The organism is Peribacillus sp. NPDC060253 (assembly GCF_042727425.1).
Lineage (GTDB): Bacteria > Bacillota > Bacilli > Bacillales > DSM-1321 > Peribacillus.
Map to the genome: position 1 here is coordinate 1 of NZ_JBHXAS010000010.1, position 57,671 is coordinate 57,671.

Genomic DNA, 57,671 nt, shown 5'->3' on the forward strand with positions numbered 1-57,671 from the left:
CTTGAAGATTCAATAAAGGATACTTCAAAATTATTTAATAAAATAGTGTATGCAGATAGGTCCCCAAAGTTTAAAAAACTCTCAGAAGAGAGATACAAACAATTTCACTATAGTTTAGAAAGTGTATATCAAAATTTCAAGTTTGCAGCTGATAACAACATGAATAAGGAATTTCAGGAGAATATAGCAAGATTTAAGGAGTTAGTAATAAATAAGTTTAACGAAAGAACTGAGAGATACAATATAAAATATGTAAATACATACTTAATTCACGAGGATGGGAATCAATTCTTATATGCATATAGTTCTGCATTAAGAAGTAATTTTTCATTAATAAGTTCCTTGATGAAAAATCAGCAATATAATAAGGCCCAAGATTTAGTCTCACTTTATTTTAAAATGTATATCAGTGAGGAACAGTTCATTCGATTTTTCCAATCCCATCTTGCAAGCTATATAGATACTATTGATACGAGTGATGAAAAACAGTTATCCATCTTCTTGCAAGGTATAAGTGAAATACCAAAGGAACAAAATTTATTTGTATTTAAATATTTAGTTATGAAACTTATAACAAAGAATCAATTAATAAATTTAACTAATACCGTTTATGCTTTTAAAAGTCACCTTGTGGACCCCGACCCTTTTATAAAAAGTTCTTCAGTAGTTATACTTTTACAAAACCTAATTAAAAGTATTGAAATTTCAAACTATGCTACCGTAGGTTTTCTGGTAAAGTTTCTTGTTACAAATATTTCAGGAAAAGATATTAATAAAGGATTAAAAGTATTGAAAAAGAATCCTTCTGCTTTCACATCTATTTGGGAAGAAAATGAAGATATTAAGGGTATAAATGAGCATCCAGTGTACCCAATTAAAATAAACGATGAAACTTTTGTTTATTGTCTTAGGAAGGCTTTCATTCTATTATACGGGCAGCATTTTTACTCCATCCGAAAAAAATTATGGTATACAGAAAATTCGGATGAAAAAGGCGATGAAATTAAATTGCATAAGGAATTTAGAGATTGTAGTTACTCAGAATACATTATAACTAAAATTAAAACTGCTTCAAGTAAATATGGGTTACTTTTCTTCGAGGATAAAGATGTCATGAAAAAGGTTTATAATGAAATCAATGTTCCATATTATGATTCAAGTCATGACAAAGAATTATCAATACCTGATACATTTAGTTTATTATTTACAAAACTATTTAAATTATAAAAAGGTGACCCATCAGTTCTGCATCTGATGGGTTTCTTTTCGCCTATTCATCAAAATTCATATTCGTATCTTGCCGATATTTTTCCTTCGCTCGTTCTGCTCCTTCAATCCTTTCTTGGACACATCTTTTTTAATGCAGGAAAATATTACAATTTTGTCGAAATATATTTAAGTCCGATATATTAAGAATGGGAGGCTTAGATGGATATTAGCAGTATAGTCACTAATCAACTTAAGCAGTTAAATTTATATCTCATACCTTCATACCTTTGGTTATTTTTGTTATATTATTTGATAATAAACAGTTTAATAACTTTTTTTGAATACATGGGGGATTTTGGGCCCATTATCAAAAAAATCCCAAAAGAGTTATTAAGTTATAACAACATTATTATGCGGTATTTAGATATGTGGGTTCCACTTTTTGGTTTTTTTGGTTTAGTAATTTTTATTGCTGGAGTTATAGTTGCATTGATTCAATTTTTACCTTATATCGGAAATTACAAGATGACTATACATGGAGCATATGGAATTTCCTTAGGAATATGGTTTATAATAATATGGGCTACTTATAAATCTTATGTATTTTTAGATTTATGGTTTTTGCTCCTTCTCCCTGGGATTATTTGCATTGTGGAAGGAGTAAAAAAATTAAGAGATAGACACTATTTTAAGTATGGTTAATATTCAATAAGCAAACTCAGCACTCCGTTTTGGGGTGTTTTTTTATTTATATGAAGTAACAAGACTCCAGAAATAATTTTACATTCCTTCCTAACTTTTAAAAATAAATCAATACAATACGTATTATGAAACAACAAAAAACAAATTTATGGAGGAATTATTATTATGACAAATTTATCAGTAACAAACGGAATCAATGAGTACAAAGAGCTTTTAATGAAAGAAATGGAAATGGTCGGGGGACTTGAAAAAGCTTTCAACGATGAAAAAGTGAGTTTTTTTGTACTAAGCGACAGTGGTAATGACGATGAGAGAAAATTCACTTTTTACATTGATAGCAAATGGGAAGACATGTTAGACATTGAAATTGAAATCCGCCACGAAAATGGATTGAGTTTCTATGTAATGAATCCTTCAGCACTTGGTGAAACAGGGCGTATTGAATTTGAAGATACTAAATCAGGAAGTGCTGTTAAAGTTGCGGTCATGGTTGAGCATTTCATCGAAAATCTGCCATCATTAGTAAGAAAAGAATTACTCAGCTCTGCATATGATGAAGACGGAAGATTGAACGAAGAAAAATTACTGAAACTGAATATTTTAGCAATCAAAGAAACAGTGGATGAATTTGAACAAATACAAACTGAAATTTAACATCATCAAAACCGTCTAGTCGATAACTGGGCGGTCTTTTTATGGAGGTATATATAATGGAAGGAAATAAGAAACAGCATTCACTTTATTACACATGGAATGGCATGATGTATCGCTGTTATAAAGAATACCATTCACATTATAAATATTATGGTGCGAAAGGTGTAAAGGTGGATGAACGGTGGCATGACTTCTGGAATTTTGTATTTGATGTGGACAACCATTTACGCAATGGTCATTTGCTGTATGAAAGAGGATACGATTTGGACAAAGACATTAAAGGTGGGAATACATATTCCTTGGACACGTGTACCGTCATGCTATCAGAAGAAAATCAGAAAATGAGTCGTGAAAAGCAAAAGAAATCTGTATTGGCAATTAACGAGAATGAGAGCCTGGTATTTGATTCACTTGCCGAAACAAGTAAGTATTTGGGTATTAATCGCTCCACTGTGATTAATTGTATAAGGCGAGGAAGTCGACATAAATCAGGTTATCATTTTACATACAAGGTTTGAAAGGTCTTGACTAATTGTAAATCACATGCGTAAAATAATGGTAGTAATGTGTGATGATAAAATTAAATAAGGTTCAAGACCTTGATAACAATAGCATTTCGAGTATAAGATTTTAGTTCTTGACTCAAAATCGTGTTCCTCTGGAGTGCCGGTTCGACCCCGGCCACCGGTATCATCAATAGCGATGGATCGCTATTACATCAAGCTTCACACTTAATTGTGTGAAGCTTTTTTGTGTTTATCACGCACTACAGAATATGTACAAATAATGTGCGGGGGTAGTGTGCAATGGGTAAAAGAAGAAATTTATTATCCGAAGATGAACTAAGAATTGTTACAAAAACCTTATATGTTGAATCTGATGAATTGGCGTTCAAATTATTTTTTGAAGACTGTCAATTAAGAAATCTCCGTCCTCACACTTTGAAATATTACCGAGAACAATTTAATGACATTAAACGAACATTGGTAACAATGACAGAAAAAGATATTAAACTCCTAATATTAAATATGCAAGAAAGTGGATTGAAGGTAACCACCATTAATTCAAGATTGCGGGCGATAAGGAGTTTCTTCAATTTTCTTCACAGATCAAAACATATCAAAAAAAATCCAATGGCGAATATTAAACCACTGAAAGAACGAAACCTAGTTTCGGAGCATTGCATTTATAAGCAAACAAAAAGGACAGCTCATAATCGAGTTGTCCTCTTAATATTCATCGTTTTCATTTCCACCTTCAAAAAGGTTAAATTCTGATGGCTCATCTGGATCAAATGTGGGCTCATCTTTATAATCAACATAATTTGATTTTTTCATCACTTCTGCTTGTTAATATGTTGATATTCTTCTTTGCTCATGCCTTCCCAAATTTTTGATCGCCCATGGTCAACTTCTGTTGACTTAGGATTTGTGTGTGGAGTAGCATCCAAAAATGCACTGCAAAAGAACATTACTCCGTAGCTGAATACCATGAGCATGATGCTCAAAATGAAGCCAACTATCCTGATCTTGTTTATGTATTTTTTCATTGGTTGCATATCGCCCTGTGTTATGTAATTACTCAATGGTGCGAAACATTGTTTTGGACCTTATTAACTGTATAAAAGCCGACTTTCCACATTACGCAATTCACCTGAAGCGATATTATCCGCGACAATTATTTGTAAGGTTCTCGTAGCTGTCATACGTTTGTCTGGATACTTCAATTGCAAGTGAGCTTGAATCGCTCGAAAGAGTTCATTATGTTCTGGTCGGTGGGCATTATAAATTTCTTGTAAACTCTTAAACTCATCCATTGCTTGACCTACTTTCGATTCAATGTGAAATACATGTGGTACGTTGGTAAAATCCGTGTGCACTCACATTCACTTCATTCATGCTACCATGGTCGATACTTCTTTCTCAAAGCGATCAATTCCTTCTTTTTCTCGATTAAATCTTCTCTGAGGAATGGTTTCACCTCCGTTTTTTCTTCATAATGTACAAACAACGTCAAGTAGATTGCGAATAGAAGATGCAAATAAAGTGGAATATTCTTATCGCTTTGAATGGAAACAAATATGAAAATTCCATATAGCAAAATTGGAATGGTTAAAAGAATTCTGAGCTTAGTCACATGTCATCCTCCCATTTATCCTCAATTATTAATACATCAAGCATTTGAGCCACTTGAAAATCCTTTTCTGCTATTGCGCTTATTAAACTTGTACAATTATTTCCCCTAGAACATCTGCTAATAATTGTAAATCCAATGCCGTTACTGTTGGTTTCATAGTTTCATAGTTTCATCCTTACAATTAACTAAATATTCTGTTACGTCTATTACTATAGAAGTATGAAGTACCATAATTATGCTGTCAATCTAAAAAAAACCATCCCTTTCGGAATGGTCTAAAAGTTTGGCATACCTGATTTATCGTATGTGTTTTCAACATTAAGCTCATGACCATCCATTATTATCAGATTCCTGGTTTTGTAAATAATATCGTTGAAATATGGTAATAAATAATAAAACCACTATCTAAGAACACTTCAAATGACAAATTTTCTAAGGGGCGGAAAATTGTGAACAATATGGGATGTCAATGCAGGTCCAATAAAGAATTACAGCAACTAGTCGATAAGGCAAAAAAATATACAAATATGGGAACAGTGGCAGACTATATTCCGGCTCTTGAAAAGGCCAATCCTGGGGATTTGTCTGTTGCTATTTACTATCCTGACGGTAATGGATATTGTGCGGGGGATGTAAGCGGAAAAATGACCTTGCAAAGCATATCAAAAGTTTTGACACTTGCACTGGTATTAATGGAAAAAGGGGAGGAATATGTCTTTTCCTATGTAGGAAAAGAACCCACTGGGGACCCTTATAATTCGATTGCCAAGTTAGAAACAAACAAGCCATCTAAGCCGTTAAACCCGATGATCAATGCAGGAGCATTGACTGTGACGCATATGATTGCAGGTGACAGTGTAAATGAGCGATTCAAGCGTATTTTACATTTTATCCGAGAGTTGACGCAAAATCCTACTATCGGTTTTAATGAAGATGTTGCCCGGTCAGAATACAATACAGCAGACTTAAATAGGGCGTTAAGTTATTTTTTAAAGCAACATAATGTAATAAATGAGGATGTGGAGGAATTAATCGAATTGTATTCGAAGCAGTGTGCCATTGAAATGGACAGTCGGGATCTGGCGAGGATAGGCTGTGTGCTGGCCATGAATGGGAAAGATTTGTTGACGGGAAAGCAAATCATCCCCGGGGACATTGCACGTATTTGCAAGACATTCATGGTTACTTGCGGCATGTATAACGCATCAGGTGAATTTGCCATTAATGTTGGCATTCCGGCTAAAAGCGGTGTGTCAGGGGGAATCATGGGGGCCGTCCCCGGAAAATGTGGGATTGGAATTTATGGTGCAGCGCTGGATGAGAAGGGGAACAGCGTTGCCGGGATAAAAATCTTGGAAATGATGGCGAAAAAGTATTCCTTAAGTATGTTTAATTTGTAAACATTGACACCATTAAAAAAAAGACCTCTGCACAATAAGGGCAAGGTCTCATCGATCATAATAAGTTGGATAGAAGAGTTACTTTTTTATATAAAGCATGTACTTCTTTATTCTGATGTTCCCCGATTTCATTGTTTAGATGCCCTTCCATATCAGTCATTAAATCAGATAACTTCAATGCCTTTTGTCTGTCGGACATATTGCTGCGTATGATATATTCGTATTTTGCGTTGTATTCGGTCAGTGTCATGTTTCTTCCGTCCTCCTATAATACAAGTCATTTAAGCTGTCGTCTGTTCCTTCATCTCATTCCAATGTACTTTAACGTAGCTTCAGGGTGTGAATGGTTAAGGATGATTTGTAATTCTGCTACGTCCATACTTCGTTTATAGAGCCAGTAGCCATATGTCTTGCGCATGGTATGAGTGCCTACGCTGTCGATGTCTACCATATCTGCGGCTTTATTAAGCTGCCTGTAGGCTTGGATATTGCTTATTGGCTTAACACCTTTGCGTGAAGGGAATAGCCATTCACTATCAATGGTATCTATATAAGCTGTTAATTCATGGCATACATTGTTCAGCTCTATTATTCTAGGCTTCTTTGTTCTGCCTTCCTTGACGGTGATCTTCACCTTGCCTTTAATATCCTTTACCCTCAATGATAATAAATCAGACACACGCAAGCCGGTATTGATGCCTAATAAGAACAATATGTAATCTCTTTCGCTGCAATGTCTTTTCAATGACCATTTCATATCGTCTATTTTATCCAATGATTTGATTGGTTGAACATCAATTAAATGTTCTTTTGGCATTGGGGATCATCCTTTTTTCACGCTAGTGGAATCAGTATTTTGAATGTATACTTTTTTATTAATTTAAGCGTAACACTTGAAAAGGATAGAAGTCAACGTGAGGAGTGTATTATATCCAGTGGGATGAATGTAGAAAAATGCAAACGCGGCCTTTTCTTTATTTTTTCAAAAGAAAGACCGCGCTTTTTGATTTTCCTTGTATTTATAGTACATTGCCTATCCAATCGGAGAACTCTTTTATTACTTTTTCATTTCTTTGATAAAGTGTCCATACGGCAACTTTTTTGGATTGCAGTAGACCGGCTTTTTCAAGTATCGATAAATTTTCCGATGTTGTCGATTGGGAGTTCCCTGTCTTTAACTGAATATGATAAACACAAACACTATTGATGAATTCTGGTTCAGTTAAATGCGGGGCCCATCCAAATTCTTTGAAGTTTTTTTCTGGTTCTTTCAGCCAAAGTAGTATATTCGAAAGCGGAAATGATGAAGTGCTGGAGCGTGTCAAGAAAGGATATACGGCACAAGAGGCAAGAGTGCAGCTGCGGAGATTGAATGAAGCAGGTATCGAGTTTTTTGATATGGTCATGTACGGCCTTGCAGGGAGAGGGAAGGGCTTGCCGAATGCGATGGATACAGCGGCATTGTTAAATGAAGTTCGGTCCAAGGCGATATTCCCCATGTCATCAACGTTAATACCGGGTACAGAGCTGCATATGGAGTATTTAAAAGGCGATTTTGAAGAAGCAGCTGAAATGGAGAGAATCATAGAATTAAGAACATTCATCGAACATTTAAATGTAAAGGACGATACAAAAATATCGTCATTGCATGCCTCGAATGCATTAACTTTAAGCGGGATTTTGCCAAGGGATAAACAATCATTCATTGATGGATTGAATGATTTCATTGAAAAAACGGATGCTGATGAATTCCAGCGTAGCATTAATAGGAGTGCTTTAAGGCTTTAAGTGAGTATTACGGATTCTAAACTCATCCAGCTGTACAGAAAACCTGTTCAGGGCTTATTTCTTATTCAGTATCGTGATTCTAAGCTGTCTAAAAAAAGTCTTAAAAATCAATCCGTTAGATAATAGTACATTATGTACGAGACAAAACAGAATGACACCTGCATAATGCGGGTGTCATTTATTAGAAAGAAATTGAAGAAGTGAATGAAGCCTACCTTATTAAGCGGGCCCCTTTAAAAAATGAATGTTGGATAATTACAGGAAACTCCTAAGGAGATTGCTGCTCCTGATAGATGGTTAGAGGGGAAGCTGATAAAGAAGCTCCGGAGCGGAATTTACAGAAAAATATTAAGTGTTTTAGAAAATATGGACCTAGCTGAAATGATTGGTGAAGAACCGGGTACACAGCGGATAGGCCGAGGAGCGTCAATTTGCTTCATACAGAACAAGGACATTAGCCTGTTTGGGATCATGACCAAACAGGTTTTTAGTATGAAAGGAAATCAACTGGAAAAAATGGAATAGAATATAATGAAGAATGAAGGGAAATTTTTTCGCCCCCATATCTTTTTCTCTTTCTGAAACGTTTAGAGGATAGAGGGTGTTGAAGGAGTGAGAAAAATGATAAATAAGTTGAGGGAAGATATTTCTGAAGGAAATGATAACGGCATGATTTTGCGTGAGGTCTATCCTGAATTACTTCGGTTTTGCCGATTCCTGACCCAAAATAATTGGGATGGTGATGATTTGGCACAGGATACGATATTAAAGGCAATGAAGGGCTATGGGAATAAAACGGAGATAACGACGGCTTTATTGAAGACGATAGCCCGCCATTCCTGGATTGATACGATACGAAAAAGAAAAAAAGAATCTTTAGAAGATCCGTTAGATACCGATATACAGGGGGCAATTGGTGAGAATGCCTATGAAACGGTTGAATATATGATAAAATCCCTTACCCCGAAACAAGCTGTAGTGTTCATGTTAAAGGAAGGGTTCCTCTATCGATCTAAAGAGATTTCGGTCTATTTGAACACAACGGAAAGTGCTGTAAAGGCCATCTTGAATCGTGTGAAAAAGCGTTTTGACAATGATGGTGTTGATGAGCGTAAGTTGTCCTGTGTGGAAGATTGGCAAGATGATGAGGAACAGAGGCTGATGTCTCTGATGACACAGGCATTGAAGGTCCAAAATCCTGATCTCCTCATTAGAAGCATTCCATTTTTCAAATCCCTGAACAGTGAATCCATGATTCCTAAACTAACGAATCGTTCGATTTCTTCCAAAGCATGCTTCACTCCTTCAAACACACTCTCAATGGCTGCATAGCCAAAAAATTTGTTAGGAGGAAGAAGAGATATGACTACCATTCCATATGTAATTGAGCAATCAAGCAAGGGTGAACGCTCATACGATATTTATTCCAGACTTTTAAAAGACAGAATCATCATGATTGGGGAAGAGATCACCGATCATTTAGCCAATAGTGTGGTTGCCCAATTGTTATTCTTGGCGGCTGATGCACCTGATAAAGAAATTACCATCTTCATTAACAGTCCTGGGGGATCAACTAGTGCCGGTTTTGCCATTTATGATACGATGCAATACATTAAGCCTGATATCCGGACAGTATGCACGGGTATGGCTGCATCATTTGGTGCCATGCTTTTATTGGCGGGGGCGAAAGGAAAAAGGTGCGCTTTGCCGAATAGTGAAATCATGCTTCATCAACCTCTTGGAGGGGCAAGGGGGCAAGCTACGGAAATTGAAATTTCGGCCCGTAGGATTTTGAAGCTAAAGGATCATATCAATCAGATCATCTCGGAAAGAACGGGGCAGCCTCTCGAAAAGGTGGCGAAGGATACAGATCGTGATTACTTCTTAAGCGCAAATGAGGCTAAGGATTACGGCATAATCGATGAAATAATCGTTCAGGATAATTAATTAAACACACCATCAGTATATAAGCTGGATGAGAACGAAAAGAAACGATCGATATACGCATATCGATCGTTTCTTTTTTGTCCTATTCACTGCTTGTGTGATTATTTTTCTCTGACCCGTTTGTCCGCGTTTTAGAAAAGGGCAAGGTAGCTTAAAGCCTAATTGAAAAGGATGACCGCCGGTGATGGTGGTCATCCTTTTTTTGTTTATTGCTTTTCTTTATATAAGGGCAAATAAATGGTGAAGGACGTTCCTTTGTTCAATTCACTTTGCACCACGATTTTCCCTTTGTATTTTTGAACGATCGTATAACAAACGGTCAGACCGATACCAGTTCCCCTCTCTTTAAGTGAATAAAAGGGAGTGCCGAGTATTTCAAGCTGAGCTTTGGAAAGGCCGATACCTGTATCCGTTATTCGTATTTTTGCCATATTGCGTTCCTGCTCTGTTTCCACCTGAATGAAACCGGGCTTGTTCATCGATTCAATCCCATTTTTCATGATATTGACCAGTATTTGTTTAAGCTCGATCGGATTCATATTAATTTGCAGATCTTCGCGGAAATCAAGGAGAAAGCCTATGTTGCGATGATTGGCAAAACTGGTTAATAGATCGGAAATCTTTTGGATTTCATTATTTAAAGGAATGACCTGCACATTATCCGTTTGTGGTTTTGCCAAAGACAAATAGTCGTTGATTATTACCTGTGTATATTCAAGTTCAGTAAGCATGGTTTGTACGTAAAACTTTTCCGTTTCATTCAGTTCCTTTTCTTGATCCAATAACTGGGCAAACCCCTTCACGACGGTAATGGGGTTCCGTATCTCATGCGCAATCGTGGCAGCAAGCTGTCCAACTGAATTCAATTGCTTGGCCTGTTGAATTTCTTTATGGAATGCATTGGTCGATTCCATCCTGTTATTGGTTCCTATGAATACGAATACTAATATGATTTGGATAGCGATGAAATTCAGCGTATTGCCGAAACTATCCATAGCAACATATTCATACGTGTATTGAAGATCCGTATGCGCAATGATCAAGATGGAAGCAGGACCTAAAATGATATTTAAAGTAGCAACAATATAAAATCCAATTTTATCAAAGAGAAAAATAGGAATCAAAGGTGCTATGGCAAAAAAAGCTAGCATGATTGCAGTATCTGGGAATATCCAAAATTTACTATATAAATAGACCGTAATTAAGGAAATGAATAGGGTTTTATAGAAATTGACTTCTGTTTTAATGAAAAATAGCAAAGAAATTATCATTCCGGATATAAGAATGACCTGGAATGTCATATCATAAGGATTCTCTTTCCAACTTATTGGTGAAACAGAAATGCCAACCAATAGTATAAAAGATATCATTGCCATGAATGCCCTCAAAATAAATCGGTGTTTGTTTTGGTAATATTGATAATTTTTTAGCATAATTCCCCTTAACATTCATATTCTATTTTGTTTAATAGTAATCTGTTCCTAGTTTTTTGTAAATCAGAAAAAAATAGATTTCTCCATCAATTGTCACTATTTCCATATTCAAATTGGGCTTCTCCACGCAACTTGAGCCTAAGGAACGGAATCGACAAATACTTAAACCATGCCCTTCCTGCATTAAACAAACATATGTCAAAAAGCTTTCAAACGAGAGTGAGAACGAAGGAATTCGGTATAGGTATAACTAACTATGTATTTACTCTATGGATATCTCGTTTTGTGGATTATTGTACCTATTTTAGCAAATATATAGTTTCTTTACATTATATTTGCTGTAGATTCACATTCCCCTTCTACAATGATGGTAATAACAGGAGGGGGAGAGAGAAAATGAAGACGAATCTGAGCATGAAGAAATTCGGTTTAAGTATGATGAGTGCGGCCTTTATCTTGCAGGCTACATCAGTGGGGGCCCTTGCTGCCAATGAAAATCATACGAATTCATCAATTTATGAGAAGAAAATTGTGAATATTGCACATCGGGGGGCTTCTGGTTATGCTCCTGAACATACCATACCTTCCTATCAATTGGGAGAACAAATGAAGGGTGATTACATAGAAATCGATCTTCAGATGACCAAGGATGGAAGATTGATAGCGATGCATGATGAAAAGGTGGATCGTACGACGAATGGTACGGGTCTTGTGAAAGATTTAACGCTGGCCGAAATCAAAAAACTGGATGCCGGTACATGGTTCAATGAAAAATATCCGCAAATGGCAAAAAAGAGTTATGAAGGGTTAGTTGTTCCCACTCTTGAAGAAGTCTTCAAGAAATTCGGGAGACAGGCCAATTACTATATTGAAACAAAGTCCCCGGATGTATATCCAGGAATGGAAGAAGAACTTCTGAAGGTTTTGAAAGATTATAAAATGGTAGATTCAAAGGGTCGTACCAAAAATGTTCTTATTCAATCGTTCAGTCAAGAAAGCCTTTTGAAGGTTCATGACATGAATCCAAAGTTACCGCTGGTGCAGCTTTTTTCCTATAAGAATCAAGCAACCATTTCTGATGAAGAATTGGATACGATTAAGGAATATGCCATTGGTGTTGGTCCGAACTTCAATAAGGTGGATGGACAATATGTAGAGATGGTCCGAAATCATGACCTTCAATTCCATCCATATACCGTAAATGAAAGAGCGGATATGAAAAAGGCTCTAGAATGGGGGGCAACAGGGCTGTTTACGAATTATCCGGATGTCTTTAAAGAGGTACTAACAGAATATAAGCATGATAAACACAATAAAAACGAGAAATGATGAGGATTAACTAAATAAAGTGTTCCGAAAGTGAGCCTCGGTTATCCGAGGTTTTTTTGTTGATCAGAATGTGATATGTAATTATTGGGAAATGTAGGCGTGCATATGATTATTAGTCTCTTAAGTGAAAAAATGGGACAGGCACCGGTCATTCGCTATATACCAAAGCTTTTTGATAAAATCATAGCTGGAGAGTTCGATCCGACTGAAATCATATCCCATAGAGTCCCTCTAGAAAAAGCGAGCGAGGCTTATCAAATCTTTAACGATCACGAAGACGAATGCATTAAAGTGGTGTAAAGCCATAATGTGATTGCATGAGAGGATACAAAAAGACAGCTAACTGTTGAATGTCAACATAGCTGTTTTTTTTATTTTTCTTAGCCCTTCTCCCGTCCAAATCAATAATGATACTTCTAATAGGTTTCAATCGCATTTTTTAAGTGGGGCTTTTAAGCTGAATAATAAGTTAGAACAATATGTAATAAATTGTTGAAATGCAAAGAGCATAGGAGTACACCTAAATAAACAGATGCTTTGAAGGAGATTAAGAAATAAGTTTTTTAGAAGCCGAGTATGTATGGTTTGTATTTATTAATAGTAAAGTCCAACAATATCCACATAAGTATTCGTTATAAGATATGTTAAAATATAACAATTGGTTGGATTAAATTAATGGAGGGTGTTATGGGTAATAGAGAAGATATATGTTCTATTTTGATAGATGGGGATAAAGAAACTGTTTGGAATGCTATTACTAATGAGGATAAGCTCTCACAATGGTATGTTCCAGGTTCTCCTTGGAAAATCCCCAACCAGAATGTAGGGGAGAAGGTAACTTTTACTTTAATGCCTAGTGTTCATAATAATCTAACAGAGAAGCTTCTTATGTCCCTAACGATTATAAAAGTAACTATTTTTCAGGAGTTCTCCCTTTACTTGGATTCGCAACAATTGCTTATGTCCTTTGTATTGAATGAGGAAAGTAATGGAACAAGAGTTACAATGAATTCGGGAGGCTTCGATCAGTCGTTAGCAAATTTGAAAGCGTTGATAGAGGGAAAGGAAATCCCCTACATTTAATGAAAATATTTGTTTAGTTCAAATATTTGAGGTTGCTGAGGCATCCTCTATTTTATCTTGTTATTTCCTACGCTAGCAGCTTTAAAGCCTTATTTATGTCCTAAAACAATTACTGAGCGATAACCAAGCTCTTTTACGTTGTTTAACGCAGCATGAATGAGAGTTCAGGAATAAATCCATCTGATATTCTAATCCAATTTACAGGAATATGTTCTTTTTATGAATCGAAAAAGATAAGTTGATCTTTAAATAAGAAACGATGCAAAGTATCAGGAAGAATGGTTTTTGGTAAGGAAATGTAGTATTTATATTATATAATGATAGTGACAAAAGGAGGGTGTTCAGATGGTACGAAATGTTGCAGCGGAACTTTGTGAAGGGTTTGAGGAAATGTACCCATCCTTTCAAGTTCAATTGACGATAGAGATCGTCGATAAGAGATTGGGACCTGTAAAGGCGGAAGCAGAGATTGCCATCAAGCCTATCAAGTCAAAGGGATTTGTAGAAATATTGGTGGAAGATCTGGAATCGGAGCATATCTTTGCTGATGAAAATGGAAGTATCTATGGGAGTTTTGGCATCGATCAAAGCATCCAGATTTATGATGAAGTTTTAACTGTCATTCCGTTCGATGAATTAATCGGAAAAGAAAATTGGAGAGAGTCAGTGGATGCATACATCACGGAGGATAAGCTAAAAGAAATGCTGGGAAAAACCCTTAATGATTATCAATTCAGTGATTTGAGCGGGAAATATAAATTCAGGAAAAGATGTACGATAACAGACCTTCAATTCATAGGGTGAATGATAATGGGAGAAGGCGATATGCTTTCTCCCTTTTCATTATCCTTGAATTATTTTACATCGGTCTGGATCATGATACTGCCCCTGCTTTTTTTGCGTTTGTTAGGAAAAGTGAAGAAAAGGGTACCGCTTGGATATTTTCACGAAAACTTGAAATTAAATGATTGGTAGACACATCATGCATAAGGCAGGACTAGATCCTTTTAATGGATATGATGGGTACAGGTTTTTGGTATGACATGCGAAATCTTGGTAGTTTTCACTTTCTTCCTTTTGTATAATTCTACATAATTAATTAGATGGATAAGCACCTCAACAATAAAATGAAATTAATAACTCAAAAGATAAAAAGGAGAATATATGAAAATTGGTTTAGTACGGCATTTTAAGGTGGCCCATGAATTCCCAACCGGGAAATCCGTAACCGCGGATGATATGAAGCAATGGTTCATGGACTATGATGCAGCGGATATAATTTACGGAACGACTTTATTACGAGCTGAGGAGTGGCAGGAATGTTATTGCAGTGATATGTCGAGAGCAGTAAAGACCGCTGAACATATCTATCCTAGCACGGTTCATCGGAGGGAGGAGCTGCGGGAAATACCTTCTCCCCCTCTTAAAGGAAAGGTGAAGCTGCCATTCATCCTTTGGGCCATCTGGATTCGATGCTGCTCGTTGATCAACAAGCAGACTAGAGCGGAAATTAAAATCGCAGAGCAAAGGATCAATAAAGTATTGGATGAAGTCTTTGCAAAGGGGGAAAGGGATGTTCTGATCGTAAGTCATGCCGCCCTCATGGTATATATGAGAAAAGAGCTGATAAGACGGGGGTTTGCCGGTCCGAAATTCAAGATTGCCAGCAATGGAAGGCTTTATGTATTCGAAAGATAATCAAGGATATCCCGACAAAAAGAGTATGTCTTGTACACGTTGAACATTTAATGATCTTAAGAAAGATATAGTCATTTTCCGAATAGTTATTCTTTTTCCGATGGTTGTGGTTTATTATTGTAATAGTGTAATTTTTAACGAAATCAATAATAGGGGAAGAGGGTGTGCATTTTGGTGAAGGCAGTTTTTTTTGACTTAGATGATACATTGCTTTGGGATCAGAAAAGTGTGAAAGAGGCTTTTGTAGCCACATGTGAAGTGGCTGGTGAAAAATATGGTTTAAATGTTGATGAGTTTGAAGAAGCGGTTCGGAAGGAAGCGCGTGAGCTTTACTCTTCTTACGATACATATGCATTTACTCAAATGATCGGAATCAACCCATTTGAAGGACTATGGGGAAATTTTCAAGATGATCATGATGAATTCCGGAAGATGGCCGGGATTGCACCGGCTTATCGGAAAGAGGCGTGGACGAGAGGTTTGAAGGCATTAGGGATCGATGACCCGGAATTTGGGCTTGAACTGGCAGAACGTTTCCCTGCAGAGAGGCGCAAAAAGCCATTTATCTATGAAGAATCATTCCGTGTTCTGGATGAATTAAAAGGAAAGTACAAATTGCTTTTGCTGACGAATGGTTCGCCTGAACTACAAAATACTAAACTTGAAATTACGCCTGAACTGGTTCCTTATTTCGACCAAATCGTGATTTCAGGTGCATTTGGACGCGGTAAACCGGATGCTTCCATCTTTGAGCACGCTTTGGAGATCATGGAGCTGGATAAGGATGAAGTATTGATGGTCGGCGATAATTTAATGACCGATATCCTTGGGGCATCACGAGTGGGCATAAAGTCGGTTTGGATAAATCGACATGATAAGGAACGGAATGAAGTGCTTCCAACCTATGAAATCAAGCATTTGGAGGAGCTTTTCCCCATCCTTGAAGGTCTGGAAAAATAATGATGGGTCTCCTCCAAGTAACAAATTTTGGAGGGATTCATTAAAATATATAGGCCTTTGCAATTATTTACAGAATCAACAGGGTGATATATAGTTACCCTGTAATTAATTAAATTATGCAGACTAGGGGTGTCCAATATAAGTTGGGCTGAGAGAGAAGCGCGTAAAGCTTCTTAACCCTCAGGACCTGATCTGGTTCATACCAGCGTGGGGAAGTTAGAATCTACTTAACAATGACATTTCATTTGGTCATTTCTGTAGTCATACTAACGTTAGCCGGGTCTTAATTATGAGATCCGGCTTTTTCGTGCGAAATGGATTGGATTTTGTCCTTTTTAAATGAACTTAAAAAGGAGAAATGAAATCATGATGAGTAATTCAGTAAATGACATGAACGTTTCAATTATGTCCAGTTTTGCAGGGAGTAAAAAAGTGTACGTAGAGGGATCTAGACCTGATATTAAAGTACCTATGCGTGAAATTAAGTTAAGTCCGACTACAGGGGCATTCGGTGAAGAGGAGAATCCGCCTTTACGAGTTTATGATACAAGCGGTTCCTATACGGATTCCGAATATCCGATTGATATTCAGAAAGGCCTTGATCCGATTAGACGCAACTGGATCCTGGAACGTGAAGATATTGAAGAGTATGAAGGACGTGAAATTAAACCCGAAGATAACGGTTATAGAAAAGTGGAGCCACAATCCAATGCCGATATTTTTCCGGGATTGAAAAGAAAACCTTTGCGTGCAATGAAAGGACACAATGTAACCCAGCTCCATTATGCACGTAAAGGAATCATTACCCCTGAAATGGAGTTCATTTCAATCAGGGAAAATGTTGCCCCTGAGTTTGTAAGAGAAGAGGTAGCCAGCGGGCGGGCAATCATTCCAGCAAATATTAACCATCCCGAAAGTGAGCCTATGATCATCGGGCGTAATTTTCACGTTAAAATAAATGCGAATATTGGAAATTCAGCCGTTAGTTCATCGATCGAAGATGAAGTGGAGAAAATGACTTGGGCTACACGTTGGGGAGCCGACAACATAATGGACCTCTCCACCGGCAAGAATATTCACACAACACGTGAATGGATTATCAGGAATTCTCCTGTGCCAGTTGGGACTGTTCCTATATATCAAGCATTGGAAAAAGTGAATGGAGTTGCGGAAGATTTAAATTGGGAAGTTTTTCGAGATACTTTAATCGAGCAGGCCGAGCAAGGTGTCGATTACTTCACCATACACGCTGGAGTGCTTTTGCGATATATCCCATTAACGGCAAAGCGGGTTACGGGAATCGTTTCCCGAGGGGGATCGATCATGGCTCAATGGTGTTTGGCCCACCACCAAGAAAGCTTCCTTTATACTCATTTTGAAGAGATTTGTGAAATCATGAAGGCATATGATGTTTCTTTCTCATTAGGAGATGGCCTTCGTCCTGGATCGATTGCAGATGCAAACGATGAGGCGCAATTTGCAGAATTGGAAACACTAGGGGAACTGACGAAGATTGCTTGGAAACATGATGTTCAAGTCATGGTGGAGGGACCCGGTCACGTGCCGATGCATTTGATTAAGGAAAACATGGATAAGCAGCTGGAAGTCTGTCAAGAAGCCCCGTTCTATACCCTTGGGCCTTTGACAACGGATATAGCTCCTGGCTATGATCATATTACATCTGCAATCGGTGCTGCGATGATTGGTTGGTTTGGTACGGCGATGCTCTGTTATGTGACACCGAAAGAGCATCTTGGACTTCCGAATAAAGAGGATGTTCGAGTAGGGGTCATTACCTATAAGATTGCTGCACACGCAGCTGATCTTGCAAAAGGCCATCCGCATGCACAAAAACGAGACGATGCCCTTTCGAAGGCAAGATTCGAGTTTCGTTGGAGAGATCAATTCAATCTTTCTCTCGATCCTGAACGGGCGGTTGAATATCACGATGAAACCTTACCGGCTGAAGGTGCCAAAACAGCTCATTTCTGTTCCATGTGCGGACCTAAATTCTGCAGTATGAGAATCTCTCAGGATATCCGTGATTTGGCAAAAGAAAAGGGTCTCGGTTTTGAGTCTGTAATCGATGAAGGACTTAAAGAAAAAGCGAATGAATTCAGGAAAACGGACGGAAAAATCTATCAATGATTTGGACGAAAGGGAGAATTCGATGAATCGGGTAATCCAGATAAAAGATGAAATGGAACAGTTGGAAAACCAATTAGATCAGCTGAAAAAAGAGCTATACATCTTTCGGGAAAATTGTAATCATGAATTTGTAAAAACCGATTATAGTCAAGAATGCACAAAGTGTCACTTAATCGAAAGCCTGCAATGGTAGTGATTCCTTAATCTGCTTTGTTTGTCATATTGGATACCAGTCACCATGATGAAGTGATTGTTTGTAATTTTTCCACATATGGCATTTGATTTCGGCTTCGAACAAATAAAGAGGGATAGGACAAACTGTCCTATCCCTTACATTATTGTTTCATCTGGTTTATTTCCTGGATGCATTCCTGAACGAGAGTTACGGCCTGACTCATGGTTGCTCCTCCGCCAAATGCTGCGGTCACTCCAATGGCTTCAAGGATTTCCTGTTCTGAACAGCCTTGGTCAAGACATCCTTTAGTATGGTAGATAATGCAGTATTCATCTTGAGAATATAAGCTGATTCCGAGGGCGATAAGCTGTTTTTCTTTCTGGGTTAATTGACCCTCTTTAAAGCACTCTTCCGTAAACGCGTTGAATTTCTCAGCGAGATCGGGCATTTTTTCCGTAAAGACACCAAGCCCAGCTTTATAATCGTAAAGAGCATTTTCAGTAGAATTCTTAGCTTCAAATTCCATTTTACATTCAGCTCCGTCCTAAATTTTTTTTTATCAAACATTAGTATGAGCTAAATAATGTATGATTAAACAGAAACAGAGGAGTTTACCAAAGTAATCATTGAACTATTCCTGCAATGGGCCAAGTGATTCCCGAGGGCGGGTGGCTTTAAATCATTGATGGAAAAGTATGCAAATAAGTAAAAGGGCGATTACATCGCCTGCATCACATTAATATTTCGCCATTCTCCGCTTGTGTCTTTAAGAAGTCGATCGAGTCTTCCCTTTTGAAAAAAAAAAAGGGCGCATGAACAGATGGAAGCCAATAAAAACTTAGGTAAAATCATCTTACAGGTAAATGAATGATTCAGAAGTTGCTTCGTGCATGAATGGGAGAGGCTGCCTTAGAATGATTAGGGAAGATAAAACAGTGTGATATACCCCCTTATCTGTATGGCGGTAATGGTAACGGCTGATGATTGAAGAATGAAATTTGCAAAGTATAATAAAGATAAACAAAGTTAAGATACTCATCATCTGTGTCTGGCTTAAGGGGGGAATCGTGATGAATGATTTGAATGCATTATTCAGGAAAAGAATAGGAATCACTGGACATGAAAAACTGACATTTGATAAATTAGATGAAATTCTTGATAAGACAGCGAGAACCATTCCTTTTGAAAACCTATCCATCATGGCATCTCATCTAAGTGATATCAACAAAGAGAATGTCATGAACAAAGTCCTCGTGAGAAATGAGGGGGGATTATGTTATGAATTGAATACGGCCCTTTATTTTTTCTTGATGGAAAACGACTTTGATGTTTCCATGGTCAGGGGTGTCATCTACAATCAAGGATGGATGACAATAGGCAGGACCCATGTCGCCATTCTTTTGAATCATGAGGGCCAAACCTATTTGGTCGATACGGGCTTTGGGGGGAATCTACCTTTAAAACCGGTTCCGTTAAACGGAGAAGTTGTCATTTCTCGAAATGGTGAATTCAGGATAAAAAGAGAAGTTACCGACCATGGGGATCATATCCTTGAATTAAAACTGAAACATAAAGATCTCGATTGGAAAATGGGATATGCATTTGATTCTTCCATACATGTAGGGAATGTTGTGGAACTGAATGAGATTCAAACGATCATCAGGGAAAATCCCCAATCGCCTTTTAACAAACATCCATTAATCACACGTCTGACAAACAGCGGGAATATCACTTTAACCGATACATCCTTTACACAGTGGGAAAATGGGAAAATGACGAAAGAAGAAATAGATGGCACACGATTCAAAGAGTTAATGAAACAATATTTTGATAGATAAGAGCCAACAAAGACTGTCGAAGATCCTTGACGGTCTTTTAATGGTGGCATGTTGTAGTGTATCGATTAGGTGATATGCTTTTTTATCAGCTTGATGACCTAAAAAGGCACCTATTGATTTGAATGATGGGATTTACGTCATTAATCAAATCGAAAAAAGGCAATCTGATTTTGTGAAAGCAGGAATATGGTCAATCCTTGTCGAATTAAGGAGTTGAAAAGAGGCTGATGAAAATGAGTAATGCAAAATATAAATTTTTTTATGTGAATGGTGAAACAGAAGAATTAGAGACGAATGAACAATATTCGCATGAAGCCGATAGTATCCTGAAATTGCAATTAATTCAAAATGCAACATGGCTGCAAGCAGGTGGCAAACATATCAACTTAGCTAATGTAATTAGTATTGAATATACGGGAGACAAGGATAATCGTAATATGGATCCAATCAAGTTTAGACCTAATAAATAAAAACATCCATTAGGGTGTTTTTTCCTTATTTGCATATTAGATATGAATGAAAAGGGGGGAAGGTCATGGAAAGGAAGAATAGGTTGGTTTTTACCAGATCTAATGATGGTACTAAACGAAAATTCGATGAAGCCATCACAATTTTGGAATATAGTATTATGCTTGTTGAATACTTTGAATTGGAAGAATTCAATAATATAATTGCCGGGCAGTTAAAACTCATTTTAGGTGAAACGAAAAATACGCGAATAAAGAGGGAAAAAGTCACCATAGATCATTCCTTGATAAAGAAAATCAATCCTAATCCGAAATTGTACCCAGTAAAAGATTCCATTCGATTTAGCAGCGATGGTCGTGCAGAACTGCCTGAAGAGCTCTTCGATTACACTAAACAGAGGATCGATTTAAAAATTTGGAGAAAACAAGTTATCTATAAAGCCATTATTGGAGGAAACCTTCATGAAATTACAATCATCGACTTTATTAAGGAAACTGCTAATAAGATCGGTGGGGCACAAGCTGAATCTAGTCTCCCATATAAGTCCATCATTTCGGATGTGCATACCAAAGAATTATTAAGGGGGATAGCGAAGGGGTTATTCAAGTCCATAGGCAGGGATTATAAAGAACATTCTTCAAAGAACCTTTCGCATATCATACGTAAAATCGAACAATCACAAGCCTCTGAATAGATGTTAATAGCAGTAGCAAAAACTATTTTCGGTACGAGTTGAATCCAACAAGCCACTATTTCAATCACATAATGAAAAATCCCCCCTTTTGGGAGGGACCTTACCGATTTTTTGCTATTTTTTTGCTATTTATCATAGAATTGTAGAATTCATTTGCGAAGAAGAGGGGATTGGTCATGACTTCCTACGTAGAAACTGGTTGGTGATTATGGAATCCAGATGTAAGAAGTCAAGTCCTTCTTTTTAGGCAATTCATGAAATGACACTTTCAAATAACCTCTATCAATTAACCATCTCTTTTTACCCAGCCAAATCACTTTCGTTAGCATAGCATTCACACCTTGCACTTTTTATCAAATAATTTACTGGTTTTTACTATGGAAGAATGGGAGAATCCCCTGATTATCAATCAAGCATTGAGATCTTATATTTAAATGTAATGTAGTAAAAACACTCCTCTCCTCCTTAGGATGCCGATAAATTAAGTATTGGGATAAAAATGTCTATGAAGGAGAATGATGACTTGAAAATAAAAAGGGGCTTTGATGGAAACCTTCCTGACGAATGGCTTGAATTAGTAACATTGGCAATGAAATCGGATGTTACGAAAGAGGAGTTCAAAAAGTTTCTGGAAGAAAAGTCGAATAGCGATAACGGGTAGCATTTGTTGACCATCTCGATTAGGTATAACGAGAAGAAAGACGATTTTTTCTATGTAGAAAAGTTCGTCTTTTTTTCATACCCAGTAATAGCTGATGTCATCGTACATGTGGGATGAACACTATCTGCTCCAGTTCTTTGACCACGAATGTCCTCCACAATTTCTGCATAATTAATTGGTAGGATGGATGTAAATGTTAAAGGAGGTTTTATCGATGATGAAAAAAAGAACCAAAATCCCGATGATTTTCTCATTATTAGCTGCCCTGCTTTTGGTCCTCGGCGCATGTTCCAACACCGATGATAAAGAAGAAAAGGAACATCATGAAATGGACATGGACCATTCTATCTCAGGGGATGTTCCTAGCGGCTTAAAAGCTGCAGAAAACCCAACCTATGAAGTTGGAAGTCATGTGATTATCGAATCAGGTCATATGGAAAGTATGAAGGGAGCGAAAGCAACGATAGTGGGTGCCTTTGATACGACTGCATATGCTATTTCGTATACGCCAACGACTGGCGGAGAAAAAGTGGGAAATCATAAATGGATCATTCACGAAGAGATTAAAGATGCAGGTGAGAAAACGTTTGAGCCTGGAGCGGAGGTTATAGTAAATGCCTCACATATGAAAGGGATGAATGATGCAACCGCTGTAATTGAATCAGCTGAGAAAACGACTGTTTATATGGTTGATTTCACACCAACTAATGGTGGAGAAGAAGTTAAAAACCATAAATGGGTAACAGAAAGTGAGTTATCAGCAGCTGAATGATTTAAGAAGAATCAAAAGGAGTGGCAAACCAAGCCATTCCTTTTTTTGTATACTATGTTTTCTTTGTAAAACTTTAATATCTGTTAATATAGAATCATCCGTTGAGAGGTATGAAAAACATAAGCAAAATCATGGGTTGGTTACGATAAATGGTTTATTTTTGACAAATCTCTAGCGAGGATGGAGGTCCAGATTATAAATGATGGTGGTGAAGGTATGGTAACTGGATTACATATTAGACCTTTTATGAAAAAAGATTATGCAGCGCTGAACAACTATTGTTTACCTATAGAACAAGCAATCTATACTTCTTTACCCATGAAAGTTATCGAAGACTTCAGGAAGGATCAATATAATCTCCCCATGGTCATATATGTAGGTGATGATTTGATTGGTTGTTTTGCTTTATATACGGATAAAGCGGGAAATCAATATACAAGTAATGAGCATGCCATTCTTCTAAAATCATTCTCATTGGATTCACGTCATCAAAAAAAGGGGTTAGCTTTTAAAGCTTTAAAAGTCTTGCCTGATATGATCAAACGAGATCATCCTGATAAAGATGAGATAATTCTAACGGTGCACCATACGAATATTCCAGCGATCAACTTATATAAAAAAGCTGGATTCGTTGATAATGGATACAGATTTAATGGGGAAGACGGGGAAGAATTGGTTTTCCATTATGCTCTGGATTAAGGCAGCTTTAGTTAATTTCCGGAATAAATAGTGGTAAGGATCCAGACGTGGCATCTTTCATTGATTGTCATGAAATAGGTTTGTTACTAAAGCTCCCGGACAGCCCGCGGAAAGCGAGTACCCTATGTTCCAACCAACGTTCGAATTCTTACAATCCCTCAAAAAGACGGTAGACAAACTCGATTTAAGTTTGTCTACCGTCTGAAATAAGCATCTTAAAGATGCCTTTTTTTAAAAATCCAAACCTATCATGCCGGAGAGTTTTCCCCAAATCGTCTCAAAGACAATGAGAGTCACAGTTATCCATTCACCGAAAAGTCCCCTGCTCGAAAGAAATGGGCTGAAAACTCCTTTATTGTGCGTAATTATTGAAGACAATGCTGCCAAAGGAAAAAACATAGTTCTTTAAGCTCCGTTTTTTTTATACAGCTAAGGGGGTTAGGTTTTCAAATAACCAATATTCCATAAATTTCTTCAGACGGAATATGGATAAAAGATGAAAGTTTCGTAGAGATGTCATGAACATAAATCCCGCAATCTAGCAATACGTTCGTATGTTTTTTTAATAATATCGATATGTGTCTACTCTCACTTTGGCCGATAAACATCGTTTGATTCTTAACTGCTAAACCGCGAGTATAACCAAGGCCTTTAAAAATATCTTCCTCATTTCTTTTTACTAGGAACTCACCTGAAACACAATAATACAGGTTATTATCATGATGTAGTACACTGTGAGGTTGAAATAATTTATCATGACAAATCTTAACCACTTTTCTTTCCTGTAAAGAATATTCTAGAATCACACCTGGGCGGATTGTTTTAGGAGGGAAATAGCTTGCGAAAGAGGTCAATTTTTTCCTTTGAGGATTTGAAAACATTGATACATGTAACGTATCATTTACTATATACAAATCGTTGACGTGGGAAACATCGTCATTTTCCGGTGAAAATCTAATTTCATCCATTCTTTCCAAATCGTTTTTTAAATCATAAATACCAATTGAGTTAGTTTTGGTTTCAACAATATAAGCTTTATCGTTGTCTATTGCTATACCATGTAAATCTAATTCTGTAGATAATACTTTATTTTTTATAACCTTTAAGTTTTCATCCAAAATAAAGATTCCATGAGAATTTGAAATTACGACGAAAGAGCTGCCGTATTTAGTAATACCTGTGCATCCAACATGTAAAACCTTTATTATTTCATATTGTTGTTGTATTATTTGGACTAAATAAAGACCACCTTTATGATTGCAGCATGAAATTAATAATTTACAATCGTCTATGGGTATCATGTAAGGTCAAACCACCTTTATGGATAATTCCTTTTTAATATAGTATGAATTTTTTTTGTCATGGTATAGACAAGCTATGTAGGAAAATAGTGGACTTTTTATACCAGTTTATAAAGGTTGTTCCATTCACAAAAAATACAATAGATTATATGTACGAGGACGGTTCCGATAATATGGATCGTTCTTTCTTTTTTGTTAAGATTATCATCCTTTATTAAGGTAAATGCCTAAAATACTCCCATATCTGAAATGATTTTTAAAAATATGTTCTATATTGCCTATTTCCTATACAAAAATATATAAAAGTTCATGAAAACTTTACTTTTATTTACATACTTCTCGTATTGATGTCAATATTCAGTAATACATGTTTGTTATAATCGATTCACAGTTTTAAAAGGAGAATGGACTTGGGAAAGATGTCTTATAATCCTTTATTTACAGATGAATAAGCAGGCTGATTGAAGATGACTGAAAATAGTAGGAGTGAACAAAAATGGAGCAATCTATAAACCTAAATGAGCTTACATTTAGCGAAAAAGATAGATATGTAATCATTACGAATGCTTATCCACATGAAAAGCAGTTATATCGGAATGGGTTTATCCACCGAAGAGTCAAGGCTTATCAAGCAGAGGGTTTGAAGATTGATGTCTTTGTTTTACATCCTGCTTATAAAAAAGCAGAAAAGTATATCTATGAAGATGTGCCTGTTTATCGAGGAACTGAGCAGCATCTGCGCATGTTCTTAAATCATAAAGTACATAAAAAAGCGCTCATTCATTTTGTTAATTCTACAATGGTACAAGCGATAAAAGAAACAAGCAATGAGTTACCGATTATTACATGGATACATGGATTTGAAACGGAGGCTTGGCATAGAAGATGGTTTAATTTTCTTGAAAGCCCTGAAAGCTTACGAAAGATACTTGAAATGGCGGACGACTATTATGTAGCACAGCTTTCTTTTATGAATTGGTTTTATCAAACAAATGAATTGAATACTACTTTTGTTCATATTTCCAAATGGTTCAAAGAACATATAGCGGAATGTGACGCGAGGGCTGAATCGGAAAATTCAGTAATCATTCCCAATGTAATAGATGACAATCTGTTTACCTTTATACAAAAGCCAGTTGATATGCGGACAAAAGTCCTTTCAATCAGGCCGTACGCTTCTCGAAAATATGCCAATGATTTATCGGTGAAAGCTGTGCTGGAACTTTCAAAGAGACCCTATTTCGATAAACTGGAATTTGCTTTTTATGGTGATGGGAAGTTGTTCGATCAAACAGTTGAGCCAATTTGTAATTTTGAGAATGTAACGATTCATAAAGGCTTCATATCACAAGAGCAAATCGCTGCTCTACATAAGGAGTATGGAATTTTCCTTTGCCCAACCCGTTTGGACTCTCAAGGGGTTTCAATGTGTGAGGCCATGTCCAGTGGGCTAGTGCCGATTTCAACGGATATCACGGCAATCCCGGAATTTGTTAAACACGATGATTCTGGCCTTCTTACAAAACCTGAGTCTCCTATTGAAATTGCGGATGCAATAGAACGTTTATATTATAATCCGGACGTATTCTTAAGGGTATCAAAACAAGCATCGCAATCGATTCGAGATAAATGCGCCGTAGATGTTGTTATTAAAAGAGAATTAGAGATTATCCAAGGTTAATGGAGGGGAGTTTTTTCAATATGAACGAACGAAACGAATATTGGAAAACTATGTATGAAGAACTGGAATTACAAATGAAAGACATGATGTCCATGACATTAGAACTCATAGAAAGCAATGATACTGAAAAACAAAACATCATTGAGAATCTTACAAAAGAAAATGCTAGGTTGCGAGAAGAATTAGAAAAAAGTAAGTTAGCCCAAAAAGAAAACATTCAGTTGAACAAGGAGATACGTAGACTTAAGTCATTAGAACATAAATTCAACGTTACTTATATAGGGAAATTCACGTTAAAATACCTTGCACTCAAATCATCTATGAAAGAACAAATGAAAAAATAGAAATTCATATAACATTTCAGTCATTGGAGTGAATACTTTTGAGTTCACATGAATTAGTGCAAAACAGAAAAATGAAGGTGCTTCTATTTGGCTTTATTGACATGAATTCAATGGATGGTTCAGCAGTATTTTTATCTTCCTTAGCTTCGACTCTTTCGTTAGATTCCAATATCGAGATAGACTTACTTTTAGCTAGTCCAGTTAAGCGAGATATATTAATTCGACCCCTTGAGAAATGTGACAATATAAAGATTCTTAATCCTTTTGTTGATCCCTTTTTTAATGCCACCGATGAGGAATGGGTAAAAAAAGGTGTGATTAATTTTGATATTGCTGAAATGCTCATTTCTCATTATTGGAACCAAAATGAATATGATTGGCTATTTGTAAGAAGCATTGAGACTGTTGAAAAAATAGCAAAGCATAAGCATATCATAAGGAATACATTAGTGTATGCTACAGGATTGACCCATATAGGTCAGGATGTTAATGAAGAAAAGTTTGAGAGCATCAAGAATATATACAATCAATGTGCCTATTTCTTATGTCAAACAGAAGAGATGTGCGAATTTGTCATCGAGATTCTTAATTTAGATAAAGAAAAAAACAAAGTTTCCCTGCTTACCCCGATGATACCAAACGTTGAATCAGCAGGAGGGGACGTCAAGTTAAAACATAAACTCGTATATACAGGGAAGTTTGATCCTGATTGGAAGACGATTCCTATCCTTACGGCTTTTAAAGAATTAAAACGCGAGATTCCGAAACTTTCCCTTAATGTTGCCGGGGATAAATTCAAATGGGTTAAAGGTGATACTCAGTTTAAGGAAGAAGCTAAATATCTCCTGGAAAATACAGAAGGGCTTGACTGGTACGGGGCACTGACCAGGGAGGACGCACAACAATTAATCGTGAACAGTGATGTGGGGATTACCTGGAGAAGTGAGGAGATGGACAGCAGTCTGGAACTATCCACGAAGCTATTGGAATACGGAATTTTAAAAAAGGCCGTAATAATGAATCCAACCAAAATGCATGTAAAGCTTTTTGGCGAAGATTACCCGTTATATGCAGTTACAGAGAAGGATTTCCGTGATGCAGTCAAATTAGCTTTATGCAATAAAGATATATATGAGTTTGCAGCCAAACGAATGTATCAAGTTAGCAAGCAGTTTTTGTTTTCGGAAGCAATAAAAAAACTGCAAGGGCTATTATGGAGCAGGCATATTACTGATTATTTAGATGAAAGTGAAAACGTGTATTATATGGATGAAGATGACTTTGATGAACTGAATAAGCATGTACGATCACATCAGGTGAAAAAATTGCCTGCAGATATAAATGACGAAGAAGTTTTCAACTATATTTTTAATAACATGCCTGAAGAATTAAAAAAATTAGAAAAACTAGTCAAGCTATCCGGGTTTGGTCAAATCATTCAAACAGAAAAAGCAGGCTGCTTCACTTTCCTACAAATCCATAAAAGTGATCAAAGTTTTGAACGAAATTTTCAAAATAACTTGCCATATCTAAAAACTATAGGATTTGAAACAAATAGCAGTCCGAAATTAAGACCAAAAGACATGGAAATGCCATTGAAAGAACGGATAATTGTCGATAATAAAAACAATGAAATAAAAGTGAAAAATAAAGAATTGGTTAAAGAAGTAAAGCAATTAAAAAAATTGAACGCAGTGCAACTTAAACAAATGAACAAGTTAGAAAAACAAAACCTGGCGCTTGGGCGTAAATACGATTCACTTTCGAAATCAAAGATGGGTAAGATGACATTTAAATATTGGGATTTAAGAAAAAGGCTTAATTTTTAATAGGAGGGGAAGACTTCAGCATACCTATTAAATTCAAAATCAACTCTTTTCCAGACAAAAGCCCCTGAATGCTACTGAGCGTTCAGGGGCTTTTGTCAGCAGGATAATTCACTAAAGAAATAGAATAAAATATAAATCGAATATATTTAGAGATGAGTTATGGGGATTGAAAAAGCAAAGATAACGGAAACCTTATATTCCTCAAGGGAATTGGACATGAGAAAAGTGTGTCACATTTGTAGTTCATTGCCATTCAAGAAGAATAGATGTACATAGTATTAATTCTCACTGAATCACCAAATACTTTAGAAAATTAAGGGGGAGAAATGATGGAGGAGAGAGTGCTAAAAGCGATTCAAGATGATTATCCAGATGCATTTGCATGGTGTTATGGATGCGGTCGATTAAATAAAGAGGGTCATCATTTTCGAACAGGTTGGCAAGGAGAACAGACAAGGACAATTTATACACCACTCCCAGAACATATAGCGATTCCAGGCTTCGTTTATGGCGGTATAATTGCATCATTAATTGATTGTCACGGAACAGGTTCTGCCGCTATTGCATTGCATCGGAAAAATGGGCATGAAGTTGGGGATGGTGTCGAGCCGCCCAGGTTTGTAACTGCTTCATTAAATGTGGAATTTGTAAGGCCAACCCCAAATGATGTTCCATTAATAGCGGTTGGGAAGATTCATGAGATTCATCCTAAAAAGTGGAAAGTTGATACAGAAGTATTTGCAAATGATACACTTTGTGCTCGTGGAGAAGTTGTTGCTGTGGTGATGCCAAGTACTTTTACAACTAAGAAGTAAATGTAACTGTAAAAAAGGTAAAGGTGTAAACGCATCCATCGTACGCATTAAGGTTTTTCATATTGAAAAAACAAGGGACCGTCCAGCTATCTGGACGGTTATTTAGTGTATTTGTATTTGAGTGCTCATTTCAAACAAGTTAGAGCTGTTTAGTAACATGTGGCTGTAAATCACAAGCGAAATTCCAGTTTTTCAATATACTTAAACTATAAGCAAAGGGAGGTCGCAAAGATGAAAATACAGGTAGAGATAGATGAGGAGGTCCAAGCGATAGAGGTGCTTATCCGAAATCATGAATGGAATGAAGAAGTCCAGGAACTGATGGAGCGCTTGAAAGAGAGGAAAAGACCGTATTTTGTTGGCAGGAAAGGAGAGATGCAGCATGTTTTCCGGCCAGAAGAAATAATCTGTTTGTTCACAGAGCAGGATTCCATAATGGTACGTACGAAACAGGGGACTTTCGAAATGAAAGAAAGATTATATGAGCTTGAAAGGAATCTTCCTGGTAATCAGTTCGTTCGATTATCCAAGTCAGTAATAGCCAACCTTGATGAGTTAAGCAGATTTGAGGCATCTTTCAACGGGACACTATGTGTGTATTTCCGATCAGGAGAAAAAGAATATGTTTCTCGGCACTATGTTCAAGGAATCAAGAAAGCATTTCAATGGAAAAGGAAGGGATTATGATGAAAACACTTTTATTCCGTAGCTTTGTAGGGATTTGCTTTGGTGCACTCGTGATGGTGTTGACGTGTTTTGGGGTCATTGGCTTTGGGGAGGTCACATCATTAGACAGTGGAATATTCGTGAAAAATGCGATAGGATGCCTATTATGTGGCTGGTTTTTCAGCACAGCAACCATTTTATTCGAAATGGATAAATGGAGCTTATTATTTCAGACCACCCTGCACTTCCTGACTGTCAGTATCCTATACTTCCTGCTATCTTTTTTTGTTGGTTGGATTCCATTCAGTGCAAAAGGATTAATGACTGGAATAGCGATTTTCGTACCATTCTATATGATCATCTGGTTCATTTTCTATCTCTATTTCCGCTATCAAGTGAAAATATTGAATGATGGACTTGATAAAAGAGGGAACTGAGGGGGAATGGCCAGTAATTTTTTTTAGGTAAGAGAGGTAGAGCGTTTCAGATAGCAAATGCATAGAAAATATGATCAACGAAATGCCTCTAAATAGAGAATGAAGGAAAGGTGCTGTAGCTTTAATAGAAGAAAAAGAACCAGGCCCAGCGAAAAAATCAGCTGATGCCTGGTTGGAAAGGTTGTTTATATACTTATGAATTGGTCTTTCCACTATTACTTGCTTCACTAAGTGATAGTGATTTAGTTTCAGGAGCCCAAGCCATTGATACAATTGCTCCAATAATAAGTACACCTGTGAGACAGAGCATGGTAAATTGAATTCCAATACTTGCAATACCAATTGGAAGTAGGAACGTACCGATTGCTGATCCTAATCTGCTTATGGCTGTCGCAAGTCCAACGCCGGAAGATCGAATCTCTGTTGGAAAGCTTTCGGCTGGAAATACGCCAACCAAGTTGCTAACAGCAGACATAATCAAGGTGAAGATGGCAAAGGAAAGAATCATTAATACTGTTGCACTGCTAGGTAAAACACTTAAAAGAGTAAGAGCGACGATCAATATCACGAATGAGCTGATCAAAAATCCTCGGCGAGTAAATTTAACCGTAAACCAAATACCTAAAAGGGCACCTATAATGAGCAGCCCATTTAATAGAAAATCGGTTCCATAACCTTCACTCAGTCCGATTGCATCTAGAATGCTTGGCAAAAAGGTGTAAATGGCGAAGTAGGGGATAACGAGACAAACGAAAAATATACAATTGAAAGCCGTGCGTTTTCTTATATCTTTACTGAATAAAGTGGCAAAACTGCTATTCGTTTGTACAGGTTTTTCATCATCAAGCACTATATTGGGACCGACATGTTTCTTGACAATTTCCCTGGCTTCTTTAACCCTGCCTTTACTAATTAGCCATCTAGGTGACTCAGGTGTACCCATTCGCAAAACCAAAATGATGACAGCTGGAATCGCAGATGAAGCAAGCATCCACCGCCAAGCGTCCGGAGCGGAGTCAACCGCAAGAATACCGATCAAGTTTGCCACTACGTAGCCAAACGTCCAGACTACACTGAATGATCCTAATAAAACACCCCGATGTTTACGCGGTGAAAATTCAGCTAACATCGTGTGTCCTACGCTATAGTCGCCTCCAAGCCCAATTCCAAGTAAAATTCTATATAATACAAGCTCTGTGGGGCTGTCTGCGAAAAACTGTAAAATGGATGCCGTGGTAATGAGGACGAAACTAAAGACAAATATTTTTTGCCTTCCAACATAATCAGATACCCATCCTAATACCAAACTGCCTAGAAAAAGCCCTATTAAAGCAGAACTTCCGATTAATCCTATCCAAAGTGGAGTTAAATCCATTTGCGGTGTCAGCAGGGATAGCGCAAATGCAATGATCCCTAAAATATATCCGTCAGTGAAATGTGCCCCGAACGTAAGTCCTGCAATTTTAATATGGAATTTATTTAATGGTGCATCATCTAATTTAATTGTATGGCTACCGACATTATCATTACGTGCTACATTCTTATTTTCCATTGAATCTCCTCCTGATTGATGCTGCTAAACCTCGACGGTTACTTGTAGATGAAAAAAGGTGTATATGAAGCCGCTTATAGAGGGAAGCGTTTTCATTGTGGAGAATAAATGATGTTCATAATATGAACTCTAAGTACGTTATATGAATATATGAATTATAATTGCGTATTTGAGTTTTTGTCAAACTTTTATAATAAATTAAAAATCTTCAGTTTAAAGGATTAAAATGAGAAAACCAAACAAAAAGAAAACGATGCAGCCATTTACCATCAGTAATTGGCTGTATCGTTTATTTTGTTTCAAATGCGATTGTTTAGCCCTTTTTAGTTCAATCTAACTGCTCTTCAATTTTTTTAGCGGCTTCTAGCATTCGATCACTTAAAAGTAAGAGATCTTTTTCTGTTAGGCGAAAACTCGGACCACCTAGCGTGATGAAAGCGACTAGATTCTTTTTCCTGTCAAAAATAGGAGCTGAAATGGCATTTTCATTTTCATCTAGTTCACCAATCGATGTTCCAACCTTTTGAACGGAAATTTTATCAAGTTCTTTACGCAGTTCTTCTGGATCAGTAATTGTATATTTGGAAAATGGTGTAAGAGTCTGCTCTAAAAAAATATTCAACTCCTTCTTGGGTAGCAAACTTAATAAAATTTTTCCGTTGGATGTGCAGTGTAAAGGTGACATGGTATGGGTATAGTCGACTAATCTTACGCTATGGTCGGTATCTATTTGATCAATGGTAAGAGTCCCATCATGCTTAGGGACACTAAGTAAAACCGTTTCCCCCACTTCTTTTTTCAATTCTTCCAGCGTTCTTCTAGCTCTTCGTATAAGTGAACCATATGGATCATGTTGTGAAGTTAAACGATAAAGGGCATATCCGAGCTGGTACCCTTTTGAGACAGGATCCTTTTCTACAAAGCCCTGATTTTCGAGTGTGCCAATCAAACGCCAGGCTGTTGTACGATTCAAATCAGCTTGTTTGGCCAAATCACCGACTGAAATGGGTGAGGGGCTCTCTCCGATAAACTTCAAAAGCGATAAAGCACGTTCAACGGCCTGTACAGAAGAACTTTCTTTATTATTGGTTTGTTTAGTTGTGGTCTGATTATTATTTTCCATCTTTTTATTATAGCGTAAGGGAACGAAGGAGTGTCAATCATTTCAATTTGAAAAAGAGGGCATTTAATTCACCCTAATCAAAAATATTTAGAAAAATTCATTAATTGTCATTGACTGATAAATTCCCTGGTCATATAATAGCTATAAGTTCTCAATATGAACTTTATGTTCGTTATATGAACAAAAGGACGATTGTGGTCATCTTGTAGAATAGAGGCTGCATCGATGACATCGCTTATAGAATAAAAGAAGTTTTGTAGGAGGGATTTCAATCAGTCAGAGTGACAAGTTTGAAAAACGGACAGAAAGAGATAACTTCGGCAAGGTAGATATTCCTAAAAATGCTTTATACGGCATCCAAACAATGAGAACAGTTAAGAACCTGTCTTTCTCGGGTCAATTATTAAAGAATTATCCTGAATATATTGTGTCACTAGCCATGGTAAAGAAAGCGGCAACATTAGCTAATCTGGAGGCTGGCATTTTAGCTCCATCTATTGGAAGCGCAATTGTAAACGCTTGTAATCAATTAATTCAAGGGAATTATCATGACCACTTTATTGTAGATATTTTGCATGGAGGAGGTGGGATTGGTACGAATATGAATGTAAATGAAGTGTTAGCTAATCTAGCAAATCAATCTTTAGAAGGATCTTTAGGTATATATACGCCAGTTCACCCTATAGAACATGTAAACGCTTCCCAGTCTACATCTGATGTATGTCATACATCTATCCGGCTGGCAATCGTACGCGGATTTGAACGGTTGGATCAAGAATTAATAGAAATGCACGATACGATGGATAAAAAATCACAAGAGTTTATGGGGGTTACTACCATTTCGAGAACTTGTCTACAGGATGCGATGCGTGTTCAGCTGGGCGAGGTTTTCAGTGGTTTTGCATCTGTCCTCAAAAGACGTCACCATTCTTTGAAAGAATCCGTCCTATCATTACTCACTGTTAATCTTGGAGCGACGGTTATTGGAAATGGTGTAGGGGCGTCGGGGAAATATAAAGAAGTGGTAATCCGGAAATTGCATGAAGTCACAACTTTGAATGTAAAACTGCGTGACAATTTATTTGATGCAGCGCAAAACATCGATGACTTGGCTCACATGTCGAAACAATTAAGCTTATTAGCAACATCTCTAATTAAAGTTGCCAAAGATTTAAGATTACTTTCATCTGGGCCGGAAGCGGGATTTTCAGAAATTACCTTACCATCTGTTCAGGCTGGTTCTTCCTTTTTTCCAGGAAAAGTGAATCCAGTCATCCCTGAAACGATGATTCAAAGCTGTTTTCAAGTCCTAGGGTGTGACCGGGTCGTTCAAGCAGCATTGGAACATGGTGAGCTTGATTTGAATGTTTTTGAAGGAATGGCCGGTGCCAATATATTGAATGGGTTACAAATGCTGACGAACTCTGCTCATTCCTTTACGGAGCTATGCCTTAAGGACATAGCATCCAATGAAGAAAGGTGTACAGAGCTTTCAAATACATTTATTCCAGTCATCACGGAATTGAAGGAGAGATTGGGATATTCGGCAGTTTCTAAATTAATGTTAGAGCATGATCGGGAATCTATAAAAAACTTACTAAAAAAAATGGAGGTCTAGACACATGATACAAGAAAACAAACAGTTTGAAGGAATTGAACAGCCTAAACTAGAGTGGGCATATGAGTGGCTTAAAACAACGAAAAAACTTTATATCAATGGAAAATGGATGGATAGCTCAGGCAATAAAGTGATTGAATCGATCAACCCGGCTAATGGAGAAATTTTAGGTGATTTTCAACAAGCAGAAGTACAGGATGTAGATACAGCTATACAAGCGGCTAAAGCAGCGTTAGAACAAGGTTCATGGAAAGAAATGAGCCGTAAGGAAAGAGGAAGGGCCTTACTGAAAATCTCAAAGCTTATTCATGAGCATCATGCAGAGCTTGCAACACTGGAAGCTCTTGATAACGGAAAATTATATACAGAAGCTTATAACGATGATGTGCAAGAAGCAGCGGATTTATTTGAATATTATGCAGGATGGACTGATAAGTATTATGGTGAAAATAATCCAGTAGAAGGTAATTTTCTAAGCGTCACTACGAGAGATCCAATCGGTGTATGCGGACAAATTGTACCATTCAACTTTCCAATTCAAATGGCTGTCTTAAAACTATCACCTGCCTTATCGATGGGGAATACGGTTATTTTAAAACCAGCCGATAAAACCTCTTATTCTGCTATTCGCTTGTTTGAGATTATTGATGAAGCAGGCGTATTGCCAAAAGGAGTTATTAATCTAGTCCTTGGAGATGGTGAGGTTGGTTCTTATATTAGCCGTCATATGGATATTGATAAACTATCATTCACCGGCAGCACAAATATCGGGAAAAAGTTAATCCACGACTCTGCAGATAGCAATTTAAAACCGGTGACATTAGAACTTGGCGGTAAGTCACCAAACATCATTTTTAGTGATTTTCAAGATTTGGATGCAGCGATCGAGCGTTCTTTTTATGGGCTATTTACACATAAAGGGGAGAAATGTTCAGCACCAACCCGGTTATTTGCCCAACGTGAAATCTATGATGAAGTTGTGGGGAAAATTGCCGAATACGCAAAAAATTATAAGTGTGGCGATCCATTCGATCCAGAAAGCGATCAAGGTGCACAAGTGTCCGAACAGCATATGGAGTCAATTTTAAATTACATTGAAAGCGGCAAGGAGCAAGGCGCACGAATAGTAGCTGGTGGTGAACGGGATACAACTGGATCAAATGCGAAGGGCTATTTTATCAAACCAACCATTTTCGCTGATGTTGATAATAATATGAAAATTGCACAGGAAGAGATTTTTGGACCTGTCCTTTGCATCATCCCATTTGAAACAGAAGAAGAAGTTGTCAAGAAAGCAAATGACACGATTTATGGTCTTGGTGCAGGACTCTGGACAGGTGATGCTTCCCGTGCGCATCGTGTAGCTAATCAGCTTGAAGCGGGTATGGTGTTCGTTAATAAATATGGATGCTATGACTTTGCAAGTCCATTTGGCGGGTTGAAGCAAAGTGGATGGGGCAAAGAATATGCCATTCATTCATTACAAGCATTTACAAAAACAAAAGCTATTTGGTTCGCATATTAAAAAATACACATAAAAGAGGGATACGACAATGAAAATAAAAGCAGCTATCATGACTGAAGTGGGCAAACCATTATCGATTCAACAAGTAGATCTAAATGAACCAAAAGCGAATGAAGTTCTGGTGAAAATAAAAGCAACTGGGGTTTGCCATAGTGATTTAAATGCTCTAAATGATCAAACGACCCCAACACCGACTATACTTGGTCATGAAGGTTCAGGAATTGTTGAAGCGGTTGGTTTTAATGTAACAAGTGTCAAAGCAGGTGATAAAGTAGCCTTGAGCTGGGTTCCATATTGCGGGAAATGTGAGTTTTGTGTAACAGGAGATGTGCATTTATGCGAGGCGGCATTTGGCCCAATGTTCGAAGGAACACTGCTTGACGGTACTTCAAGGCTTAGTAAAGATGGTAAGCAAATATACCACAACTCTTTATTGTCAACGTTTGCAGAATATGCCGTTGTTCCCGAAATGGCATGTGTAAAGCTGCCGGATGAAATGCCTTTGGCACAAGCCTCCTTAATCGGATGCGGAGTGGCGACAGGATATGGAGCCGCTGTGAATGCAGCACGTGTAACACCTGGTTCTACAGTCGCCATCTTCGGTATTGGCGGAGTAGGGGTAAATGCAATTCAAGGAGCGCATATAGCTGGTGCCTCTAAGATTATAGCCTGTGATGTAAAACCTGCCAATCTGGAAATTGCTAAACAGTTTGGTGCTACGCATACGATCAATTCAGCTGAAGTGGATGTAGAAGCAGCGCTAAAAGAGCTGACAAAAGGTTTAGGGGTTCATTTTGCTATTGATTGTTCGGGGCATACTGCTGCGACCGAAAGTGCTTGGAAGAGTACGAGAAAAGGCGGTACTGTCGTTGTCGTTGGCGCATTTAATCCTGAAAAAACTTTGAATCTTCCAGCGGGAGGTTTTCATAGAGTCGGGAAGATATTAAAAGGAAGTTTTTATGGAGATACGCAGCCATTCCGTGATTTCCCGATGATTGCACAAATGTATTTGGATGGGAAATTTAAATTGGATGAGCTTGTGTTAGATCGTATTGAATTAGATAATATCAATCAAGCTTTTGATTCTTTCCATGACTGCAGTTGTGTCAATGTGGGAAGAGCAGTGATCGAGTTTAACGATTAATTTTAATACGTAATTCCTTAATTAATTCCATAAAAGTGAAGGGTGTTTAAATTGCTGTCATGAATCAATTTAAACAACCTTCTTTTTTTTCTAAAAGAAAATGAAGGGATGTTGAAAAATGCGTGTAGAAAAAGATTTAATGGGAGAATTGGAAATTGATGAGGATGTTTATTATGGAATACAAACGGTTCGTGCCTGCCAAAACTTCTCAATTTCTGGTCGGACGATTGAATCATATCCTCACTTAATTAGAAGTATGGCTTATATAAAAAAAGCAGCAGCGATTTCTAATCACAGTGTAGGGGTTCTTGATCAAGAAAAGAAAGACGTAATTTGCAAAACTGTAGATGAAATAGTAAATGGGGAAATGAAAAATCAATTTCCTGTCGATATTTATCAAGCTGGTGGCGGAGTCTCCATAAATATGAACGTTAACGAAGTCATTGCTAACCGGGCAAATGAATTACTGACTGGTCATAAAGGGTATAATTTCATCCATCCGAATGAACATGTTAACATGTCTCAATCCACGAACGATGTGCTTCCAAGCGCAATGAAGATGGCTTGCTTTTCCTATATAGATGATTTATTAATCAGTTTGGATAAAATCGAATGCTCATTGGCGAATAAAACGAATGAATTTTCGAGCGTTGTAAAAATGGCAAGAACATGTCTTCAAGATGCTGTACCCATTACTCTAGGTCAACAATTTAGCGGGTATCATACTTTTATCAAGAGACAGATAGTAGAAATGAAAAAACTACAAAAAGAATGCTTATCTATCGTAATTGGTGCAACGGCAGTAGGCACTGGTATCGGGGCTGCTCCTGGTTACACAGAGAAGATGTATGAATATTTGCCAGAGGTATCAGATTTAGCTGTTATCAAAGAGGATAATTTCTTTGATGCACTGCAAAATGCAGATTTTTATTTAAAAGTATCTTCTTGCTTAAAAGGATTATCGAGTGGATTATCGAAAATGGCCAGCGATTTAAGATTACTTTCATCAGGACCAAGGGCAGGATTTGCTGAAATCAATTTGCCAGCGGTACAGCCGGGTTCTTCCATTATGCCAGGTAAAATCAATCCATGTATACCCGAAATGATGATCCAGGTTTGTTTTGATGTATATGGAAATGATCAAGCGATTACTTTCGCTGTAGATCGAGGTGAACTGGATTTGAACATCTGGGAACCGATTATTTTGAAAAATATCTTTGACTCGTTTTCTATTTTGACAAATTGTATTACGCTGTTTACTGAAAAGTGCCTAAACGGTATTGAAGCGAATAAGGCGGTTTGTTTGAAAAACGCTGAGAATTCGTTATCTTTGTCCGTCGTTATTTCTTCTAGATTCGGGTATCAAGCAGCCAATAATATAGCCCTGGAGGCCTACGAAAGAAATCTAACAGTAAAAGAAGTAGCAGTAGAAAAAGGTTTATTAAATGAGGCGGAAGCGGCTGAGTTGCTTAATCCTGAAAACTTAACTGATCCCGTAAAAATGAATCAAGTATTAAACCCAAAACCACATTAGTGGGACTATGACCACGTTTCATGACAGGCTAAATGAAGACGAAAAAGAAATGGAGCAGCCGTATTGGTTGCTTCTAATTGGAAGAATAAGGATCCTATCTAAATTTCAAAACAAACTTGATTGGAACGGGTGTACGAGACTCCTGCTTAGAAAAGCGCGTCTACGGGAGATCCAGGCAGGCGAAAGCCGAGGGCGGACCGCCCGCGGAAAGCGAGTGCCCTACGTTCCAATCAACGTCCAAATTGTACAAGCCATAAAAAAATGTAGACAAACTCGATTTTGATCGAGTTTGTCTACAGTCTGGAGCAGCCATTAGGCTGCTTTTTTGATTTAATCCCCAGTTCCTTGGCATTAAAAAGGATTTCCTCCATGTGTCTTTTAATTTTCAGTTGGTGGTCCTTTTCATTATGAAAATTATGTTATGTGAGTTTCAGGACTTTCTGTATAAAATACCCTTAATGAAGAAACATAGAAAAATGGAGTTAGAGCGACCTGCAAAAAAATGGGGGTAACCGGCTTGATTCGTAATGTGGGCAAATTGTTAAGAAAAACGAAAGAAAAAAAATCCTTGATACAAAATGATTACCAAGATTCTAAGCCTGCAGATGAACTGGATGTGAGCTTCAGTCAAAATGTAGAAACACTTCGTTCTGTTTATGATAATTGCTCGGATGTCATGTTCCGCTCGTTCTTACTTTTTGGAAAGACGCGGGCGATGCTTATTTACATTGCGGGACTTTCAGACATCGAGGCGATAGAGCAATATGTGCTATCTCCACTCATGCAAGAGGCATCAAAAGAACCACAACCATTAAATGAGTTTATTGAACATAAAATGCCCGTCCCTAAAGTGGTGAAAGTGAATATGTTGGCGGATTGCATTGAATCGATTTCCTCTGGAAACCCGATTCTTCTATATGAAGGGGAAAGCGATGGATTTTCTTTAGGATTGTCCAAATGGGAAAAGCGGGCGATTGAAGAACCTGTGGCAGAGGGTGGAGTTAGGGGGTCACGAGAGGGATTTATTGAATCGCTAGAGGTAAATACGTCCCAATTGCGACGTATTATTAAAAGTCCTGCCCTTAAAATACAATCGATGAAGATCGGAACTCTCACCAGGACGAATGTTTCAATTGCTTATATTGATGGACTTGTGGATAAATCACTGATTGAAGAGATTACAACTCGGTTGGAACGAATTAAAATAGACGGTATTTTAGAAAGCGAGTACATCGAGGAAATGATTGAGGACAATCCGTTTTCACCTTTCCCTCAGATCATGTCGACAGAACGGCCGGATGTAGCCTGTTCTAGTTTGCTGGAGGGACGGGCTGTCATTCTTGTAGAAGGAACCCCTTTTACTTTAATTGCACCAATTTCCTTCTTTTCTTTGATTCAATCACAAGAGGATTATGCTCAACGTTTTATGGCAGGCACTTTTATCCGTTGGTTACGTTATTTTTTTATGGGATTATCTCTTTTGCTTCCTTCCCTTTATGTTGCTATTTTGACGTTCCATCATGAGGCGGTCCCAACCGCACTCCTGCTAAGCGTAGCAGCATCACGGGAATCGGTCCCTTTTCCTGCAATAGTAGAGGCATTGGCCATGGAAATTACGTTTGAAGCACTAAGAGAGGCAGGGGTTCGATTGCCGAAGCAGGTAGGTTCTGCTGTCAGCATTGTTGGAGCGCTAGTGATTGGTCAAGCTTCCGTACAAGCGGGGTTGGTTTCAGCGCCAATGGTCATTGTGGTTGCGATTACGGGAATCGCTTCTTTTATGATGCCTCGTTATATTGCCGGAATTACTTTTCGGATGCTTCGTTTTCCAATGATGCTGCTTGCCGGTACCTTAGGATTGCTTGGCATCATGATGGGGATTATCGCCATAGTCATTCACTTATGCAGCTTGCGTTCCTTTGGCGTTCCATACTTAGCGCCACTGGCACCGTTAAAAGGTAAAGAGCTGAAAGATGTGCTGTGGAGAGCTCCTTGGTGGATGATGGATACACGCCCGCGTTTCACAGGAGATTCTAATGTATACCGTCAAGCGCCTGAACAAGGACCAAATCCAAAAAGGGGGAGTGAAACGGAGTGAATAATAGCTGGAGGCAAACAAGGATACTATGGAAAGTAAAGAGGCGTCATTTCATGAAAAGCGTCCTTCTTTGGCTCGGTATTTGTGGAACAACCCCTTTTCTAAGCGGTTGTTGGGATCGAACAGAAATCACTGATTTGGCGATTGTCACAGCAGCCGCCATCGATAAGAAGGGCAATAATCAAATTGAATTATCCATCCAAGTCTTTATTCCAAGTTCAATAAGTAGTGGAGGCGGTCAAGGAGGGACCAGTCAAGAAGGGGGTGGGGTTACGACATTGGTGAGATCTGAAAAAGGCTCCAATATTTCAGATGCATTGTCTAAGCTTCAAAGCAAGCTTCCGCGAAAAGTATTTTGGGGACATTGTAAAGTATTTGTATTCGGTGAAAAGTTAGCGAAGGAAGGAATTCAAGAGCAGCTGGATTTTTTGCTGCGCCATCCGCAGCCAAGAGAGAAAGCAAATGTGTATGTCAGCAAAGGGAAAGCGAAGCCCATCCTTGAATCTTTGCCACCTCTAGAAAACTATTCTGGGGAAGTGCTTAGAGAACTATCTGATTTACATATTGGGATGCTGGTCACACTACAGGATTTAGATGAAATGTTAACGGGTAAACCTCAAGCTGCCGCACTTCCGGTCGTTAAAATTCTACCACCAGCGAAAGGGCAAAAAAAGTTACAGGGAATTCCTTACATTGTCGGGACAGCCGTATTAAAAAAAGATAAGATGACCGGGACGATGACGGAAAAAGAAACAAGAGGGCTATTGTGGTTAAGAGATGAAATGGAATCATACACCGTGACCTTTCAACCCAAAGGTGTGAAAGGGGAGATTTCTTTAAATCCAGTGACGGCCCAAGTCAAGAAGATTCCGCTAATTCGAAATAACAAATGGAAAATGCTGGTGAAGATAAATACAGAAGGTGCTGTTATACAAAATGGAACGAATTTGGACCTTTCAAGTCCAAAATCTCTAAAAGCTGCAGAACGAGCATATCAAAAAGATATAAAAAAACGCCTCGAGATGGCTTTTCTGCATACTCAGCAGAAGAAAGCGGACATTTTAGGGTTAGGTAAAGATTTCTATAGGAAATATCCTAAACAGTTTAATCAAATCGAAAACCAATGGGATGAGATATTCGCGGAAATGGAAGTGGAAATCGACGTTGTGGCCCATATTCGAAGACAGGGCTATATAAACAAACCGGCGGGTTTGTCTGAGAATGAGGTGAAGGACAAGTGAGATGGGGGGCTTTTTTGTGTACAGCAGTGATTGTATTTCTAATCATTTTGTATGAATGGCCGAAAATGAAAAAAAATCCTAAAAAAGATAAAGTGGCATTTCTTACACTGCTCCTCATTGGCTTGGTCCTGTCCATGTTCAATCTCCCACAGATGTCAGGACCCACTGAATGGATTCAAACTCTTTTCAGGCCGTTTGGAGAGTATATGGAAAAGTGAATCTTTCAGTAGGTTGCGTGATTTCAATTTTCGATATTATCACAGAAAGGGGAAAGATGATGGAGAAAGGAAAAATTTCATCTCTGCAGATGGCATTCATGATGTATCCGACGATTGTGGCAACAGCTATTCTCGGGGTTCCAAGCATCACAGCAAAATATGCCAAAAGTGATTTATGGCTTTCCCCCATTTTTGCTGCGCTCATAGGGTTTTTGACGGTGTATATCGCTTATAAACTGCACAAACTTTATCCAAAACAAACGGTTATCCAATTCACTGAAAAGATCATTGGTCGGATTCCGGGGAAAATTCTCGGTTTCTTACTCTTGTTTTTTTATATCGAGAACACGGGGCTAATCCTTAGATCCTACGCAGAATTTGTTGTCGGCTCCTTTCTGGTACGTACCCCGATTAGTGTGATCATGTTATCGATGGTGCTTCTGTGTGCGTTCATCGTACGCGGGGGAATAGAAGTGTTGGGGCGAGCTGCTGAATTGTTTGTACCTGTTTTTATTTTTCCAATTTGTATCTTAATCATTTTGCTGATTCCTGATCTCGATTTTAAGAATATATTCCCGGTATTGGGGGATGGAATCATGCCCCCAATCAAGGGAGCGATTGTACCGGGAGGATGGTTCAGCGAGTTTTTTCTGATCATTTTTCTTCTTCCTTTTTTGGCGGATATGAAAAAAGGGATGAAATCCGGGATGATGACTGTGTTTGCCGTGATGATAACGTTAATTGTGGTGAATCTTTTGGTACTTTTTTTACTCGGGTCAACAACAGCCTCAAAGAATTATCCCTTGATGAATGTATCTCGATACATCAGTTCGGCCGACTTTTTTGAACATGTGGAGTCCGCTGTCATGGCGGTATGGATAGTAGGGGCGTTTGTGAAAATTTCCGTATTTTATTATGCATCTGTTTTAGGTACAGCGCAGTGGCTGAATCTCTCCGACTATCGTCCTGTTGTATGGCCGATAGGGATTTTGATTGTCATATTCAGTTTTTGGTCGTTGCCTAGTAATATCGATGTCAGTCGTAATGATACCAACGCCTTCCCTTTACAAGGAATTTTGATGCAAACGATTATTCCTCTGTTATTGTTGGTGATTGCTATTGTTAGGAAAAGAAATCATAAAGGAACCGAAACCAGCTGAATGGATTGAATAAAGCCGTTTGAAGAGTTTATGAAAAAGTAAATCTATCAGTGGGTTGCGTGATTTCAAATTTACATACTATCACAGAAAGGAGGATGATGATGGAGAAAGGTAAAATTTCGTCTCTACAGATGGCGTTCTTGATGTATCCGACGATTGTGGCAACGGCTGTTCTCGGTGTTCCAAGCATCACAGCCAAATATGCCAAAACTGATTTATGGCTTTCCCCCATTTTGGCGTCTCTCATCGGGTTTGCGACGGTGTATATCGCTTATAAACTGCACAAACTTTATCCGAAACAAACGGTTATCCAATTCAGTGAACAGATCATTGGTCGGGTTCCGGGAAAAATTCTCAGCTTTTTATTCTTGTTTTTTTATATCCCGATCACAGGGCAAATCCTAAGAAGTTATGGGGAATTTATTGTCGACTCTTTTCTGGTCAAAACCCCGATTAGCGTGATCATGGCATCAATGGTACTCCTCTGTGCCTTTATCGTACGCGGAGGAATAGAGGTGTTGGGGAGAGCTGCCCAATTGTTTGTTCCTGTTTTTATCCTTCCACTCCTCCTCTTAATCATCTTACTGGGCGCTGACCTTGAATTTAAGAATATATTCCCGATATTGGGGAATGGAATTATGCCTCCAATCAAGGGGTCAATTATACCGGGTGGATGGTTCAGCGAGTTTTTTCTGATGATTTTTCTCCTCCCTTTTTTAACGGATATGAAAAAAGGAATGAAATATGGGATGATGACTGTGTTTGCCGTGATGATGACGTTAGTTGTGGTGAATCTTATCGTTCTTTTTGTACTCGGATCAACAACATCCACAAAGATTTATCCCATGATGAATGTATCTCGGTACATCAGTTTGGCCGACTTTTTTGAACATTTGGAGTCCGCCATCATGGCCGTATGGATAGTAGGAGCGTTTGTCAAAATTTCTGTGTTTTATTATGCGGCTGCTTTGGGTACTGCGCAGTGGCTGAATCTCTCCGACTATCGTCCTGTTGTATGGCCTATAGGGATTTTGATTGTAGAGTTCAGCTTTTGGTCGTATCCTAGCTCTATGGATGTCAGTCGATATGATATCGTCGCCTTCCCTTTTCATGGAGTTTTGATGCAAACGATTATTCCTCTGTTATTGTTGGTGATTGCTTTGATTGGTAAAAGAAATAGACAGAGAAAGGGAAGCAATTCAAGCTAACCTTTTCTGCCACTGCTTTGATTTAAGAGGCTTAAAAAAGTAGATTAGAACGGAAGGTGGTACTAGACTCCTGCTTAGAAAAGCGCGTCCATGGGAGTACCCCGCAGGCGGTAAGCGAGTGCCTGGAGGGAATGCAACATTCAAATTAAATACACCTCAAAAAACTGTAGACAAACTCAATTATTAGCGAGTTTGTCTACAGTCTGCAACCATTCCGTTTTCGAATGGTTTTTTTGTTGAGAAAAAATAGAAAAGCTTAAGATCATCAGATGTATTTTGCAGCATGTTAAAAAAATTATCAATTTTTTTCAAACCGTTTTGAGGTTTGTCCCGTTATCTATAGTACAAAGGTTTTTAGAAAGGAGTGAAGAAGGAAGTGAGGAAAAGGGTCATTTTTGTTGGGTGGATATCATTGATGGTAGTACTGTTAGGATTTTCACCGGAAATGGGTTCGAAACGGGGGCAAGCTGTTAACGACATCGTAAAAGTATATGGACCAGGTGGACCTCTTGGACCTATTAAGGAAGTGGCGGAACAATTCACCAAAGAAACGGGGATAAAAATTGAAGTAACAGCAGGACCCGAGGAAAAATGGATTGATCAAGCCAAACAGGATGCGGATATCATTTATGGAGGGTCAGAGTATATGTTAACTGAATTTATGCATGATCATCCGGATATCCTTGAAGAAAAAAACCGTACAGAATTGTATGTACGGTCAGCTGGAATTCTGGTTAGAAAAGGAAACCCAAAGAACATACGGTCTTTGGAGGATTTAACGAAAAGGGGTGTAAAGATTGTGGATGTTAATGGAGCAGGGCAACTGGGGCTTTGGGAAGATTTGGCGGGAAGAAAAGGATTGATTCCTGGAATTAGCAGGAATATTGACATTTCAGTGAAGTCCAGTGCAGAAGCTATCGATCTATGGAAGACAAATTCTAAATTAGACGCCTGGATTACATATGAATCCTGGCATTACCGCCTGTCGGATGTGACGGACCTGGTTCAACTCCCTGAAGAAGAAAAGCTCTATAGAGGAACCCCGATAAGCATAACAAGTAAGAGTGAAAACAAGAAAAAGGCAAAACAATTCATTGATTATCTTAAAACGGAAAAATCCCATCAAGTGTTTCAAAAATGGGGATGGAAGTAAATTGACGAGGAGTGAGAGTATATGAAAAAGTGGATGTTTTTTTCGGTAATTATGATGGTATTAGTTTTGGCGGCTTGTGGAAATGAAGCTAAGGATTCACCCGAAAAGGATCAGGCTGTTAGTGGTACTTCCGATGAAAAAGCAGTAACCCTAAAATTATTGGAAAGTGAAAAAACAGGCGAATACTTGGCTGATTCTAAAGGAATGACGCTTTACTTTTTCAAAAACGATAAATCCGGAAAAAGCAATTGTGCGGATGAATGTTTGGAAAAGTGGCCGCCGTTCATGGATAGGGATTTTGCTGTTCCTGAAGGATTTGAGGAAAAAGAATTTGGAACCATCAAAAGGGAAGATACAGGGGAAGAGCAGGTAACGTACAAAGGATTTCCGCTCTACTATTTTGCGAATGATAAGGCAACGGGAGATGTCAATGGTGAAGGTGTGAAAAATGTTTGGTATATTGTGAATAATGAGACGGTTTTTCCAAAATAAGAAAAAGGGACGATCAGTGATGGTCGTTCCTGTTATTCGTTTTCCAAATTTACTTGGTGAGGAGTTGCAGGTGCGATTGAAAGAAAAACTTGATAAGGAATTGATGGGATTAGTAATGAAAAAGCATCGTCCTGCTCTGGAAGAACTTTATGACAGGCATATTAAATTAATCTATGGTTTTATTTTTAAGTTCACGAATGGAAATACTGAAAAAACTAAAGAGATTGTTCAGTTGGTTTTTTTAAAGCTCTGGACCACAAAAAGCAGTTATAATTCCGAAAAGGGGCACTTTGTAAGCTGGCTTTTGACCGTTACACGGAATGTGTGTGTGGATTATGTCCGTAAAGACAGCGTTCATATTCGGAATAACAAACACATGGACATGAGCCATCCAATTGACATGGAAGATCCGAATAATGATATAGAAAATGGGCTATTATACAGTGAAATTGCCAATGCCAAAAGTAAGTTAAGCAAGCCGCAAAAAAGGCTGATTGATTTACTGTATTGGAAAGGGTATTCGTTAACGGAAATTGCCAAAATTGAAAATGAACCGATTGGTACCATCAAGAGCAGACTTCATCAGTCGCTTAAATTGTTGAAAAAGTATTTGGAAGTAGGTGGTTTGTAAATGAATACAGAGTGCGCTAACCTGCTTTCATTTTTATCGGGTGAACTGGGAGAAAAAGAAAAAAAGGCATTCGCGGAACACTTAATTCATTGCCCTGAATGCGCTAGGGAGTATGAACAAATGACGGAAGCCTGGAATTCATTGAAATGGGATTTCGAAGAAATGGAACCTTCTTCTTCCCTGAAAGCAGAGGTTATGAATTTTGTCTTTGAGCCTGATGATGAAGTTCCGATGAGAAAGGAAAAGAATTGGAGTAGTTTTTTCTTTAAGCAGTTTACACCAGTAACTTCAGGTCTCGTGCTGGCCTTTCTAGTTTTGGCTGTTGCGCTGTTATATTCCAATATTCAACTAAAAAAAGAACTTGCAGCTATCAATCTCCCAATGGAGGTTAAAACGTCACTATCATTGCAGCCTGCTCACAAGACCGCTGTAAATATGAATACGGACGGTGCTGCATACATTTTGCAGCAAGGGGAAGAAAGAAGGTTAGTCGTTCAGATTCAGAATTTGCCTAGCCTTCAAGAGTCCGAGGTGTATCAGGTGTGGTTGCTGAAAGATGGAAAACGGACAAATGCAGGAACTTTCAAGCCAGATGAAACAGGCACAGGATCATTGACATACAAACTGTCAATGAATGATCAATTCAATCAAATTGGCATCACAAGAGAACCAGATTCAAATAGTACAAAGCCGAGAGGCGAGAAAATAGTTGGATCTTCATAAAAATAAGAGACTTGCCCGCAGTGGGGAAGTCTCTTATTCGTTTCGTATTTGGAATGATAGCTAAATTAGTGAAAATGGAATATCTCATGATTTTGAATATCAATGTTTGTCTTTTGCTTTTCGTTCTATCAAAAGCAACGTAAAACCCCCAGCAGGATAAGAGTGCTGGGGGTTTTACAAAATATCATGATCGTATACCTATTTATTCATTAAATCCTCACAGTACTCCCGGATCAATGCCGAGGCTTTCGTTTGGCTGATAGAGAGGTCCTTCGCTACTTTCCTGGATGATTTGTAGGTTTGGAAAGATTTCCTTATCAATATCCGCTTCGTTTCATCAACCGCTTTATCGAGCGAAGTGGGGAGATCGATCTGGGTCACTTGTTCAACATTTTCGGTAATCATTTCAGGCAAGTCGGCCATTAGGATAACGGAGTCACTTACTAACACTAACCGTTCAATCAAGTTTTCAAGCTGGCGGACATTGCCTGGCCATGAATAATGAATTAATAGGTTCAAGCATTCTTCCGAAATGACTTTATTTTCATGATATCTTTCATTGAACTTATTTAAAAAATTGTACGTAAGGGGAATGATATCTTCTTTACGTTCTCGCAATGGAGGCAATTGAATATCAATCACATTCAAACGGTAAAATAAATCTTCCCGGAATCTTTTATCATTGACCATTTCTATTAAGTTCTGATTGGTTGCAGCGACGATGCGGATGTCGACTTTTTTCATTTCACTGCCCCCGACGGGAATGAATTGTTTGTCCTGGATTACTTGGAGAAGCTTTGCCTGCAGAGCGAGCGGTATTTCCCCAATTTCATCAAGAAAGACAGTGCCACCGTCTGCAGATTCAATCAATCCGCGTTTTCCAGTTTTGTTCGCACCCGTAAATGCACCTTTTGAATAGCCGAATAGTTCGGATTCGAGCAGCTCTTCCGGAATGGCAGCACAGTTGATTGTCAGGAAAGGTTTGCTTTTCCGTTTACTGATTCGGTGGATGAAATGGGCAAGCACTCCTTTTCCTGTTCCAGATTCCCCCTGGATTAAAATCGTGGAATCGGTCGGTGCCACCTTTTCACAAAAAGTGAGGATGCGGTTGATTTTACCGCTATTAGTAATGAATCTCCCCGTTTCATCTTCGTTATGAGTCGATTTTGACTCACTACTCGCTTCATTTGCTTTTAACATTTTATACGTTTGGGTTTCTGTCGATGTAGTGACGACCAGTTCAATTTCCCCCGCATCATTTAAAATCGGAATCGCTGATGTCATCAATTCTGCGCCAATATACGTTTGTTGTTTAATGTAGCAAGGCTTTTTTCTTTTAAATACTTCAGGCACGATGGAGGGCGTCCAGTACCCTTTTTCAAATAAGTCCACATTATATTTGCCAATGACTTCAGTAGGTTTTAGCCCATAATGGCGCTCACATGCCTTGTTGACGTAAAGAATCCGCTTTTCGCCGTCAAGGACGAAAATCTCATCTGAGGAATGATCAAGAATCTTTAATAGAGTTTGGAGAGTCATTTCCACACTTTCAGTAGAATCCGGACTTTTCATAAGGTAATCCTCTCTTTTCAAAAGGGAATGAGTGAATTTTGAATACTGTTCTATCAATTTCGAGTTAATTATAACTCGATATGATAACGTTTTCAAAACTAATTTTGAATATTTCGTTTATTTAGGCTGGTTTCCAAGGTTGGCACACATTTTGCATTATATTAAATTGACAGTTGGTTAAATTGTCAGTTGGTTAAATTGTCAGTTGGCTAAATTATCAATTGGTTAAATGAACAATTGGCTATGTTTGCATGTCGATAATTATTGCATGAATGGACACGTTGGCCTAGCAGAATTCTAGTCAATAGAATTATCTAAAAGCAAGTCATCTAGGGGGGGAATGAGTATGGAAGGTAGGTATGAAATCTTTGACATTACTATTATCGGGGGAGGACCGGTTGGTTTGTTCACCGCTTTTTATGCGGGAATGCGCCAAGCTTCAGTGAAAATTATCGAAAGTCTCCCTCAACTGGGAGGGCAGCTGTCTGCTTTGTACCCTGAAAAATATATTTATGATATTGCGGGCTTTCCGAAAATTCAGGCCCAAGAGCTCATCGATCGATTACTGGAACAAATGGGTCAATTCAAAACGGATATTTGTCTTAATCAATCTGTAGAGACCATTGTTCGTACTTCGGATGGGATGTTTGCCATAACGACACCCGAAGAAACACATTATACGAAAGCGATAATCATCACTGCTGGAAACGGGGCGTTTCAGCCACGGAAACTGAAAATCGAAGGCGAAGAAAGGTTTGAAAAAGCCAACCTTCATTATTTCGTCCAGAATATGAGCCAATTCGCTGATAAGAGAGTTGTTGTGTTTGGTGGCGGTGATTCAGCGGTCGACTGGTCGCTAATGCTTGAACCGATAGCGGAAAAAGTGACACTTATCCACCGCAGGGATAAATTTCGTGCACATGAACACAGTGTAGAGCGTTTGAAACAATCCAAGGTGGAGGTCTTGACTCCTTATCTCCCAGCCGGACTGATCGGAGATGAAAATATAGAAAAAGTGATTGTGACGGATGCGAAGAGTGGAAAGCCGCTTGAAATGGAAGTCGATGACGTTCTTGTCAATTATGGATTCGTATCATCAATAGGCCCAATAAAGGATTGGGGTCTTGAACTTGAAAATAATTCCATTGTTGTCAACTCTAAAATGGAAACGAATATCAAGGGCATATACGCGGCAGGAGATATTTGTACGTACGAAGGAAAGGTGAAGCTGATTGCTAGCGGGTTCGGTGAAGCGCCTACAGCTGTGAGTAATGCGAAAGTTTATATCGATCCAAGAGCGAAAGTTCAGCCGCTTCACAGTACGAGCACAATGGGGGGAAAAGAGAAAAGCACCTCGACCGTTTAATTATGTAAAAAGGGGGAATCCACATGGCTAAATACACAGTGGTTGACCAGGAGACATGCATCGCTTGCGGGGCTTGTGGAGCGACGGCACCGGAAATTTTTGATTATGACGATGAAGGTATCGCTTTTTCAATCCTGGATGCAAACAGAGGGATAACGGAAGTATCGGAAGAATTGGAAGAGGACTTGGAAGACGCCTTTGATGGTTGTCCGACAGATTCGATTAAGTTGGGTGCGGAACCATTTGCCAATATACCAGTGACAGCCAGTTAACTCGGCGGAAATGAATCCATTAAGAAATAACCGTTTCTATTAAGTTCAGGAAAGCTTGTAATCATATTTTATTTTAGGGGGAAATGAATGATGGCTTTTAACAAGGTGGAAAATTTAGCAAATCGTAGTTTTGAAAGAACATTGACATATGACAAATACACGGATCCTAAAGTACTCGAAAAGGAAATCGATCTAGTATTCTCTAAAACTTGGCAGCTTGTGGGACACGTCAGCCAATTGGAAAAAGTGGGAGCTTTCTTTACGACAGAAGTAGCTAACGAGCCGATCATCGTGACCCGCGGACAAGATGAGGTGATCCGCGCCTTTTATAACGTTTGTCCCCATCGTGCGACTAAGCTTGAAAAAAGTGACTCAGGCAAGAAGAAAATTCTACAATGCAGTTATCATGGTTGGACATTCAAATTGGATGGGAAATTGAACAAAGCGCCGAATTTTAAAGGCGAAGATGCAGCCTGTGTACAAGATGCCTGTTTACGCTCCGTTCGCATGGAAATCCTGGAATCTTTAATTTTTGTCAACTTGGATGATAATGCAAAACCGCTTAGCGAATCGTACGGTGATTTCTTTGACCGTTTAAGTAAATATCCATTTTTAAGTGAGTTAAAAAGAACAGGCCAAAAAACCAGGGTGATTAAGGCAAACTGGAAAGCGTTCATAGATAACTATTTAGAATGTGACCATTGCCATGTAGCTCATCCAAGCTTTGTTGCAGCACTCGATATGGAAGATTACCAAATCATTACATGTGATAACTATTCACTGCAAGGCTCAATGGTAAAACCGGATAAAAATTACGGAACGGTCGATTTAAATAAGGCGGAAATGCAAGGCGGCTCTTTTTTCTGGCTGTGGCCTAACCTGATGTTGACCATTTATCCGGGTCCCGGAAATATGGCTACCATTCAAATGGTGCCGATTGATCACGAAACGACTTTGGCTGTTTACACCTATTATTTCCGCGATGAGAATTTGACTCAGGAAGAGAAAGACCTTGTTGCTTTTGCCGAACAAGTCCGACAGGAAGATGTGGAACTTGTAGAGCTGGAACAAATAGGTTTCCGTTCCCGTGCCTTTAACAAAGGTAGATATTCCTCTTCGGAAATAGCAATTGTTCAATTTCATGAAATGGTATTGGAGGCCCTAAATGAGTAGAGTAGAGAATCAAGTGAAATCGATGAAACAATTTTTGATGATCAATGGTGAAAAAGTGGAAACGGAAAGCTATGCTCCTCTATTTTCCCCTTATTCCGGGGAAGAAATCGCCCAAATAGCCATGGCGGATAAAGAGCTGACGGAAAAGGCGATTGGAGCTGCCTACAACGCTCGCGAAGTCATGGCAAAAATGCCCGCTTATCAAAGGGCGGATATATTGGAGAAGGTTGCCACGTTATTAATGGAGAATGCGGAAGAAGCGGCAGAAATCATATCCCGTGAATCAGCCAAACCGATCATGTTCGCAAAAGCGGAAGTTGGGAGAACCATTGAGACGTATAAGTTCTCGGCTGAAGAAGCTAAAAGGATTCACGGTGAAACGATTCCTTTTGATGCAGCCACTGGCGGGGTTGGCCGAATTGGTTACACGTTAAGAGAGCCGATCGGGGTCATTGGTGCCATCACTCCGTTCAACTTCCCGATGAATTTGGTGGCGCATAAAGTCGGTCCGGCCATTGCTGCTGGAAACACCATCGTTTTGAAACCAGCTTCGCAAACTCCGCTGTCCGCACTTTTCATCGCAGATATTTTTGAAAAAGCGGGTCTGCCGGCTGGCGCATTAAATGTAGTGACAGGTCCCGGCAGCACGGTCGGAGAAGTGATTGTTGAAAACGACCAAGTAAGCATGGTGACATTCACCGGAAGCCCAAGTGTTGGAATCGGCATCCGGAGCAAAGCCGGCCTGAAAAAGACGACTCTGGAGCTTGGCTCGAACTCTGCTTTAATCATTGATAAAGACATTGAAGTTGATCAAATTATCGATCGTTGCATCATGGGTGCCTTCTCCAATCAGGGGCAAGTTTGTATTTCACTGCAACGTGTATATGCACATGAAGAAGTGTATGAAGAGTTTGTAGCGAAATTCACTGCAGCTGCGAAAAAGCTTAGAATTGGCGACCCATTGGATCCGGATACGTATATTTCCGCCCTGATCTCCAAAGGAGAAGCGACCCGTGTACTGGGCTGGATTGATGAAACTAAAGGAAGCAAGGCAACAATTGCAGCAGGTGGAAAATTGCAAGGCGACATTCTTGAACCGACCATAATTACCGATGCGGATCATCGGCTAAAAGTTTCATGCCAGGAAGCATTTGCTCCGGTTGTCATTGTAAATAAAGTGAGTTCAGTGAAGGAAGCGATTGATTCTGTGAATGATTCCCGCTTTGGCTTGCAGGCAGGAATATACACAAACAATGTGAAAAACGCTTTGTACGCATCACGTGAATTACACGTAGGCGGTGTAATCATCAATGACGTGCCAACCTATCGTGTCGATCAAATGCCATACGGCGGTGTAAAAGAAAGCGGGACTGGTCGTGAAGGCATAAAATACGCCGTGGAAGAAATGACTGAAATGAAATTGGTCGTTTGGAACCAAGACTAAAAATCGAGGAGATCATTTATGAAACAATTCAAAATAGCGGTCATCGCAGGAGATGGCATTGGACCTGAAGTGATTAATGAAGGGATAAAAGTATTAAAAAAAGTGGCTGAACTGGATTCCAGTTTTCAATTGGATTTCACATACTTCCCATGGGGCTGCGAATTTTATGCCGAAAATGGTAGAATGATGGATGATGATGGGATCGATAAGCTGAAAGCGTTTGACGCGATTTATTTGGGGGCGGTCGGATTTCCGGGCGTTCCAGACCATATTTCACTATGGGAGCTATTGTTGAAAATCCGTAAAAGCTTTGATCAGTATGTCAATATCAGACCTGTGACACTGTTAAAAGGGGCTCACTTGCCTCTCGTAGATGTGCAACGTGAAGATATTGATATGCTGTTCATCCGCGAAAACAGTGAAGGCGAGTATTCAGGCGCAGGAGACTGGCTGTTTAAAGGGCAGGAACATGAAGTGGTTTTGCAAAATGGGGTGTTTTCACGTAAAGGCACGGAAAGGATCATCCGTTATGCTTTTGAAACCGCGAAAAAAGAAGGCAGATCGCTGACGAGCATTTCTAAAGCGAACGCCCTTAATTATTCGATGGTTTTCTGGGATCAGGTATTTGAAGAAGTGAGCAGGGACTATCCTGGAGTTGAAACGGCTTCATATCTTGTCGACGCAGCGGCGATGTTGATGATCAAAGACCCGAAACGCTTTGAAGTCGTTGTGACTTCGAACCTGTTCGGTGATATTTTAACGGATTTAGGGGCTGCACTTGCTGGGGGAATCGGGCTTGCAGCCGGTGCCAATATTAATCCTGAGAGGGAATATCCTTCGATGTTCGAGCCAATTCACGGTTCAGCTCCAGACATTGCAGGCATGGGTATTGGAAACCCGCTCGCCTCCATTTGGTCAGCAAGTCAAATGCTCGATTTTTTTGGCTATGAATCTCTTGGAAAGACTGTTCTTGAGGCGATTGAGCAACTTCTGCTGGAAAATCAGGTGCTCACCCCCGATATGAATGGCACGGCCTCCACTTCCGAAGTGGGAGACAGGGTAGCGGAAATCATCGAGTCAATCATTATATCCAAAGGTATGACGGTGAAAAGATAAATGATCGACCAAGGTGATTGAATGGTCATAATAAAAGAATGCACCAAGTATGAAGCCGATACCAGAACCCATTAGGTATATACAAAAGGAAGAGGCCAAGGCTTGGAATGAAAAGCACTTGGTCTCTTTGTTTTACAGTATGAAGAAGATTGTTGTTAATCATTGTAATGAGTCTAAAGTAACTCAAATCCATGATAGAGCTAAGGAGCAGTCAGATGAAACAAGTTGAAATAATTGTTAAAAAAAATGTTCCATGCACTATGAGGGACGGTACCGTACTTTATGCGGATGTATACAGACCTAATTCTACTGGACAATTTCCAGTGTTATTGACAAGGCTTCCGTACAGTAAGGACTTACCGCTTTATTCCCATCGTTATTTGGACACCCACCGTCTTGTTGAAAATGGATTCGTCGTCATCATTCAGGATGTGAGAGGACGCTTTAAGTCAGAAGGGGAGTTCCAGCCATTCAGCCAGGAAGCAAATGATGGATATGACACGGTGGAATGGGCAGCTTCACTCTCGTATTCCAGCGGAAAAGTGGGTATGTTTGGCCTATCGTATTATGGATATACACAGCTGCTGGCTGCAGAAAAAAAGCCTCCGCATTTAGTCGCCATCTTTCCGGCAATGACACTGAATGATCAAAGAAATGGAACGGTTTACCGTAATGGTGCCTTTGCTCTCGGACTATTTGAAACGTGGACATTGGAATCGATTTTGCCTGATTTGCTGAAGCGGAAATTTGAAAAAAGTGTGGACATGACTTCAGCTGTCCGGAAGCTTGCTGACTCCCTCAATAATATTGAGGATTGGTATTCGTATGCACCAATTAATGATTGGCCGCCATTAAAAGTTCTGGAAGAAGATAATTTTTTCTTTGAACATTTGAAGCACCCAATTGAAGACGAATCCTACTGGCAAGATTCCAGTATTGCTGATAAATATGATAGGTTACAGCTTCCTGCTTATCATATGGGTGGTTGGTATGATTGTTTTATCGGCCCTACTCTGGAGAATTACGTGGAAATGAACAAGGTGAATGACCAATCAAGCAATAAACAAAAACTTATTGTTGGACCCTGGGGCCATGGCCACTTTTCCTCTATCCAGGGTGAACGTTCTTTTGGTGTGCACGCATCTGGGGAGTGGATGAACCTTGAAGAAGATATGACCAACCTACATATTCGCTGGTTTGATCACTGGTTGAAAGGAGTCAGCAATGGCATTGAGAAGGAACCACCCGTGAAAATTTTTGTAATGGGGATTAATGAGTGGCGCAATGAAATGGAATGGCCGCTTGAACGGACTGAATATACGAGTTACTATTTGCACAGTATGGGAAAAGCGAATACGAAAACAGGCGATGGTTGCTTACGAAAAGGTATGCAAGCGGAGGATACGGCTGATTCATATATATATGATCCCAAAAAACCTGTCCCCACAAAAGGTGGAGCCACGCTTTTTTCCGGTCCACTTACAATGGGGCCATATGATCAGAGCGTAATCGAAAAGAGGAACGACGTGCTCGTTTATACTTCTGATCCGTTGCAAGAAGCACTCGAAGTAACTGGACCGGTTAAAGTGAAGTTGTTTGCATCAACTGATGCAGTGGACACCGATTTTACGGCAAAGCTTGTGGATGAATCGCCGGATGGCACCGCGATTATCTTAACCGAGGGAATCGTCAACGCCAAATACCGGAACGGCAATCAGGCAGAAAAGGAACTGAGAGGCGAAATCGTTGAATACGAAATTAACTTGTGGGCGACAAGCAATGTTTTTCTTCCAGGACATCGAATCTTGCTTGAGGTTTCATCAAGCAGTTTTCCACAATATGCACCAAATCCGAATACAGGGAAATCAATGATTGAAAGCAGTGAAACAAAAACCGCCAGGCAAACGATCTATCATAGCCAGGAATTTCCGTCTCATATTCTTTTGCCAATCATACCTACGAGGAAAAATTCATGATAAGTGAAGGGGGAGAAAATGCTCGAAGAATTACATTTTTACCATTACAACCAGTTCTATGAGTGAATTACAGTTCGGGTGAGGTGATTAAAACTCAAAAAGCAGATGATTAAAGCCTTACTTCTCTAGTATTTATAAGAATAGTAGTAGGTGGAGTTCTTGTCTTTACGTCTGAAATCCTTGGCATAAAACTTGCAATTAATAAAATGAAGGGGGATCGTGAATCCATTAGATGGATTCAGGCATCCTTGATGTAATTGTGAGCCGAGAAGTAGAAGCTTGTACTGGAAATGGATCTGTAACCTTGGACTATTAAAAACCGTTATTAATAGTTTGAAATTTCTTAATGTTTTTTCTATTGAATGGTATAGTAGCGAAGGTTAATGTCGCGATGGAGTTGTTTTTAGGAACGAGATTATTGCAACCATAATTTAAAGCGCCTTCAATGGATCGTTTCATTAACATAAG

56 protein-coding genes, 2 pseudogenes and 1 riboswitch are annotated in these 57,671 nt (G+C 38.7%); of the genes and pseudogenes, 48 read left to right on the top strand and 10 right to left on the bottom strand.

The window, feature by feature from the left end:
- The 5 genes from ACFWE9_RS04350 to ACFWE9_RS04370 all read left to right on the top strand — a co-directional run.
- The coding region (locus tag ACFWE9_RS04350; RefSeq protein ID WP_377355746.1) for a hypothetical protein at positions 1 to 1,227 on the top strand (1,227 nt) is incomplete at its 5' end.
- 201 nt (positions 1,228 to 1,428) lie between these two features.
- On the top strand, positions 1,429 to 1,911 hold the full coding sequence (locus ACFWE9_RS04355; protein ID WP_377355748.1) for a hypothetical protein: 483 nt from the start codon (positions 1,429 to 1,431) through the stop codon (positions 1,909 to 1,911).
- 165 nt (positions 1,912 to 2,076) lie between these two features.
- Positions 2,077 to 2,565 carry a hypothetical protein gene (locus ACFWE9_RS04360; protein ID WP_377355750.1) on the top strand — a complete coding sequence of 163 codons (489 nt, stop codon included), beginning with the start codon at positions 2,077 to 2,079 and terminating at the stop codon, positions 2,563 to 2,565.
- A 56-nt stretch (positions 2,566 to 2,621) separates the two neighbouring features.
- Positions 2,622 to 3,083, top strand: coding sequence for an NUMOD1 domain-containing DNA-binding protein (locus ACFWE9_RS04365; RefSeq protein ID WP_377355752.1), 462 nt, complete (start codon positions 2,622 to 2,624; stop codon positions 3,081 to 3,083).
- Positions 3,084 to 3,371: 288 nt separating this feature from the next.
- Positions 3,372 to 3,842, top strand: a complete 471-nt coding sequence (locus tag ACFWE9_RS04370) for a site-specific integrase (protein WP_377355754.1) — start codon at positions 3,372 to 3,374, stop codon at positions 3,840 to 3,842.
- Positions 3,843 to 4,177: 335 nt separating this feature from the next.
- Here the strand turns inward: ACFWE9_RS04370 and ACFWE9_RS04375 are convergent, their stop codons facing one another.
- Positions 4,178 to 4,444 (bottom strand): hypothetical protein, encoded by a 267-nt coding sequence (locus ACFWE9_RS04375; RefSeq protein WP_230157408.1) that lies wholly within the window; start codon positions 4,442 to 4,444, stop codon positions 4,178 to 4,180.
- 20 nt (positions 4,445 to 4,464) lie between these two features.
- Positions 4,465 to 4,701 carry a hypothetical protein gene (locus tag ACFWE9_RS04380; protein WP_230157407.1) on the bottom strand — a complete coding sequence of 79 codons (237 nt, stop codon included), beginning with the start codon at positions 4,699 to 4,701 and terminating at the stop codon, positions 4,465 to 4,467.
- Between the two features lie 458 nt (positions 4,702 to 5,159).
- On the opposite strand from ACFWE9_RS04380, the gene glsA reads away from it, so the two are divergent.
- Positions 5,160 to 6,101: a glutaminase A gene (gene glsA, locus ACFWE9_RS04385; RefSeq protein ID WP_377355812.1), complete on the top strand. Its 942-nt coding sequence runs from the start codon at positions 5,160 to 5,162 to the stop codon at positions 6,099 to 6,101.
- A 55-nt stretch (positions 6,102 to 6,156) separates the two neighbouring features.
- Here glsA and ACFWE9_RS04390 read toward each other — a convergent pair whose 3' ends face one another.
- A complete protein-coding gene (locus ACFWE9_RS04390; RefSeq protein WP_230157406.1) occupies positions 6,157 to 6,351 on the bottom strand; it encodes a hypothetical protein in 195 nt (64 codons plus the stop codon).
- Positions 6,348 to 6,918 (bottom strand): annotated as a pseudogene (locus ACFWE9_RS04395) (tyrosine-type recombinase/integrase). The gene ACFWE9_RS04390 and the pseudogene ACFWE9_RS04395 overlap by 4 nt, the downstream one beginning before the upstream one ends.
- A 431-nt stretch (positions 6,919 to 7,349) precedes the next feature.
- On the opposite strand from ACFWE9_RS04395, the gene ACFWE9_RS04400 reads away from it, so the two are divergent.
- The 3 genes from ACFWE9_RS04400 to clpP all read left to right on the top strand — a co-directional run bounded on the left by ACFWE9_RS04400 (position 7,350) and on the right by clpP (position 9,836).
- The gene (locus tag ACFWE9_RS04400) at positions 7,350 to 7,889 is read left to right on the top strand and encodes a hypothetical protein (protein ID WP_377355756.1); all 540 of its coding nucleotides are present in this window, start codon (positions 7,350 to 7,352) and stop codon (positions 7,887 to 7,889) included.
- Positions 7,890 to 8,510: 621 nt separating this feature from the next.
- Positions 8,511 to 9,221 (top strand): sigma-70 family RNA polymerase sigma factor, encoded by a 711-nt coding sequence (locus ACFWE9_RS04405; protein WP_230157404.1) that lies wholly within the window; start codon positions 8,511 to 8,513, stop codon positions 9,219 to 9,221.
- A 30-nt stretch (positions 9,222 to 9,251) separates the two neighbouring features.
- Positions 9,252 to 9,836, top strand: a complete 585-nt coding sequence (gene clpP, locus ACFWE9_RS04410; protein WP_230157403.1) for an ATP-dependent Clp endopeptidase proteolytic subunit ClpP — start codon at positions 9,252 to 9,254, stop codon at positions 9,834 to 9,836.
- Between the two features lie 206 nt (positions 9,837 to 10,042).
- Here the strand turns inward: clpP and ACFWE9_RS04415 are convergent, their stop codons facing one another.
- Positions 10,043 to 11,212 (bottom strand): sensor histidine kinase, encoded by a 1,170-nt coding sequence (locus ACFWE9_RS04415; protein ID WP_377355759.1) that lies wholly within the window; start codon positions 11,210 to 11,212, stop codon positions 10,043 to 10,045.
- A gap of 453 nt (positions 11,213 to 11,665) precedes the next feature.
- On the opposite strand from ACFWE9_RS04415, the gene ACFWE9_RS04420 reads away from it, so the two are divergent.
- The 8 genes and pseudogenes from ACFWE9_RS04420 to ACFWE9_RS04455 all read left to right on the top strand — a co-directional run bounded on the left by ACFWE9_RS04420 (position 11,666) and on the right by ACFWE9_RS04455 (position 18,680).
- Complete coding sequence (locus ACFWE9_RS04420; RefSeq protein WP_377355761.1) at positions 11,666 to 12,598, top strand: glycerophosphodiester phosphodiesterase; 933 nt, start codon at positions 11,666 to 11,668, stop codon at positions 12,596 to 12,598.
- 129 nt (positions 12,599 to 12,727) lie between these two features.
- Positions 12,728 to 12,898, top strand: a pseudogene (locus ACFWE9_RS04425) (glutathione-dependent formaldehyde dehydrogenase); the annotation flags it as partial.
- Positions 12,899 to 13,273: 375 nt separating this feature from the next.
- The gene (locus ACFWE9_RS04430; RefSeq protein WP_377355763.1) at positions 13,274 to 13,681 is read left to right on the top strand and encodes an SRPBCC domain-containing protein; all 408 of its coding nucleotides are present in this window, start codon (positions 13,274 to 13,276) and stop codon (positions 13,679 to 13,681) included.
- A gap of 345 nt (positions 13,682 to 14,026) precedes the next feature.
- Positions 14,027 to 14,485 (top strand): hypothetical protein, encoded by a 459-nt coding sequence (locus ACFWE9_RS04435; protein ID WP_230157396.1) that lies wholly within the window; start codon positions 14,027 to 14,029, stop codon positions 14,483 to 14,485.
- 360 nt (positions 14,486 to 14,845) lie between these two features.
- A complete protein-coding gene (locus ACFWE9_RS04440; RefSeq protein ID WP_230157394.1) occupies positions 14,846 to 15,379 on the top strand; it encodes a histidine phosphatase family protein in 534 nt (177 codons plus the stop codon).
- Between the two features lie 171 nt (positions 15,380 to 15,550).
- Entirely contained in the window at positions 15,551 to 16,339 is a 789-nt protein-coding gene (locus tag ACFWE9_RS04445) for an HAD family hydrolase (RefSeq protein WP_230157392.1), read from the top strand.
- Between the two features lie 115 nt (positions 16,340 to 16,454).
- A riboswitch (TPP riboswitch) is annotated at positions 16,455 to 16,570 on the top strand.
- A 135-nt stretch (positions 16,571 to 16,705) separates the two neighbouring features.
- Positions 16,706 to 18,487: a phosphomethylpyrimidine synthase ThiC gene (gene thiC / locus ACFWE9_RS04450; protein WP_230157390.1), complete on the top strand. Its 1,782-nt coding sequence runs from the start codon at positions 16,706 to 16,708 to the stop codon at positions 18,485 to 18,487.
- A gap of 22 nt (positions 18,488 to 18,509) precedes the next feature.
- Entirely contained in the window at positions 18,510 to 18,680 is a 171-nt protein-coding gene (locus ACFWE9_RS04455; RefSeq protein ID WP_230157389.1) for a hypothetical protein, read from the top strand.
- A 142-nt stretch (positions 18,681 to 18,822) separates the two neighbouring features.
- On the opposite strand, the gene ACFWE9_RS04460 is transcribed toward ACFWE9_RS04455, so the two are convergent.
- Positions 18,823 to 19,188: a carboxymuconolactone decarboxylase family protein gene (locus ACFWE9_RS04460; protein ID WP_230157388.1), complete on the bottom strand. Its 366-nt coding sequence runs from the start codon at positions 19,186 to 19,188 to the stop codon at positions 18,823 to 18,825.
- A 544-nt stretch (positions 19,189 to 19,732) separates the two neighbouring features.
- Between ACFWE9_RS04460 and ACFWE9_RS04465 the strand changes: the two genes are divergently transcribed.
- The 6 genes from ACFWE9_RS04465 to ACFWE9_RS04490 all read left to right on the top strand — a co-directional run bounded on the left by ACFWE9_RS04465 (position 19,733) and on the right by ACFWE9_RS04490 (position 23,794).
- A complete protein-coding gene (locus tag ACFWE9_RS04465) occupies positions 19,733 to 20,500 on the top strand; it encodes an arylamine N-acetyltransferase family protein (protein ID WP_377355766.1) in 768 nt (255 codons plus the stop codon).
- 233 nt (positions 20,501 to 20,733) lie between these two features.
- Complete coding sequence (locus tag ACFWE9_RS04470; protein WP_230157382.1) at positions 20,734 to 20,970, top strand: hypothetical protein; 237 nt, start codon at positions 20,734 to 20,736, stop codon at positions 20,968 to 20,970.
- Between the two features lie 65 nt (positions 20,971 to 21,035).
- Positions 21,036 to 21,662 carry a hypothetical protein gene (locus ACFWE9_RS04475; protein ID WP_230157381.1) on the top strand — a complete coding sequence of 209 codons (627 nt, stop codon included), beginning with the start codon at positions 21,036 to 21,038 and terminating at the stop codon, positions 21,660 to 21,662.
- A 523-nt stretch (positions 21,663 to 22,185) separates the two neighbouring features.
- A complete protein-coding gene (locus tag ACFWE9_RS04480; RefSeq protein ID WP_377355768.1) occupies positions 22,186 to 22,323 on the top strand; it encodes an anti-repressor SinI family protein in 138 nt (45 codons plus the stop codon).
- Positions 22,324 to 22,537: 214 nt separating this feature from the next.
- Positions 22,538 to 23,095, top strand: coding sequence for a YdhK family protein (locus ACFWE9_RS04485; protein ID WP_377355770.1), 558 nt, complete (start codon positions 22,538 to 22,540; stop codon positions 23,093 to 23,095).
- A gap of 216 nt (positions 23,096 to 23,311) precedes the next feature.
- The gene (locus ACFWE9_RS04490) at positions 23,312 to 23,794 is read left to right on the top strand and encodes a GNAT family N-acetyltransferase (protein WP_377355771.1); all 483 of its coding nucleotides are present in this window, start codon (positions 23,312 to 23,314) and stop codon (positions 23,792 to 23,794) included.
- A 446-nt stretch (positions 23,795 to 24,240) separates the two neighbouring features.
- Here ACFWE9_RS04490 and ACFWE9_RS04495 read toward each other — a convergent pair whose 3' ends face one another.
- A complete protein-coding gene (locus ACFWE9_RS04495) occupies positions 24,241 to 25,095 on the bottom strand; it encodes a DUF4915 domain-containing protein (protein ID WP_377355773.1) in 855 nt (284 codons plus the stop codon).
- A gap of 496 nt (positions 25,096 to 25,591) precedes the next feature.
- Between ACFWE9_RS04495 and ACFWE9_RS04500 the strand changes: the two genes are divergently transcribed.
- From ACFWE9_RS04500 to ACFWE9_RS04525, 6 genes are all read left to right on the top strand, one after another.
- On the top strand, positions 25,592 to 26,776 hold the full coding sequence (locus ACFWE9_RS04500) for a glycosyltransferase family 4 protein (RefSeq protein WP_377355775.1): 1,185 nt from the start codon (positions 25,592 to 25,594) through the stop codon (positions 26,774 to 26,776).
- A gap of 20 nt (positions 26,777 to 26,796) precedes the next feature.
- On the top strand, positions 26,797 to 27,120 hold the full coding sequence (locus ACFWE9_RS04505; protein ID WP_377355776.1) for a hypothetical protein: 324 nt from the start codon (positions 26,797 to 26,799) through the stop codon (positions 27,118 to 27,120).
- A 38-nt stretch (positions 27,121 to 27,158) separates the two neighbouring features.
- A complete protein-coding gene (locus ACFWE9_RS04510) occupies positions 27,159 to 28,949 on the top strand; it encodes a glycosyltransferase family protein (protein WP_377355778.1) in 1,791 nt (596 codons plus the stop codon).
- 329 nt (positions 28,950 to 29,278) lie between these two features.
- Positions 29,279 to 29,764 carry a PaaI family thioesterase gene (locus ACFWE9_RS04515; protein ID WP_377355780.1) on the top strand — a complete coding sequence of 162 codons (486 nt, stop codon included), beginning with the start codon at positions 29,279 to 29,281 and terminating at the stop codon, positions 29,762 to 29,764.
- Between the two features lie 231 nt (positions 29,765 to 29,995).
- Positions 29,996 to 30,451, top strand: a complete 456-nt coding sequence (locus ACFWE9_RS04520) for a LytTR family DNA-binding domain-containing protein (protein WP_377355782.1) — start codon at positions 29,996 to 29,998, stop codon at positions 30,449 to 30,451.
- The gene (locus ACFWE9_RS04525; RefSeq protein WP_377355784.1) at positions 30,448 to 30,867 is read left to right on the top strand and encodes a DUF3021 domain-containing protein; all 420 of its coding nucleotides are present in this window, start codon (positions 30,448 to 30,450) and stop codon (positions 30,865 to 30,867) included. Before ACFWE9_RS04520 ends, ACFWE9_RS04525 begins: the two co-directional genes overlap by 4 nt.
- 193 nt (positions 30,868 to 31,060) lie before the next feature.
- Here ACFWE9_RS04525 and ACFWE9_RS04530 read toward each other — a convergent pair whose 3' ends face one another.
- Together ACFWE9_RS04530 and ACFWE9_RS04535 are read right to left on the bottom strand one after the other, a co-directional pair.
- Positions 31,061 to 32,419, bottom strand: a complete 1,359-nt coding sequence (locus ACFWE9_RS04530) for an MFS transporter (protein ID WP_230157362.1) — start codon at positions 32,417 to 32,419, stop codon at positions 31,061 to 31,063.
- A gap of 328 nt (positions 32,420 to 32,747) precedes the next feature.
- Complete coding sequence (locus tag ACFWE9_RS04535) at positions 32,748 to 33,542, bottom strand: IclR family transcriptional regulator (protein WP_230157361.1); 795 nt, start codon at positions 33,540 to 33,542, stop codon at positions 32,748 to 32,750.
- A gap of 331 nt (positions 33,543 to 33,873) precedes the next feature.
- On the opposite strand from ACFWE9_RS04535, the gene ACFWE9_RS04540 reads away from it, so the two are divergent.
- The 13 genes from ACFWE9_RS04540 to ACFWE9_RS04600 all read left to right on the top strand — a co-directional run bounded on the left by ACFWE9_RS04540 (position 33,874) and on the right by ACFWE9_RS04600 (position 48,284).
- Positions 33,874 to 35,160, top strand: coding sequence for a lyase family protein (locus tag ACFWE9_RS04540; protein ID WP_377355814.1), 1,287 nt, complete (start codon positions 33,874 to 33,876; stop codon positions 35,158 to 35,160).
- 4 nt (positions 35,161 to 35,164) lie between these two features.
- Positions 35,165 to 36,685 carry an aldehyde dehydrogenase family protein gene (locus tag ACFWE9_RS04545; protein ID WP_230157359.1) on the top strand — a complete coding sequence of 507 codons (1,521 nt, stop codon included), beginning with the start codon at positions 35,165 to 35,167 and terminating at the stop codon, positions 36,683 to 36,685.
- Between the two features lie 28 nt (positions 36,686 to 36,713).
- On the top strand, positions 36,714 to 37,829 hold the full coding sequence (locus ACFWE9_RS04550) for a Zn-dependent alcohol dehydrogenase (protein WP_230157358.1): 1,116 nt from the start codon (positions 36,714 to 36,716) through the stop codon (positions 37,827 to 37,829).
- Between the two features lie 118 nt (positions 37,830 to 37,947).
- Positions 37,948 to 39,363, top strand: coding sequence for an aspartate ammonia-lyase (locus tag ACFWE9_RS04555; RefSeq protein WP_230157357.1), 1,416 nt, complete (start codon positions 37,948 to 37,950; stop codon positions 39,361 to 39,363).
- A 502-nt stretch (positions 39,364 to 39,865) separates the two neighbouring features.
- Positions 39,866 to 41,458: a spore germination protein gene (locus tag ACFWE9_RS04560; RefSeq protein WP_377355787.1), complete on the top strand. Its 1,593-nt coding sequence runs from the start codon at positions 39,866 to 39,868 to the stop codon at positions 41,456 to 41,458.
- Positions 41,459 to 41,511: 53 nt separating this feature from the next.
- Complete coding sequence (locus ACFWE9_RS04565) at positions 41,512 to 42,699, top strand: Ger(x)C family spore germination protein (RefSeq protein ID WP_377355789.1); 1,188 nt, start codon at positions 41,512 to 41,514, stop codon at positions 42,697 to 42,699.
- Between the two features lie 14 nt (positions 42,700 to 42,713).
- Positions 42,714 to 42,917 (top strand): hypothetical protein, encoded by a 204-nt coding sequence (locus ACFWE9_RS04570; RefSeq protein ID WP_377355791.1) that lies wholly within the window; start codon positions 42,714 to 42,716, stop codon positions 42,915 to 42,917.
- 59 nt (positions 42,918 to 42,976) lie between these two features.
- Positions 42,977 to 44,077, top strand: a complete 1,101-nt coding sequence (locus ACFWE9_RS04575) for a GerAB/ArcD/ProY family transporter (RefSeq protein WP_377355793.1) — start codon at positions 42,977 to 42,979, stop codon at positions 44,075 to 44,077.
- Positions 44,078 to 44,178: 101 nt separating this feature from the next.
- Positions 44,179 to 45,285 (top strand): GerAB/ArcD/ProY family transporter, encoded by a 1,107-nt coding sequence (locus tag ACFWE9_RS04580; RefSeq protein WP_230157347.1) that lies wholly within the window; start codon positions 44,179 to 44,181, stop codon positions 45,283 to 45,285.
- 445 nt (positions 45,286 to 45,730) lie between these two features.
- Positions 45,731 to 46,438 carry an extracellular solute-binding protein gene (locus ACFWE9_RS04585; RefSeq protein ID WP_377355816.1) on the top strand — a complete coding sequence of 236 codons (708 nt, stop codon included), beginning with the start codon at positions 45,731 to 45,733 and terminating at the stop codon, positions 46,436 to 46,438.
- A 21-nt stretch (positions 46,439 to 46,459) separates the two neighbouring features.
- A complete protein-coding gene (locus tag ACFWE9_RS04590; RefSeq protein WP_230157345.1) occupies positions 46,460 to 46,930 on the top strand; it encodes a COG4315 family predicted lipoprotein in 471 nt (156 codons plus the stop codon).
- 19 nt (positions 46,931 to 46,949) lie between these two features.
- Complete coding sequence (locus ACFWE9_RS04595) at positions 46,950 to 47,561, top strand: RNA polymerase sigma factor (RefSeq protein WP_377355795.1); 612 nt, start codon at positions 46,950 to 46,952, stop codon at positions 47,559 to 47,561.
- Entirely contained in the window at positions 47,562 to 48,284 is a 723-nt protein-coding gene (locus ACFWE9_RS04600; RefSeq protein ID WP_377355797.1) for an anti-sigma factor domain-containing protein, read from the top strand.
- A 198-nt stretch (positions 48,285 to 48,482) separates the two neighbouring features.
- Here ACFWE9_RS04600 and ACFWE9_RS04605 read toward each other — a convergent pair whose 3' ends face one another.
- On the bottom strand, positions 48,483 to 49,856 hold the full coding sequence (locus ACFWE9_RS04605) for a sigma-54 interaction domain-containing protein (RefSeq protein ID WP_230157343.1): 1,374 nt from the start codon (positions 49,854 to 49,856) through the stop codon (positions 48,483 to 48,485).
- 346 nt (positions 49,857 to 50,202) lie between these two features.
- On the opposite strand from ACFWE9_RS04605, the gene ACFWE9_RS04610 reads away from it, so the two are divergent.
- From ACFWE9_RS04610 to ACFWE9_RS04635, 6 genes are all read left to right on the top strand, one after another.
- Positions 50,203 to 51,222, top strand: coding sequence for an NAD(P)/FAD-dependent oxidoreductase (locus ACFWE9_RS04610; protein ID WP_230157342.1), 1,020 nt, complete (start codon positions 50,203 to 50,205; stop codon positions 51,220 to 51,222).
- 23 nt (positions 51,223 to 51,245) lie between these two features.
- The gene (locus tag ACFWE9_RS04615; protein WP_377355800.1) at positions 51,246 to 51,494 is read left to right on the top strand and encodes a ferredoxin; all 249 of its coding nucleotides are present in this window, start codon (positions 51,246 to 51,248) and stop codon (positions 51,492 to 51,494) included.
- 90 nt (positions 51,495 to 51,584) lie between these two features.
- Positions 51,585 to 52,667 (top strand): aromatic ring-hydroxylating oxygenase subunit alpha, encoded by a 1,083-nt coding sequence (locus ACFWE9_RS04620; RefSeq protein ID WP_230157439.1) that lies wholly within the window; start codon positions 51,585 to 51,587, stop codon positions 52,665 to 52,667.
- Positions 52,660 to 54,111: an aldehyde dehydrogenase family protein gene (locus ACFWE9_RS04625; protein ID WP_230157340.1), complete on the top strand. Its 1,452-nt coding sequence runs from the start codon at positions 52,660 to 52,662 to the stop codon at positions 54,109 to 54,111. The genes ACFWE9_RS04620 and ACFWE9_RS04625 overlap by 8 nt, the downstream gene beginning before the upstream one ends.
- Positions 54,112 to 54,129: 18 nt before the next feature.
- Positions 54,130 to 55,227 carry a tartrate dehydrogenase gene (locus ACFWE9_RS04630; RefSeq protein WP_377355802.1) on the top strand — a complete coding sequence of 366 codons (1,098 nt, stop codon included), beginning with the start codon at positions 54,130 to 54,132 and terminating at the stop codon, positions 55,225 to 55,227.
- A gap of 215 nt (positions 55,228 to 55,442) precedes the next feature.
- Positions 55,443 to 57,203, top strand: coding sequence for a CocE/NonD family hydrolase (locus ACFWE9_RS04635; RefSeq protein WP_377355804.1), 1,761 nt, complete (start codon positions 55,443 to 55,445; stop codon positions 57,201 to 57,203).
- Positions 57,204 to 57,671 lie beyond the last annotated feature (468 nt).

What these genes read in the sequence shown, in the direction of transcription:
- ACFWE9_RS04355 (WP_377355748.1), top strand. Translation starts at nt 1,429, where the DNA reads ATGGATATTAGCAGTATAGTCACTAATCAACTTAAGCAGTTAAATTTA.
- ACFWE9_RS04360 (WP_377355750.1), top strand. Translation starts at nt 2,077, where the DNA reads ATGACAAATTTATCAGTAACAAACGGAATCAATGAGTACAAAGAGCTT.
- ACFWE9_RS04365 (WP_377355752.1), top strand. Translation starts at nt 2,622, where the DNA reads ATGGAAGGAAATAAGAAACAGCATTCACTTTATTACACATGGAATGGC.
- ACFWE9_RS04370 (WP_377355754.1), top strand. Translation starts at nt 3,372, where the DNA reads ATGGGTAAAAGAAGAAATTTATTATCCGAAGATGAACTAAGAATTGTT.
- glsA (WP_377355812.1), top strand. Translation starts at nt 5,160, where the DNA reads ATGGGATGTCAATGCAGGTCCAATAAAGAATTACAGCAACTAGTCGAT.
- ACFWE9_RS04390 (WP_230157406.1), bottom strand. Translation starts at nt 6,351, where the DNA reads ATGACACTGACCGAATACAACGCAAAATACGAATATATCATACGCAGC.
- ACFWE9_RS04405 (WP_230157404.1), top strand. Translation starts at nt 8,511, where the DNA reads ATGATAAATAAGTTGAGGGAAGATATTTCTGAAGGAAATGATAACGGC.
- clpP (WP_230157403.1), top strand. Translation starts at nt 9,252, where the DNA reads ATGACTACCATTCCATATGTAATTGAGCAATCAAGCAAGGGTGAACGC.
- ACFWE9_RS04415 (WP_377355759.1), bottom strand. Translation starts at nt 11,212, where the DNA reads ATGGCAATGATATCTTTTATACTATTGGTTGGCATTTCTGTTTCACCA.
- ACFWE9_RS04420 (WP_377355761.1), top strand. Translation starts at nt 11,666, where the DNA reads ATGAAGACGAATCTGAGCATGAAGAAATTCGGTTTAAGTATGATGAGT.
- ACFWE9_RS04430 (WP_377355763.1), top strand. Translation starts at nt 13,274, where the DNA reads ATGGAGGGTGTTATGGGTAATAGAGAAGATATATGTTCTATTTTGATA.
- ACFWE9_RS04435 (WP_230157396.1), top strand. Translation starts at nt 14,027, where the DNA reads ATGGTACGAAATGTTGCAGCGGAACTTTGTGAAGGGTTTGAGGAAATG.
- ACFWE9_RS04440 (WP_230157394.1), top strand. Translation starts at nt 14,846, where the DNA reads ATGAAAATTGGTTTAGTACGGCATTTTAAGGTGGCCCATGAATTCCCA.
- thiC (WP_230157390.1), top strand. Translation starts at nt 16,706, where the DNA reads ATGATGAGTAATTCAGTAAATGACATGAACGTTTCAATTATGTCCAGT.
- ACFWE9_RS04455 (WP_230157389.1), top strand. Translation starts at nt 18,510, where the DNA reads ATGAATCGGGTAATCCAGATAAAAGATGAAATGGAACAGTTGGAAAAC.
- ACFWE9_RS04460 (WP_230157388.1), bottom strand. Translation starts at nt 19,188, where the DNA reads ATGGAATTTGAAGCTAAGAATTCTACTGAAAATGCTCTTTACGATTAT.
- ACFWE9_RS04465 (WP_377355766.1), top strand. Translation starts at nt 19,733, where the DNA reads ATGAATGATTTGAATGCATTATTCAGGAAAAGAATAGGAATCACTGGA.
- ACFWE9_RS04470 (WP_230157382.1), top strand. Translation starts at nt 20,734, where the DNA reads ATGAGTAATGCAAAATATAAATTTTTTTATGTGAATGGTGAAACAGAA.
- ACFWE9_RS04475 (WP_230157381.1), top strand. Translation starts at nt 21,036, where the DNA reads ATGGAAAGGAAGAATAGGTTGGTTTTTACCAGATCTAATGATGGTACT.
- ACFWE9_RS04485 (WP_377355770.1), top strand. Translation starts at nt 22,538, where the DNA reads ATGATGAAAAAAAGAACCAAAATCCCGATGATTTTCTCATTATTAGCT.
- ACFWE9_RS04490 (WP_377355771.1), top strand. Translation starts at nt 23,312, where the DNA reads ATGGTAACTGGATTACATATTAGACCTTTTATGAAAAAAGATTATGCA.
- ACFWE9_RS04495 (WP_377355773.1), bottom strand. Translation starts at nt 25,095, where the DNA reads ATGATACCCATAGACGATTGTAAATTATTAATTTCATGCTGCAATCAT.
- ACFWE9_RS04500 (WP_377355775.1), top strand. Translation starts at nt 25,592, where the DNA reads ATGGAGCAATCTATAAACCTAAATGAGCTTACATTTAGCGAAAAAGAT.
- ACFWE9_RS04505 (WP_377355776.1), top strand. Translation starts at nt 26,797, where the DNA reads ATGAACGAACGAAACGAATATTGGAAAACTATGTATGAAGAACTGGAA.
- ACFWE9_RS04515 (WP_377355780.1), top strand. Translation starts at nt 29,279, where the DNA reads ATGGAGGAGAGAGTGCTAAAAGCGATTCAAGATGATTATCCAGATGCA.
- ACFWE9_RS04520 (WP_377355782.1), top strand. Translation starts at nt 29,996, where the DNA reads ATGAAAATACAGGTAGAGATAGATGAGGAGGTCCAAGCGATAGAGGTG.
- ACFWE9_RS04525 (WP_377355784.1), top strand. Translation starts at nt 30,448, where the DNA reads ATGATGAAAACACTTTTATTCCGTAGCTTTGTAGGGATTTGCTTTGGT.
- ACFWE9_RS04530 (WP_230157362.1), bottom strand. Translation starts at nt 32,419, where the DNA reads ATGGAAAATAAGAATGTAGCACGTAATGATAATGTCGGTAGCCATACA.
- ACFWE9_RS04535 (WP_230157361.1), bottom strand. Translation starts at nt 33,542, where the DNA reads ATGGAAAATAATAATCAGACCACAACTAAACAAACCAATAATAAAGAA.
- ACFWE9_RS04545 (WP_230157359.1), top strand. Translation starts at nt 35,165, where the DNA reads ATGATACAAGAAAACAAACAGTTTGAAGGAATTGAACAGCCTAAACTA.
- ACFWE9_RS04550 (WP_230157358.1), top strand. Translation starts at nt 36,714, where the DNA reads ATGAAAATAAAAGCAGCTATCATGACTGAAGTGGGCAAACCATTATCG.
- ACFWE9_RS04555 (WP_230157357.1), top strand. Translation starts at nt 37,948, where the DNA reads ATGCGTGTAGAAAAAGATTTAATGGGAGAATTGGAAATTGATGAGGAT.
- ACFWE9_RS04560 (WP_377355787.1), top strand. Translation starts at nt 39,866, where the DNA reads ATGGGGGTAACCGGCTTGATTCGTAATGTGGGCAAATTGTTAAGAAAA.
- ACFWE9_RS04565 (WP_377355789.1), top strand. Translation starts at nt 41,512, where the DNA reads ATGAAAAGCGTCCTTCTTTGGCTCGGTATTTGTGGAACAACCCCTTTT.
- ACFWE9_RS04575 (WP_377355793.1), top strand. Translation starts at nt 42,977, where the DNA reads ATGGAGAAAGGAAAAATTTCATCTCTGCAGATGGCATTCATGATGTAT.
- ACFWE9_RS04580 (WP_230157347.1), top strand. Translation starts at nt 44,179, where the DNA reads ATGGAGAAAGGTAAAATTTCGTCTCTACAGATGGCGTTCTTGATGTAT.
- ACFWE9_RS04585 (WP_377355816.1), top strand. Translation starts at nt 45,731, where the DNA reads ATGGGTTCGAAACGGGGGCAAGCTGTTAACGACATCGTAAAAGTATAT.
- ACFWE9_RS04590 (WP_230157345.1), top strand. Translation starts at nt 46,460, where the DNA reads ATGAAAAAGTGGATGTTTTTTTCGGTAATTATGATGGTATTAGTTTTG.
- ACFWE9_RS04595 (WP_377355795.1), top strand. Translation starts at nt 46,950, where the DNA reads ATGGTCGTTCCTGTTATTCGTTTTCCAAATTTACTTGGTGAGGAGTTG.
- ACFWE9_RS04600 (WP_377355797.1), top strand. Translation starts at nt 47,562, where the DNA reads ATGAATACAGAGTGCGCTAACCTGCTTTCATTTTTATCGGGTGAACTG.
- ACFWE9_RS04605 (WP_230157343.1), bottom strand. Translation starts at nt 49,856, where the DNA reads ATGAAAAGTCCGGATTCTACTGAAAGTGTGGAAATGACTCTCCAAACT.
- ACFWE9_RS04610 (WP_230157342.1), top strand. Translation starts at nt 50,203, where the DNA reads ATGGAAGGTAGGTATGAAATCTTTGACATTACTATTATCGGGGGAGGA.
- ACFWE9_RS04615 (WP_377355800.1), top strand. Translation starts at nt 51,246, where the DNA reads ATGGCTAAATACACAGTGGTTGACCAGGAGACATGCATCGCTTGCGGG.
- ACFWE9_RS04620 (WP_230157439.1), top strand. Translation starts at nt 51,585, where the DNA reads ATGGCTTTTAACAAGGTGGAAAATTTAGCAAATCGTAGTTTTGAAAGA.
- ACFWE9_RS04625 (WP_230157340.1), top strand. Translation starts at nt 52,660, where the DNA reads ATGAGTAGAGTAGAGAATCAAGTGAAATCGATGAAACAATTTTTGATG.
- ACFWE9_RS04630 (WP_377355802.1), top strand. Translation starts at nt 54,130, where the DNA reads ATGAAACAATTCAAAATAGCGGTCATCGCAGGAGATGGCATTGGACCT.
- ACFWE9_RS04635 (WP_377355804.1), top strand. Translation starts at nt 55,443, where the DNA reads ATGAAACAAGTTGAAATAATTGTTAAAAAAAATGTTCCATGCACTATG.